Below are 56014 nucleotides of genomic sequence, written 5' to 3' on the forward strand. Positions count from 1 at the left end.
CGGCGACCGCTGCGCCGCCGGTGTCCCGCCGCGCCTGCTGTTGATCGATGATCTGGCCACTGACGAAACCGTGCTTGAACAGTTCCTGGGAACGCTTGAGCTCTTGTTGCGCGAGCAGTTGTTCGCTCTGGCGCAATTGCACGTTGGCCTGGGCGGCGGCGAGATTCTCCCGGGCGCGCAATACTTCGGCTTCGGCCTGATTGCGTTGGGCTTCAAGGGTGCGGGTGTCCATGCGGGCCAGCAGCTGGCCTTTGCTGACCTTGTCGCCTTCATCGACGAGTACTTCGGCCAGTCGCCCGGGTGTTTTACTGGCGATCTGTACTTCGGTGGCTTCGAGGCGGCCATTGCCGACGTACAAACCTTCGGGCAATCGGTCATGCGTCGACTTCCAGTAGCCAAAGCCCCCGGCACCCAGCAGCAGTATCACTAAAGCAGTGACAAACAATATTGAAGAGCGACTGTGCGTAGACATGCGGGCATCCTGCGGCTGTTGCGTCCTAGTCTGGTTGATCTAACGCCGGGGCGAGTTGATACCAGTCAACTGAGGGGCAGCCTAACTCTATTGAGCGCAGAAAAGAGGATGACCGGGTGGTTCTGCCTATTTAACGTAAATCGAGTACCGCTGCCCATTGCTCGTCCGTCACCGGCATCACCGACAATCTCGACCCCTTCTGCACCAGCGGCATCTCGGCCAGCGCGGTCTGTTGCTTCAGATAATCCAGCTTAAGCAACCTGGGAAACGTCTCGACATGCGCGACATCGATCGCGCTCCAGGCGTTTTTCTCAGGCGTGGCCTTCGGATCGTAATAATGACTCTCTGGCTCCAGCGCCGTCGGGTCCGGATACGCCGCTTCGACAATCTTTCCGATCCCGGCAATACCGGGCTCAGGGCAACTGGAGTGATAAAAGAAAAACTCGTCACCCACCGCCATGGCTCGCAGGAAATTGCGCGCCTGGTAGTTGCGAACACCGTCCCAGCGCGCGCTGCCAAGCTTCTCCAGATCTTTGATCGAGAGCTCGTCGGGCTCGGATTTCATCAGCCAATAGGCCATGGTTTTGCTCCTTGCGGGTTGAGTGGGCAAGTTGTCAGGCAATTTTATGACAAACCGACAGTCGGTTGACGCCAGCGTTTGCGTGTAGGGTCACGTTGTCGCAAAATGCCGGCCTTCTTAGCTTGACGCTGCTGCACGGCCTACAACGGAAACCGCTGCTGTCATCGTGTTGATGTGCCTTTGGGGGGCAATCGATGAAACGCAAACCGGATTTACTATGGATATTGGTTATTTTGTTCGGTCTCGGCGTCGTGACCACCGGCTATGCCCAAAGCCTGTGGAACAACAACCCCGATGCGCCGATTGAAATCGCTCAGCAACAACAGCCGTCGGCTTACAAGCGCTAGACCTGTCTTTCGACGCCGCACCTGTAGGAGCAAAGCTTGCTCGCGATGACGGCGTCACATTCAACATCGATGCGCCTGAAAACCCCCTGCCGCGAGCAAGCTTTTCCTTTGCAGGGCTAACCTGCGAAATACCACGCCTTGTCTGTCACCGTTCCTTGCAACGGCACATCCCAGCTCGCCTGAGCCAGCCGCTCGACCTTCTGACATTCATGGGCCAGTCCCAACAGCGTCGGCTTGCGCCAGTTTTTGCGTCGGGCCATGTACGCCAGGCTTCGATCGTAGAAGCCGCCACCCATCCCCAGTCGTCCACCGACATCGTCAAACCCCACCAAGGGCAACAGCACAAGGTCCAGCGTCCAGACTTTTCGTTGGCGGGCAACGTTGTGCCGGGGTTCAAGGATGTGGAAGCGGTTGGGTATGAGCTTTTCGCCCGGGCGGATCCGCTGGAACACCATTTTGGTTCGCGGCCAGGCACTGAGCACCGGCAGGTACGTCGCTTTGCCCCGACGTTGAGCGGCACGCAGCAGCAGGCGCGGGTCTATTTCACCGTCGGTGGGCAAATAAAGGGAGAGGTGTCTGGCGCGGCGAAACAGCGGGTGCTGGGCCAATTGCTTATACAGCCCGCGAGCGGCCTGGCGTTGCTGACTGGGTGTGAGTGCGCGGCGGGCCTTGCGCAGCATGCGTCGAAGTTGCGGGCGGGGAAGCAGCGCAGGTTCGGTCATGAATTCGGGCTCGGGAGGGCGGGTACTCAAATCGTACCCGTAAAAAAGCCGATGCCGGTATTTAAACCGGCATCGGACTGGAATCAGGCTCCCCGGATGAACCGCTGCTGACTTAGCCCTTGAACCCGAAAGTTCAAGGTGGAAGATGCAGTAGGCTTTAAGGCTTTCCGTCTAGCGGACATGCACACCAGCCCAACGTGCAACCTCCAGGGTAGTGCGAATCGGCTCAGGGACGTGGTCAACTGGCAAGCACCCCAGGGAGTGATGCGAGTATACCTCAAGCTGTTTCGCGTTTCAGCCCTTGGTGACGTCCGGATCGGTCGCGAGCACCAGATCGACACGATCCAGAAGGTCGCGAACCTGCTCTCGCGTCGAGCCGCTGGCCTGCACATCCGGGCGTTCTTCCTTGTGCAGAAGATCGTGGGTGATGTTCAGCGCAGCCATCACGGCGATGCGGTCGGCGCCGATGACTTTGCCGCTGCTGCGGATTTCGCGCATCTTGCCGTCCAGGTAACGGGCGGCGCTCACCAGATTGCTGCGCTCTTCCTGGGGGCAGATGATCGAATATTCTTTATCGAGGATCTGCACGGTAACGCTATTGCTTGAACTCATGAGTCTTGCTCCAGGGCCTTGAGGCGCGAAATCATCGATTCGACCTTACGCCGGGCGATTTCGTTTTTTTCAATGAGGTGCGCGCGTTCCTCGCGCCAGGTCTTTTCCTGAGCTAATAGGAGTCCGTTTTGGCTCTTTAGTTGCTCGACTCGGTCAATTAGCAACTCGAGTCTCGCCATCAGCGCTTGCAGGTCTGTGTCTTCCATTGTGTCCACTGAGATTGTGTCTAGTGTGTGGTAGCTGGCGGACAGCCTTTAATAGTCTTGGCGAGTCTGTCGATGTAGGATACAAGGCCTTCATTCTAGACATAGCGCCGTCTGGCGCCTAGCTGCCCATGCCCATTCAGAATTCCCCGTACCAAGCCTTCACCACCCTGCTGACTTCCAGCGGTCATAACGTCTCGCCTGCCGAACTGCATGGCCTGTTGCTCGGTCGCAGTTGCGCCGGTGCCGGCTTCGATGCCGAAGGCTGGCTGGTCGATGCCGCCGAGCTGCTCGAAAGCGAGCCGCAGGATAACGTCCGCAATGCCTTGATCGGCTTGCAGGAGATGGTCAAGGGCGAGCTTACCGGTGACGACGTGACCGTCGTACTGTTGCTGCCCACCGATGACGAGCCTCTGGCTGACCGTGCCGCTGCACTGGGCCAATGGTGCCAGGGCTTCCTCAGCGGTTTCGGCCTGAACTGCCGTGACAGCAGCATGCTGAGCCCTGAAGCCACGGAAGTGCTGCAGGATTTGGCGGCCATTTCCCAGGTGCAAGACGCCCTGGAAGAGTCCGACGACGGTGAAAGCGACTACATGGAAGTGATGGAGTACCTGCGCGTTGCACCGCTACTGCTGTTCAGCGAAACCAAAAAGCCGGATGCGCCTGCTGCTGCCAAGCCGTCACTGCATTAATCGACTGCCAGGGAACGCCATCTGCCCATGATTCATATCCCGAAATCGGAATACAGCCGTCGCCGCAAGGCCTTGATGGCGCAGATGGAACCCAACAGCATCGCCATTCTGCCCGCCGCCGCGGTTGCTATCCGCAATCGCGACGTCGAGCACGTCTACCGTCAGGACAGCGATTTTCAGTACCTGAGCGGTTTTCCCGAGCCCCAGGCTGTTCTCGTGTTGATGCCCGGACGCCTGCATGGCGAATACATCCTGTTCTGCCGTGAGCGCAATGCCGAACGCGAGTTGTGGGACGGTCTGCGTGCCGGTCAGGAAGGCGCCATTCGCGACTTCGGTGCTGACGATGCCTTTCCCATCACCGACATCGACGACATCCTGCCGGGCCTGATCGAAGGCCGCGACCGGGTCTATTCGGCCATGGGCAGTAACCCTGAGTTTGATCGGCACCTGATGGACTGGATCAACGTGATCCGCTCCAAAGCGCACCTTGGCGCCCAGCCGCCGAACGAATACGTTGCCCTGGATCATCTGCTGCACGACATGCGCCTGTATAAATCGGCGGCAGAAGTGAAGGTGATGCGCGAGGCCGCGCGGATTTCCGCCCAGGCGCACATCCGCGCGATGCAGGCCAGCCGGGCAGGGTTGTATGAGTTCAGTCTCGAAGCCGAGCTTGACTACGAGTTCCGCAAAGGCGGGGCCAAGATGCCGGCCTATGGTTCGATTGTCGCGGCGGGGCGCAATAGCTGCATCCTGCATTACCAGCAAAACGACGCGGTGCTCAAGGATGGTGACCTGGTGCTGATCGATGCAGGTTGTGAAATCGATTGCTACGCCAGCGATATCACCCGCACCTGGCCGGTCAACGGCAAGTATTCAGCGGAACAGAAGGCAATTTACGAGTTGGTGTTGGCCTCACAAGAAGCCGCATTTGCCGAAATTGCCCCGAACAAGCACTGGAACCAGGCCCATGAAGCAACGGTCCGGGTGATTACTTCGGGCCTGGTTGAACTGGGTCTGTTGCAGGGTGACGTAGACGAGCTGATCGCCAGCGAGGCGTACAAGGCGTTCTACATGCACCGCGCCGGTCACTGGCTGGGCATGGATGTGCATGACGTGGGCGAGTACCGGGTCGGCGGTGAATGGCGGGTGCTTGAGGTCGGCATGGCGTTGACGGTGGAGCCGGGTATCTACATCGCTCCGAACAACCAGAACGTAGCGAAAAAATGGCGTGGCATTGGCGTGCGCATCGAGGACGACGTAGTGGTGACCAAAACCGGTTGTGAAATCCTGACCCAAGGCGTACCGAAAACAGTCGCCGAGATCGAGGCCCTGATGGCCGCAGCAAGGACACAGGCGGCATGAGTCGGGTCAATCTGGCAATCATCGGGGGCGGTCTGGTCGGCGCCAGTCTGGCGTTGGCATTGCAGGCCGGGGCCAAGGCGCGAGGCTGGAAGATCGTGCTGATCGAGCCATTCGCTCCGGGTGATACCTACCAGCCGAGCTATGACGCCCGTTCTTCGGCGCTGTCCTTCGGCGCCCGACAAATTTATCAACGGCTGGGCGTGTGGCAGGAAATCTCCCGCCGCGCCGAGCCGATCAAGCAGATTCATGTTTCCGATCGCGGGCGTTTTTCCACCGCGCGGCTGTCGGCGATGGAAGAGGGCGTTCCGGCGCTCGGGTATGTGGTGGAAAACGCCTGGCTCGGTCAATGCCTCTGGCAAGGCCTGGACAAGGACGTGATCAGTTGGCGTTGCCCAGCGGAAGTCACCCGGATGGAACCGCTGACTGACGGCTACCGCCTGACCCTCAACGATGAAACCACCCTGGAATGTGACCTTGCGGTGCTGGCCGATGGCGGTCGTTCCGGGCTGCGCGAGCAACTGGGCATCGGCATCAAGAAGCGTCCGTACAACCAGAGTGCGCTGATCGCCAACATCACCCCGAGCGAATCCCACAACGGCGTGGCCTTCGAACGTTTTACCGACGATGGCCCGATGGCGTTGCTGCCGCTGCCGGACAATCGCTGCGCCCTGGTCTGGACCCGTCTGGGCATGGATGCGCAACGGCTGGCGGCGCTGGACGATCGTGACTTCCTCAGCGAGTTGCAGGGTGTGTTCGGTTATCGTCTCGGCACCCTGAAACAAGTCGGCGCGCGGCATTTGTACCCGCTGGCGTTGATCGAAGCCGAAGAACAGGTGCGCCCGCATCTGGCGATTCTCGGCAACGCCGCTCACAGCCTGCACCCGATTGCCGGACAAGGCTTCAACCTGTCGCTGCGTGATGCGCAGGCGCTGGCCGATGCGTTGCTGGCGAGCGAGACAGCGCCTGGCGACTTCGCCACGTTGCAGGCATACCGCGAGCGCCAGCGTCTGGATCAAAATCTGACCGTAGGCTTCTCCGATCAAGTGACCCGTCTTTTCGGCAGCACCCAGCCGCTGGTTTCCCTGGGCCGTAACCTCGGCCTGCTCGGTCTCGATCTGTTGCCGCCAGCCAAGCGCTGGTTTGCCCGGCAGGCCATGGGTTTGGGTACCCGTCCCGATGCTTAAGTGGCTCACCAGCAGGTTCGCAAAAGCGCGGTTGATGCGTTGGGCCATGACTTTCTACCCGCCGTATCTCGGCGCCGGTGTGCGGGTGCAGCACATCAGCGAAGATTTTCGCGATGTCCGGGTGTCCATGGGTCTGAGCTGGTACAACCGCAATTACGTTGGCACCCAGTTCGGCGGCAGCCTGTACTCGATGGTCGACCCGTTTTTCATGCTGATGCTGATGGAAAACCTGGGCCACCGTTACATCGTTTGGGACAAGGCCGCCGACATCGATTTCATTTCGCCGGGCAAAGGTCCGGTGTTCGCCCGCTTCACCATCGACGACACCTTGCTCGATGAGATCCGCCGGCAGACCGCCGATGGCGAAAAATACCTGCCGCAGTTGCAGGTCGATATTCACGACGGCGCGGGTCACTTGGTGGCGCGCGTCGGGAAAACCCTTTACGTGCGGCTCAAGCCGCAAGCGAGACAGGCTTAAAGCATGGACATGCGCGCAGATCTGCTGATTGTCGGGGCCGGAATGGTCGGCAGCGCCCTGGCGCTCGCGTTGCAGGACAGCGGGCTGCAAGTGCTGCTGCTGGACGGCAGCCCCATGAGCGTCAAACCGTTCGATAGCGAAGCACCGTTCGAGCCGCGAGTGAGTGCCTTGTCGACGGCCAGCCAGCGGATTCTGCAGCGTTTGGGTGTCTGGGAAGGCATCGAAAACCGACGCAGCAGTCCTTACTCCGACATGCATGTCTGGGACGGCAGCGGGACCGGGCAAATTCACTTCTCGGCCGCCAGTGTGCATGCCGAAGTACTCGGGCACATTGTCGAGAACCGCGTGGTTCAGGACGCTTTGCTTGACCGCTTGCATGACTGCGACTTGGGCATGCTGGCCCATGCTCGCCTGGAGCAGATGCGTCGCTCCGGGGATGACTGGTTGCTGACCCTTGCTGATGGCCGCACGTTGCGGGCTCCGCTGGTAATCGCTGCCGATGGTGCCAACTCGGCCGTGCGGCGCCTGACCGGCATGGCGACGCGGGAATGGGATTATATGCACCACGCCATCGTCACCAGCGTACGCAGTACCCAGCCTCATCAGATGACCGCCTGGCAGCGCTTCACCGATAACGGGCCGCTGGCGTTTCTGCCGCTGGAGCGCGATGGACAGCAGGACTGGTGCTCGATCGTCTGGTCGACCACCCCAAGTGAAGCCGAACGCTTGATGGCGCTGGATGAAGAAGTCTTTTGCCGGGAGCTCGAGCGGGCCTTTGAAGGCCGGCTTGGCAAGGTGATAAGCGCTGATCCGCGTCTGTGCGTTCCGCTGCGCCAGCGCCATGCCAAGCGTTATGTCCAGCAAGGCCTGGCGCTGATCGGCGATGCGGCCCACACCATTCACCCGCTGGCGGGGCAGGGCGTGAACCTTGGGTTCCTTGATGCCGCCGTGCTGGCCGAAGTACTGCTGCAAGCGGCCGCTCGCGGCGAACAACTGGCGGATGTCAAAGTGCTGAGCCGATACGAGCGTCGACGCATGCCTCATAACCTGGCGCTGATGGCGGCGATGGAAGGTTTCGAGCGATTGTTCCAGGCCGACCCGTTGCCGATGCGCTGGCTGCGCAACGCCGGTTTAAAGCTGGTTGATCAAATGCCCGAGGCCAAGGCGCTTTTTGTGCGTGAAGCGCTGGGCTTGACCGGGGACCTTCCGGCCTTAGCCAAACCCTAAGATCTACACAACCTTGGGGCGATTTCCGTCTGTGCAACATCTGGTAACGCCTCCGCGAACTGATCGATTGAGATGGTAAATGTGAGTCCTTATCATTTGCCCTCACTTTTCTATCGAGGGATCGCTCCCATGTTGGCACCGAAGCGTCTACTGACCGCAATCGCCCTGACCCTGATTGGCAGCACTGCCGCCCAGGCCGCCGACGAAGTGGTGGTTTACTCCTCCCGGATCGACGAGCTGATCAAGCCGGTCTTCGATGCCTACACCGCCAAAACCGGGGTGAAAATCAAATTCATCACCGACAAGGAAGCGCCGCTGATGCAGCGCATCAAGGCCGAAGGCGAGAACGCAACCGCCGACCTGCTGCTCACCGTCGATGCCGGGAACCTCTGGCAGGCCGAGCAGATGGGCATCCTCCAACCGTTCACCTCCAAGGTGATCGACGCCAATATTCCGCTGCAATACCGCTCTTCCGCCCATGCCTGGACCGGCCTGAGCCTGCGCGCCCGGACCATCGCCTATTCCACCGACCGCGTGAAACCGGGCGAGTTGACGACGTACGAGGGCCTGGCCGACAAAAACTGGGAAGGTCGCTTGTGCTTGCGTACGGCGAAGAAGGTCTACAACCAGTCCCTGACTGCCACCATGATCGAAGTCCACGGCGCCGACAAAACCGAGAAAATTCTCAAAGGCTGGGTGAATAACCTGTCCACCGACGTGTTCTCCGACGACATCGCGGTGCTGGAAGCGATCAACGCTGGCCAATGCGACGTCGGCATCGTCAACACTTACTACTACGGCCGCCTGCACAAGCAGAAGCCGGATCTGGCGGTGAAGCTGTTCTGGCCAAACCAGGGTGACCGTGGTGTGCACGTCAACTTGTCGGGCATCGGCCTGACCAAGCATGCGCCGCATCCAGAAGCAGCCAAGGCGTTGGTTGAGTGGATGACCACACCTGAAGCGCAGAAGATCTTTGCCGACGTAAACCAGGAATTCCCGGCCAACCCGGCTGTTCAGCCCTCCGCTGAAGTGGCGAGTTGGGGCAAGTTTGTCGCGGACACCTTGCCGGTGGAAATCGCGGGCAAGCGTCAGGCTGAAGCAATTCGCATGATGGATCGCGCTGGCTGGAACTGAGTCGCAACGTTCGAAGATCAAAAGATCGTCCGAACGCGGCCCGAGCCTTCGGCAGCTCCTACAGGGTGATCAATTTCAATGTAGGAGCTGCCGCAGGCTGCGATCTTTTTGGGTTTCACGTACATTTCGTTGATTTATCCCAGAGAGCTTTTCCTTGGCCCACCCCGCCCAACGCCGCTGGTATCCCCTGGTCTTCGCCATCGCTGCGCTGGTCCTGCTGCCACTAAGCGTCCTGTTTCTCTCCTGGCAAACCCTCGACACTCAAATCTGGTCCCACCTCTGGGAAACCCAGATGCCACGGCTGCTGGCCAACACATTAACCCTGGTGGTCGGTGTGGGTGTCGGCGTGACCTTGCTCGGTGTCAGCCTCGCCTGGCTCACCAGTCTTTGCGAATTCCCCGGTCGGCGCTGGCTGGATTGGGCATTGATGCTGCCGTTCGCGATTCCCGCGTATGTTCTGGCATTTGTCTTTGTTGGCTTGCTGGATTTCGCAGGCCCTGTGCAAACCTTGCTGCGCGAATGGTTCGGCACGGGGCTGCGGTTGCCTCGAGTTCGTTCGACCGGTGGCGTGATTCTGGTGCTGGTGCTGGTTTTCTATCCTTACGTTTACCTGTTGGCGCGCACGGCGTTCCTCGCCCAAGGTAAAGGCCTGATGGAAGCGGCCCGTGTCCTCGGACAATCGCCGTGGCAGGCGTTCTGGCGAGTCGCGTTGCCGATGGCGCGACCTGCCATCGGTGCAGGCGTGGCGTTGGCGTTGATGGAAACCCTGGCGGATTTTGGTGCGGTGTCGGTGTTTAACTTCGATACGTTTACCACCGCCATCTACAAAACCTGGTACGGGTTCTTCAGCCTTTCCACGGCGGCGCAACTCGCCAGTCTGTTGCTGCTGGTGGTGATGGTCGTGCTGTACGGCGAGCGTCGTGCACGCGGGGCCAACAGGGCGAGCAACGAACGACCACGCGTCAAAGCGCTGTACCACCTGCGCGGATTCAAAGCCGTGGCGGCCATGAGCTGGTGCGGTCTGGTGTTCGCGTGCGCCTTTGTCATTCCTATGCTGCAACTGGTCGTGTGGTTCTGGCAGCGCGGACGCTTTGACCTGGATGAGCGATATGCCGGGCTGATCCTTCATACCCTCTACCTGGGCGGCATCGCTGCATTGATCACCGTCAGCGTGGCCCTGGTGTTGGCATTTGCCCGTCGACTGGCACCCACGCAGGCGATCCGTTCCGGTGTCAGCCTGGCCAACCTCGGCTATGCGCTGCCAGGTTCGGTATTGGCCGTCTCGATCATGCTGGCATTCAGTTACCTGGATCGTGAACTGGTGATTCCGTTGTCAGGCTGGTTGGGAGGCGCTGGCAAGCCATTGCTGCTGGGCAGCCTGTCGGCACTGTTGCTGGCCTATCTGGTGCGGTTCATCGCGGTGGCCTACGGACCGCTTGAAAGCAGCCTGGCGCGAATACGGCCATCTTTGCCCGAAGCGGCACGTAGCCTGGGCGTCAGTGGACCTCGACTGTTTTTCAAAGTGTATCTGCCGTTGCTGCTGCCCGGAACGTTGAGTGCTGCGTTGCTGGTGTTCGTCGATGTGCTCAAGGAAATGCCCGCAACCCTGCTGATGCGCCCGTTTGGCTGGGATACGCTGGCGGTTCGCATCTTTGAAATGACCAGCGAGGGTGAGTGGGCGCGTGCGTCGTTGCCGGCACTGACCCTGGTTTTGGTCGGGTTGTTACCGGTCATCGGATTGATCCGACGTTCAGCGCATCGAAACGCCTAGGTGTCAGTCCTACACCTTGCAGCTACAATGCGCGGCATTCGGTGCGGCACGTCCTACAGACCAGGTCGCTGAAATCGGCTGAAAGCCCTCTATTTCAAGGCTTTCACTCCGTGCAGTACTTGCCCGCACCTTCGCCACGCCCGGAAGGAGAAACCCATGGGACAGCGTACGCCTCTGTATGACCTTCATCTCGCCCTCGGCGCGAAGATGGTCGATTTTGGCGGTTGGGATATGCCTCTGCATTACGGCTCGCAGGTCGAGGAACACCATCAGGTGCGCCGCGATTGCGGGGTTTTCGATGTATCCCACATGACCGTGATCGATATCGGCGGCCCCCAGGCCAAAGCCTGGCTCCAGCATTTGCTGAGCAATGACGTCGGACGACTGCACAGCCCGGGACGTGCGCTGTACAGCACTATGCTCAATGAGCATGGCGGTATCGTCGACGATATGATCGTCTACCGTCTTGAAGACGGTTATCGTCTGGTGGTCAATGCGTCCACTCGCGATCAGGACCTGGCCTGGATGCAGTCACATCTCGGCAGCTTCGATGTCACGCTCAATGAGCGCGCGGAGCTGGCGATGCTGGCCATTCAGGGACCCCAGGCCCGACACAAGATCTCCGAACTCGTCACCCAGTCTCGCGGCAACCTGATCCAGATGCTCAAGCCATTCGAAGGTTTGCCGGACGGTGACTGGTTCATCGCGCGCACCGGCTACACCGGCGAAGACGGTCTGGAAATCATCCTGCCAGCGCATCAGGCCCCCGGATTCTTCAACGATCTGGTTGGCGCGGGGATTTCGCCGATCGGCCTTGGCGCGCGGGATACCCTGCGGGTCGAAGCCGGGATGAACCTGTATGGCCAGGACATTCACCAGGACGTTTCGCCGCTGGCGTCCAATATGGCCTGGAGCATTGCCTGGGAGCCGGCCACGCGCCAGTTCATCGGCCGTACTGCTTTGGAAGCCGAGCGAGCGGGTGGTATTCAGCACAAATTGGTCGGTCTGGTGCTTGAAGAACGCGGGGTATTGCGCGCTCATCAGGTGGTTCGGATCGCAGATGTTGGCGAAGGAGAGATCACCAGTGGTAGTTTCTCTCCTACGCTAAGCAAGTCTATTGCACTGGCGCGCGTGCCGATGGCGACAGCCGACCGCGCAGAAGTGGAAATCCGTGGCAAGTGGTACCCGGTCCGAGTGGTCAAACCGACCTTCGTACGCCACGGCAAAACCTTGATTTAACCTTTTCCGGCGGGCATGACCGCTGACCATTTTTTGAGGACACAGAACATGAGCGATATTCCTGCCGACCTGCGTTTTGCCGAAAGTCACGAATGGGCCCGTCTTGAAGCCGATGGCACTGTCACCGTGGGCATCAGCGATCACGCGCAGGAAGCGCTGGGCGATGTGGTGTTTGTAGAGCTGACCGAAGTCGGAACCGTCTTCGCTGCGGGTGATCAATCCGGTGTCGTTGAGTCGGTAAAAGCCGCCTCCGACATTTACTCCCCGGTGGCCGGTGAAGTGGTCGCAGTCAACGAAGAGCTGAGCGCCAACCCGGAGCTGCTGAACTCCGACCCGTACGGCGCCTGGATCTTCAAGCTCAAGCCAAGCAACGCTGCCGACCTGGACAAGCTGCTCGACGCGGCTGGCTACAAGGCTGCCATCGGCGAGTAAGCGTTTAGCGTCACCCCCAAAGCCCCGACCTGTCGGGGCTTTTTTGTGGGCGCTGAATAAGCCCGCTCGCGCAGGGTTCGCTGTTGGCACTGACTGCTATGCTGGTTTGACCGTGTTGCATCGACGCAGAGCGCCAGTCAAGAGAGAGCCCGTCATGTCCCAGTTGCCGTCCTTGAGCCAGTTACGCGACCCCAACGCCTTTCTTCGCCGCCACCTCGGGCCCGATGCCGCCGAGCAGCAGGCGATGCTCGACAGTCTGGGCGTGGGCAGTCGGATTGAGCTCATCGAACAGACGGTGCCACCGGGAATTCGCCTGAACCGTGAGCTCGATCTGCCGCCTGCCCTCGACGAAGAGGCCGCCCTGGCCAAGCTTCGGGGTTACGCCGAACAGAACCAGATCTGGACCAGCCTGATCGGCATGGGCTACCACGGCACCCTCACGCCGGCCGTGATTTTGCGAAACGTGCTGGAAAATCCTGGCTGGTACACCGCCTACACGCCGTACCAGCCAGAGATTGCCCAAGGACGTCTGGAGGCGCTGCTGAATTTCCAGCAATTGATCATCGACCTCACGGGCCTGGAGCTGGCCAACGCTTCACTACTGGATGAAGCAACCGCCGCAGCAGAAGCCATGGCGCTGGCCAAACGGGTTGCCAAGTCCAAAAGCAATCTGTTCTTCGTCGACGAAAACTGCCATCCGCAGACCATTTCTGTGGTGCAGACCCGTGCAGAAGGCTTCGGTTTCGAGCTGATCATCGACGCGGTGGACAACTTGAAGCAGCACCAGGTGTTTGGCGCGCTGCTGCAGTATCCCGACACCCATGGCGAAATTCGCGATCTGCGGCCGGTGATCGACCAGTTGCATGCCCAGCAAGCGCTGGCTTGCGTCGCAACCGACCTGCTAAGCCTGCTGCTGCTGACGCCACCAGGGGAATTGGGTGCAGACGTGGTCTTCGGCTCCTCCCAGCGATTCGGCGTGCCCATGGGGTACGGCGGACCACACGCGGCGTTCTTCGCCAGTCGTGATGAATACAAGCGCGCAATTCCGGGGCGGATCATCGGTGTCTCCAAAGACGCTCGCGGCAACGTCGCGTTGCGCATGGCCCTGCAAACCCGCGAACAACATATCCGACGAGAAAAAGCCAACTCGAACATTTGCACAGCCCAAGTGTTACTCGCCAATATCGCCAGCTTTTACGCGGTCTACCACGGTCCGGAAGGCCTTAAACGAATTGCCCAGCGGGTTCATCGCCTGACCTGCCTCCTGGCGACGGGGCTTGAGAGACATGGCGTCACGAGAATCAATCAACACTTCTTCGACACCCTGACGCTGGAGGTCGGTGGCACTCAAACCGCGATCATTGAAAGTGCCAACGCCGCCCGGATCAATTTGCGCATTCTGGGGCGCGGGAAACTGGGCCTGAGCCTGGACGAAACTTGCGACGAATCCACCGTCGCCAAGTTGTTTGATGTGTTTCTAGGTGCCGATCATGGGCTCAGGGTCGACGAACTGGATGCTGAAACGCTCTCGGTCGGCATTCCGGACGCATTGCTGCGCACTTCGCCTTATCTGCGCCACCCGGTGTTCAGCGCCCACCACAGCGAAACCGAGATGCTGCGCTATCTCAAACAGCTGGAAAACAAGGACCTGGCGCTCAACCAGTCGATGATTCCGCTGGGTTCCTGCACCATGAAACTCAATGCCACCAGCGAGATGATCCCGATCACCTGGCCGCAGTTTGCCAACCTGCACCCCTTTGCGCCGAAAGAGCAGGCTGTCGGTTACTCGCTGATGATCGAGGAGCTGGAGCGCTGGCTCTGCGCAATTACCGGTTTCGATGCGATCTGCATGCAGCCCAACTCCGGCGCCCAAGGCGAGTACGCAGGCTTGCTGGCGATTCGCAAATACCACGAGAGCCGCCATGAGGGCGCGCGGGATATTTGCCTGATTCCGTCCTCGGCACACGGCACCAACCCCGCGTCGGCACAAATGGCCGGCATGCGCGTGGTGATCGTCGAGTGTGACCAGGCGGGCAACGTCGATCTGGATGACCTGAAGGACAAAGCAGCGACCGCCGGCGATAAACTCGCCTGCCTGATGGCGACTTATCCGTCGACCCACGGCGTGTATGAAGAGGGCATCAACGAGATCTGCGAGGTTGTCCACAGCCAGGGTGGCCAGGTGTACATGGATGGCGCCAACCTGAACGCTCAGGTCGGGCTGGCGCGGCCGGCGGACATTGGCGCTGATGTTTCTCACATGAATTTGCACAAAACCTTTTGCATCCCACACGGCGGTGGCGGCCCGGGCATGGGGCCGATTGGTGTGCGGGCGCATTTGGCGCCGTTCGTGGCCAACCATCCGGTGATACCAATTGACGGTCCTCTGCCGCAGAACGGCGCGGTAAGTGCCGCGCCGTGGGGCAGCGCAAGCATTCTGCCCATCAGCTGGATGTACATCGCCATGATGGGGCCGCAACTGGCGGATGCCAGCGAGGTAGCGATTCTCGCGGCCAATTACCTGGCTCGGCATCTGTCCGGTGCCTTTCCAGTGCTTTACACCGGACGCAATGAGCGTGTGGCTCACGAATGCATCCTCGATTTACGACCACTCAAGGCGCTGACCGGGATCACCGAAGAGGACGTCGCCAAGCGGCTGATGGACTATGGCTTCCATGCGCCGACCATGTCGTTTCCGGTCCCGGGGACCTTGATGGTCGAACCGACCGAAAGCGAGTCGAAAGCCGAGCTGGACCGGTTTATCGGCGCGATGTTGAGCATTCGCGCGGAAATCACCGAAGTGCAGAACGGCAACTGGCCGGCCGAAGACAACCCACTCAAAGGTGCGCCGCATACGCTGGCGGATGTCACAGGGGTGTGGGAACGGCCCTATACCATCGAACAGGCAGTAACGCCGGATGCACACACCAAGGCTCACAAGTACTGGCCGGCAGTGAACCGGGTGGACAACGTCTATGGCGATCGAAACCTGTTCTGCGCCTGCGTTCCGGTGGATGAATACCGCTAATTTTTCAGGCCGCAGGGTGTTTTGTATCAGGCAAAAAGCGCGACACTACACCCGTGGCGAGGGAGTTAACTCCCGCTGGGCTGCGCAGCAGCCCCCTGCTTATCAGGTAACAGAGTGGGGCCGCTGCGCGACCCAGCGGGAGTAAACTCCCTCGCCACAGGTTTCATTCAGCTAACGATTTTTGAGTAAAAAAATGCCGCTCATATGAGCGGCATTTTTTATTGGGACATTTACTTATTCTGAAGCTACGGCATTTTTTGCCAGGATCGCATTGGCCAGTTCCATGTCCGTGGCCTGGAGGCCAGGGTTGTCGGCCCGGACTTTTTGCATGGCGGCTTCCAGGTACGGGCCGCGGATGCCGCCGTCGCTGGCGACGAAGCTGCCAGCATCGTCCTGGGCTGCAATGATCAGCTTGTGATCCTTGAACGTCAGGTAGGTCGAGCCGGTGGTGGCACCGGACGAGAGAACGTTACGCCAAAAGCTGTCAGCCATCGCTGAACCGACTGGAAGGGACAACAACGCGATGGTAGCGACAGCAAGTTTGAGACGCATGATGGGTGACTCCACAGGATTAACTACGGCGTTGGATTGCCATTTAGGCAATCGAGTTCCATAGCGGCCTATTACTCCGGTTCGACCAGCAAAATGGCGCCTTGCTGGCCGATCACCCGAACACGGCTGCCGAGAGCGGCGTCTGCCCCGCTGGCCATCCACACGCCATCGGCGACCTTGATCTTGCCGCGTCCGTCGACAATCGCCTCATGCACCACAAAGGTTTTACCGATCAGTTCCTGACCCCGCAGATTCAGATTTGGCTGATCACTCTGGCGCACTGCGCTGCGCTGGCGGTGCCACCAATACAGTGCCGTGGCGATCGAGAGCAGCCCAAACAGCAAAAACTGCATTTCCCAGGTCATCCCCGGCAATAGAAAGGTCAGTACACCGACTGCGGCTGCGGCCATGCCGATCCACAGCAGGTAGCCACCCGCGCCGAACACTTCAAGAATCAGCAGCAACGTGCCTAATGCCAGCCAGTCCCAGAACGATAGATGTTGCAGGAATGCCCACATAGCGCGCCTCAGGCTTTCTTGTTGTCGAACGTGGCCTTGACGATTTCGCCGATGCCGCCGACTGCGCCGATCATCGAGCTGGCCTCGAGTGGCATCAGGATCACTTTGCTGTTGTTGGCCGAGGCCAGTTTACCCAGCGCATCGATGTACTTCTGAGCGACGAAATAGTTGACCGCTTGCACGTTCCCACCGGCGATGGCTTCCGAAACGACTTTAGTGGCCTGGGCTTCGGCTTCGGCTTGACGTTCGCGGGCTTCGGCTTCGAGGAATGCGGCCTGACGACCCCCTTCGGCTTCCAGGATCTGCGCCTGCTTCTTGCCTTCTGCAGTCAGGATCGCCGCGGCGCGCAGGCCTTCGGCTTCAAGAATCTGCGCACGCTTGATTCGTTCAGCTTTCATCTGCCCCGACATTGCCGCCATCAGGTCCGCAGGTGGACTGATGTCCTTGATCTCGATCCGGGTGATCTTGATGCCCCACGGCGCAGTGGCTTCATCGACGGTGCGCAGCAGCTTTTCATTAATGCCATCACGTTGGCTGAGCATCGCGTCCAGTTCCATGGAACCCAGCACGGTACGGATGTTGGTTTGCAGCAGGTTGCGAATCGCGTGTTCGAGGTTGTTCACCTCGTAGGCGGCTTGGGCGGTGTTGACCACCTGAAAGAAGCACACCGCATCGATTTGCACCGTGGCATTGTCGGCGGTGATGACTTCCTGGGGCGGGATATCCAGCACGCTTTCCATCACGTTGATCTTGCGACCGATGCGGTCCATGACCGGGATGATGATGTTCAGGCCGGGTTTGAGGGTGTTGGTGTAACGGCCGAAACGCTCGACCGTCCATTGATAACCCTGGGGCACGACCTTGAAACCCATGAACAGAATGGCGACCACCAGGCCGACAAAAAGTAAAAGCACGCTACCGATCTGCATAACGATTCCCTGTTGAGTGAAGCAACGAAATTACGATCGCAGAAGTGTAGCGGTGCCGGGTCGGGATAAGTACCGTAAGTCGGCCGTTGCATCATCAAGCGACAAAGGATTTATTTTTGCTCGCTCTGCGGGGTGACTCGAAGCACTTCCTCGATGGTCGTCAAGCCTGCTGCCACCTTCTGCGCGCCCGACAGTCGCAAGCTGCGCATCCCTTCCTTGAAGGCCTGGCGCCGAATGGCCAGCAAATCTGTGTCGGGGTTGATGAGGGCTTTGACGCCGTCGGTCAATTGCATGATTTCATACACCCCGGCACGCCCGCGGTAACCGGTGTCGCGACATTCGAGGCAGCCGATGGCGCGCTGCGCATTCCCCGGTAACGGCGCCTGCCAGGGTTTGGTCAAGGTCTGCCAGTCTTCTTCACTGAGGGTCAGCGGTGCCTTGCAGTGCGAGCACAGGGTTCGTACCAGGCGCTGGGCCATGACGCCAAGCACCGTGGCTTTGATCAGGTAGTGCGGCACACCGAGTTCAAGCAGGCGGCTGATGGCGCTGGGTGCATCGTTGGTGTGCAGCGTCGACAGCACCAGGTGGCCGGTGAGGGCGGCCTGGATCGCCATTTCTGCGGTTTCGAGGTCGCGGATCTCGCCGATCATGATGATGTCCGGGTCTTGCCGCATCAGCGCACGAACACCGGCGGCGAAGGTCAGGTCGATATTGTGTTGGACCTGCATCTGGTTGAACGCCGGCTCGACCATTTCAATCGGGTCCTCGATGGTGCAGAGGTTGACCTCGGGCGTCGCCAGTTTCTTGAGGGTGGTGTAGAGCGTCGTGGTCTTGCCGGAACCGGTCGGACCGGTCACGAGGATGATGCCGTTGGGCTGGCGGGTCATGTCCTGCCAGCGGCGCAAGTCCTCGGCGGAAAACCCCAGCTGGTCGAAATCCTTGAGCAGCACTTCGGGGTCGAAGATCCGCATGACCATCTTTTCGCCGAACGCCGTCGGCAACGTCGACAAGCGCAGTTCGACTTCGCCGCCGTCCGGCGTCTTCGTCTTCACTCGCCCGTCCTGGGGTTTGCGTTTTTCCGCAACGTTCATCCGCCCGAGGCTTTTCAGCCGGCTGACGATCGCCATGGTCACCTGCGGCGGGAATTGATAGACGTTGTGCAGTACGCCGTCGATGCGGAAACGTACCGTGCCTTGCTCGCGCCGGGGTTCGATGTGGATATCGCTGGCGCGCTGCTGGAAAGCGTACTGGAACAGCCAGTCGACGATGTTGACGATGTGCGCGTCATTGGCATCCGGTTCTTGATCGCTGGCACCGAGATTGAGCAACTGTTCGAAGTTGCCCAGGGTGTTTGACTGTGCATCGCCTGTGCTCGCGCCGCTGACTGATTTGGCCAGGCGGAAAAACTCCACGCTGAAGCGCTGGATGTCGACCGGGTTGGCGACAACACGCTTGATCGGCAGCTTCAGCACGTGAGTCAGATCGGCTTCCCAACCATTGACGTACGGCTGGGCGCTGGCCACGGTCACGGCGTCGCGGTCGATGGAAACCGCAAGGATCTTGTGGCGTTGGGCGAAGGCATAGGACATCAGCGGTGTAATGGCCGCGACATTGATTTTCAGCGGGTCGATGCGCAGGTAAGGCTGGCCGGCCTGCTGCGACAACCAAAGTGTCAGGCCTTCCAGATCGAGGTGCTTGCCGGGACGGCTGAGATCGTCGAGGTGTTGGCTGGCGATGAATTCCAATGGATGCAGTTGACCATTGGCAGCATGGCGACGTCGGGCATTGAGCGCGTGCTCGGCCGAGTCCTGGCTGATAAAGCCTTGGGCGACCAGTTCGCGCAGCAAATCATTGAGATCCAGCCAGCGGTCCTGAATGGCGAGTTGAACGGACATGCGGGCTCCTCATGAACAACAGTGCGCAAAGGATAGTCGCGCTGCCGCCGACCGTTGGGCCACTACCCGACGAAGCCGTATCGAGTTCTTTCAACCTGTCGCTTGAGCCGGCGCTTCCCAGACTGAATCAGCCCTTTGCAGATCGACCGAACACACACTGATCAGGTTGCGTAATTTTTCCGCAATTACCTGGGCGCGATGCCAGCTGAGACCTTCCATGACGATGTCGATGGACAGCAGATCGTCGGTCCGCTGCACATTGACCTGTTCAGGCGTCAGAAACTGCAAGGCGAACAGATTCAGCGCGCGACACAGCAAATCCGGTTCGGCCTCGGCCAGCATTTGGTAGTGGACGCGGCAATGAGCGTTGCCGACGTTCCAGACATCGGCTCGAGCGCAAGGGGTGTTGACGGCTTCCAGATGCGGCATGTTATTTCTCCAAAATCACTGGGGAAATTTTTACATTCGAAGCGGGGCATTTCTTATCTATGATGGGGCTTATTTGAGAATGATTGAATCGAACAATTCAAGAACATAGTGAGATCAGGTTTTTTTATGCACAGCGATCTGGATGGGTACGACCGCAAGATTCTCGCGTTGCTGCAAGAAGACGCCTCCCTGTCGAGTGCGCAGATCGCCGAGCAGGTGGGGCTGTCGCAATCGCCGTGCTGGCGGCGGATACAGCGGATGAAGGAGGAGGGGATCATTCGGGGGCAGGTGACGCTGCTTGATCGAAAGAAGATCGGGCTGAACACGCAGATTTTTGCCGAGATCAAACTCAACGCCCATGGGCGTTCGAACTTCACTGAGTTCACTGAAGCGATTCGGGGCTTTCCCGAGGTGCTGGAATGTTATGTGCTAATGGGGTCGGTGGATTTTTTGCTGAGGATCGTCACGGCGGACATTGAAGCGTACGAGCGTTTCTTCTTCGAAAAACTATCGATGGTGCCGGGGATACAGGAGGTGAACTCGATTGTGGCGTTGTCGGAGATCAAGTCGACTACCAGCCTTCCAGTTTAAGACTGGCAGAGCACTTGTGTGGCGAGGGAGCTTGCTCCCGCTGGGCTGCGCAGCAGCCCCAAAATGATGGGAGCGCTGCGCACTCCAGCGGGAGCAAGCTCCCTCGCCACAAAGTATTACACCCGCAACAGCATTTTCCAGGCACGGTTCTGATACACCGCAATCGCCTGCTGCTTGCGCGCATCCAGCGATTCATCGGTAATCGGCTCGTTAGCCAGTTGCGCGAGTTTGTTCAGTTCACCGTACAGACGATCCATTTCCGGGATCTCCAGCACACCGCGGGCATGGTGCATCCAGGCCTGGATACGCTCGATGCGCGGGAGCTGTTCGGCCAGGTCTTCCGGTTGTTGCTGGTAGCGCTGCAACTGGAGGGAGGTTGCCTCTTCACCTAACAAGCGCGGCAGCCAGCTACCCAGTTGCGCAGCGCCCTGGCGATTGCCGCGAACATTGCGATCAGTCGTCCAGGTACGCGCAAGCAACCATCGCGACGTGTTCAGCGAGAACAAGCCCCAACGCGGATCTTCCAGTTCTTCGAGGAACTGCTCCGGAGCCGCTTTGCGCACGTCTTCGTCATCCTGACCGGCTTGTACCAGCGGACGCCAGTCTTCCAGCAAGGCATCCAGGGCCACGCGCAGATCGTGAGTCGACTGACGCGGAGCGGCTTGGCCCAGGCTGCTGAGCAACGCGCGCATTTCAGCGAGGTTCTCGACCCAGTCCTGCAGCAGTCGCCAATGACCATTGAAGCGATACTGCTCAGCCAGGCGCTGGCTGCTGCTCAGCAAATGCCAGCTCAGGGCGGCAAACGCGTCATCCAGCGGAGTTTCGGCAGTGATCTGCGGTGCTGGCAGGCTCAGCGAATAGCTGTTGGCATCGTACAAACGATAACCACGCTCGGCCTTGCTGATGTCACACGGCATCAGTGCCAGGGTGGCGGCCAGCTCGGCGGCCAGTTCCAGCAGGGCAGCCGGTTCGCCTTCGCGCAATTCAAGTTCCAGCTCGCAGATTTCTTCTTTCTGCTTGCCGACAACCACATGGCCCAGGTCCAGTGCGGCTTCGATGACCACTTTGGTCTTGCCACGGCCCCACGCAATCTCGGCGCGCTCGCGGACGAAATCGGTGGTGAAAATCGGCTTCAGGGTTTTCTTGTCCAGCTCGGCCAGTTCCTCGGGCCAGCATTCGCCGTCGAGTTTCTTCACGTCGAGCTTGGCTTTGGGCAGGTTCCAGTCGTACTCGTTGCGCTCGGACAGGCCGGCAACGCTTTGGCCGCGGGTCTTGAGCGTCTGAATCACTTCTTCGCCATCGCGGCGCAGGCGCAGGGCAACCTTGGCACGGGCCAGGTCGCGCTCAGGCGTGTCGAAGTACTGGTTCATCAGTTCACGGCGTTCCCAGCCACTTTTGTTGCGTTTTTTCAGTAGCGGGTGCTCGCGCAGAGCAGCGAGGGTTTCGCGGCTGACGCGGAGTTTGATTTCGGTTTCTTTCTGCATGGCCGGAAAATCCAGGATCGGGAGCGCAGCCGGGGGAATGTGTGGCTGCCAAGGCCGTGCAGTGTACAGGAGTGAGAGTTGGTACGTGCCGCGACGGTTTATTCCTGTCGCCGGATGGTTCTATGATGGATATCAATTCGGGAGTTGGAGTCAGCGATGCCTTTGCCGTCCATGAAAGATCAATTCGCCGCGTTGATCGCTGCACCGTCTGTCAGCTGCACCCAGCCCAGGCTCGATCAAACCAACCGCCCGGTGATCGATTTGCTCGCGACATGGCTGGGCGACCTGGGTTTCGCCTGCGACATTCAACAGGTCAGCCCCGGTAAATTCAATTTGCTCGCCAGTTTTGGCTCCGGCCCCGGTGGGTTGGTATTGGCCGGGCACAGTGACACCGTGCCGTACGACGAGGCGCTGTGGCAGACCGATCCGTTGAAGCTGACCGAAGTCGATGGCCGCTGGGTCGGACTTGGCAGTTGCGACATGAAAGGGTTTTTCGCTTTGGCCATCGAGGCGGTCCTGCCGTTGCTCGACCAGCCATTCAAGCAACCGCTGCTGATTCTTGCCACGTGTGATGAAGAAAGCTCGATGTCTGGCGCTCGCGCCCTGGCAGCAGCCGGACGCCCATTGGGTCGTGCCGCGGTTATTGGCGAGCCGACCGGGCTGAAGCCGATCCGGATGCACAAAGGCATCATGATGGAGCGCATCGATATCCTCGGCCAGAGCGGCCACTCCTCGGACCCGCGTCTGGGTCACAGTGCCCTTGAAGCCATGCACGATGCGATTGGCGAACTGCGTGGCCTGCGCCTGCTGTGGCAGCGTGAGTTCCGTAATCCGCAGTTTGGCGTGCCGACCCCGACGATGAATTTCGGCTGCATTCATGGCGGCGACAACCCGAACCGTATTTGCGGCCAATGTTCGCTGGAATTTGATCTGCGACCGCTGCCGGGCATGGACCCCAAAGCCCTGCGTGCTGAAATCCTGGCGAGGCTCAAACCGGTCGCCGAACGCCATCAGGTGAAGATCGACTACGCCCCGCTGTTCCCTGAAGTGCCGCCTTTTGAGCAGGACGAGGACGCCGAGTTGGTCCGGATTGCACAAAAGCTCACCGGTCATCAGGCCGAAGCAGTAGCGTTCGGCACCGAAGCGCCTTATCTTCAGCGCCTTGGCTGCGAAACATTGGTGCTGGGCCCAGGTGATATCGCCTGCGCACACCAGCCGGGGGAATACCTCGAAATGTCACGTTTGCAGCCTACGGTGCATCTATTACGTCAACTGATTGAACATTACTGCCTGACACCGGCCAAAACCACGGTGCCTGTGGCTTGAAATGCGAATCCATGTAGGAGCTGCCGCAGGCTGCGATCTTTTGATCTTGTTTTTAAGATCAGGATCAAAAGATCGCAGCCTGCGGCAGCTCCTACAGGGTTCGCCTTATAAATTGCCGGTCATCAAACCCGTATTCATGAGGAGAGCACGCGTGTCGCCAAGCCTGTTCCGACGATAACCACCAGCCCGCTGTGCGTTTTCAGTTTCGCCCATTTTTTGGCTGCTATTTATTACAGGCCCAGGTTCATGCCCGAATACGTTAATTGGCTCCGTCACGCTTCGCCTTACATCAATGCCCACCGCGATTGCACCTTTGTCGTCATGCTGCCCGGCGATGGCGTTGAACACCCCAACTTCGGCAACATCGTCCACGACCTGGTGCTGTTACACAGCCTGGGCGTGCGATTGGTGCTGGTCCACGGTTCCCGCCCACAGATCGAAACCCGCCTTGCCGCGCGTGGCCTGACGCCGCACTACCACCATGGGATGCGCATCACCGATGCCGCGACCCTTGAGTGTGTGATCGATGCCGTTGGTCAATTGCGCATCGCCATCGAGGCGCGGTTGTCCATGGACATGGCCTCATCGCCGATGCAGGGTTCACGTCTGCGGGTCGCCAGCGGGAATCTCGTCACGGCACGGCCGATCGGTGTACTGGAAGGCGTGGACTACCACCACACCGGCGAAGTGCGCCGGGTCGACCGCAAAGGCATCAATCGTCTGCTGGACGAGCGCTCCATCGTGCTGCTGTCGCCGCTGGGCTACTCGCCGACTGGCGAGATTTTCAACCTCGCTTGCGAAGACGTCGCGACGCGCGCGGCTATTGAGCTGGCCGCAGACAAGCTGCTGCTGTTCGGCGCCGATCTGGGCTTGATCGATGAAAACGGTCGTCTGGTGCGTGAATTGCGTCCACAACAAGTGCCGGCGCATCTGCAGCGTCTGGGCAGCAACTATCAGGCTGAGTTGCTCGATGCCGCCGCCGAGGCTTGCCGTGGCGGCGTGGCGCGCAGTCATATCGTCAGCTACGCCGAAGACGGTGCGCTGCTGACCGAACTGTTTACCCGGGACGGCGGCGGTACGCTGGTGGCCCAGGAGCAATTCGAGATCGTGCGCGAAGCGGCGATTGAAGACGTTGGCGGTTTGCTGGACCTGATCAGTCCGCTGGAAGAGCAGGGGATTCTGGTGCGTCGTTCCCGCGAGGTGCTGGAGCGCGAGATCGAGCAATTCAGCGTGGTCGAGCGCGAAGGCATGATCATCGCGTGCGCGGCGCTGTATCAGATTGCCGATTCGGATGCGGGAGAGTTGGCGTGTCTGGCGGTGAACCCGGAGTACCGTCATGGCGGTCGCGGTGATGAACTGCTGGAGCGCATCGAAACCCGTGCCCGGGACCAGGGACTGAAAACCTTGTTCGTTCTCACGACCCGGACCGCTCACTGGTTCCGTGAACGGGGCTTTGTGCCGAGCAGCGTAGAGCGCCTGCCATCGGCGCGGGCGTCGCTGTACAACTATCAGCGTAATTCGAAGATCTTCGAAAAAACCCTCTGACGATGACGCCCCCGTTGGAGCTGCCGCAGGCTGCGATCTCTTGATTTGTCTTTAAAGATCAAAAGATCGCAGCCTGCGGCAGCTCCTACAGGGGATTGCGTTTACTCCTGGACGTATTTCGAGCTGACATACGCTGAATAGTCCGGCAGTACCGTTTCAACCTTTCCTTGTTCCTTCAAAAACTTCGCCGTCTCGCCAATTGCCTTGGCTGTGCCGCCATCCAGCAGCGCAGTGGTTTGTTGAGCCTTGGCGTCCGGGAACGCCGAGCCGGCCAGCAACTCCGGAACGTCGGCGGCATTGGCACCGGTCAGTTTGGCGATTTTTTGTACAGGCACCGAGTCAGCCGTCCAGCTGTCTTTGTGCGCGGCATAATCAGCGAATGAGTCCAGGGTGACCTTGGCGAATTTCGCGATGACGTCAGGATGCTTCTCCGCGTAGTCCTTGCGTGCAACCCACACTTCGAAGGTCGGCGCGCCCCATTGGCCGACCTGTGCCGCATCCGTCAACGTCTTGCCGGTCTTGCGGATTTCACCCAAGGCCGGCGACCAGACGAACGCGCCGTCGATGTCACCCCGTTTCCAGGCGGCGGCGATTTCCGCGGGTTGCAGGTTCACCACTTTGACCTGCGATGTGTTCAGCCCCCAGTGTTTCAACGCGCCGAGCAAGCTGTAGTGGGATGTGGAAACGAATGGCGTGGCGATGGTCTTGCCGATCAAATCTTCTGGTTTGTTGATGCCGCTGCCGTTGCGTACGACCAACGCCTCAGCCGCATTGATCTGGGCAGAAACAATGAACGCCACAATCGGCAGGTTGCGCGAAGCAGCGGCCGCCAGCGGACTGGAGCCGAGGTTGCCGATCTGCACGTCACCGGACGCAATGGCGGTGACGACTTCAGGGCCGCTGTTGAAACGACGCCAGTCGATTTTCTGGCCGATGGTCTTCTCATAAACGCCATCCGCCTGAGGCACTTTGCTTGGGTCGATACCGGTCTGGTAGCCGACCGTGAGGTCCGCAGCCAAGGCGCTGAAAGAAAACAGCGTCGATACACAAACTGTAACAATTCGATTGGATAGTGCGCGCTTGATGGTCATGGCCGGTCTTCGATGAGAGGAAATACGGATTTCCGTTAAATCTAATCGATCTAAAAAAAAGCCAATAAATATCATTTAGGAATTAGCTTATAGGCTTGCTTTCACTGAGCCGCGCGCACTGCGCTCAATTCCTAAAAGATATAAAAAACCATCAGATGCTTCCTGTTGGATTTATGCACGACGCATCAATTAGCAGACACCGGATTTACGGGGATTAGACCATGGTCGTAGTCACATACGGTTACGATTGACTTGCAGGTCACGGTCTGGCGCTAATCGCAAATCCTAGGATCTCGGGCAATTGACCCAGGGCCAGGAATACAACAATTAGAAACGAGAGGAGCTTAAAAAATGAACAAGTCCACCTTGGCCCTGGCCGTGGCCGTAGGGGTAATGGCGCAGCAGGCAGGCGCCGCCGGTTTCATTGAGGACAGCAAGGCTTCCGTCAGTTCTCGCACCATGTATTACAACGCTGACACCCGCGAAGGCACTGCCAACGACCAGCGTGAAACTGCTCAGGGCTTCAAATTCGATTACCAGTCGGGTTTCACTCAAGGCTCGGTCGGCTTCGGCTTTGACGCTCAGGCATTGGTGGGCATCCATCTGGACGGTGGTCGCGGCCATCACCCGGATAACAACTCATTCTTCCCCAGTGACACTGACGGTTCGGCATCCGATCCGTGGAGTCGCGTAGCCGGTAACGTCAAGGCACGCATCTCGAAAACCGAGGCCCACCTCGGTGGCGCCCTGCAACCGAACATGCCGGTACTGATCGCGAACGACAGTCGTCTGCTGCCACAGACCTTCGAAGGCGGCACCATCACCTCGAAGGAAATCGACAACGTCACGTTCAACGTCGGCCAGCTTGAGCATGCGGCGGGTCGCGCGTCGTCGAATACCACTGGCCTGGCGGTGGCTGGTGGTACAGAAGAAAGCAACAAATTCCAGTACGGCGGTGCGGACTGGAAGGTCACCAAAGACCTGATGCTGCAGTACTACTATGCGAATCTGGAAGACTACTACAAGCAGCACTTCCTGGGTCTGGTACACGTCTACCCAATCAGCGCCAACCAGTCGTTCAAGACTGACCTGCGTTATTTCGACAGCAGCTCCGACGGCAAGAACGGTGATGCGGGTTACCGCTTCAACAATAACGGCGGTTACGCGAAGAACCCGGGCGAGGTGGATAACCAGACCTGGAGTGCCATGTTCACCTATACCCTGGGTCCGAACGCTTTCTTGCTGGGTCATCAGCGTGTCAGCGATGACGGTGGTTTCGTCTACCTGAACCAGGGCAACGTAGTCGACGGCAACGGTCGCAACGAAGGCGCCGGCGGTGCCAGCTTCTACTCGTTCACCGACGCTATGATCAACGGCTTCGTGCGTGCAGGCGAGAACACGACATTCGGCCAGTACACCTTTGACTTCGCTTCCCTGGGTGTTCCAGGCCTGAAGGCTTCGGCGGCTTATCTGCGTGGTGAGGACATCAAGGCCACCAACGGCGTTGGCAAAGACCAGACCGAGTGGGAACGTGACCTGCGGGTGGATTATGTGATCCAGACTGGCGCACTCAAAGGATTTGGTACTACCGTGCGTCACGGGACCTACCGCGGCGATACCAATATTTCCGCACAAGACCAGACTCGTCTGATCTTCAACTACACGTATAGCTTCCTGTAATCGAATACGGAAAAGCCCTGCCTCGCGGCGGGGTTTTTTTCGGCTTTTTTTTATTATTCCATTTTGATCTTGTTATGTAATTTATTATTCTTTTTAGCTTTTAGTGTAAACCCCTAAAGTGCATCCCTCCGGGGCCGATAGAGGGTGTCCTGACGCTATTAAATGCCATTCTTTAATTCCGAAATGGCATGAAAAAGAATGAAATAAATTATTATCCGTTTACCATGCGGGCCCATTTCCCTTGGGCGAACGCCCGAGCTAGACGCATCAGAGCGTTGACCTGTGTTTTTGCGGTTTGCGGTCACCGTGCACTTCAGGATTCAGAGCATTCGATTCTGGACCGAAAAAATTAGAACGAGAGGAGCGAAACAATGAACAAGTCGACCTTGGCCCTGGCCGTGGCCGTAGGGGTTGTGGCGCAGCACGCAGGCGCCGCTGGTTTCATCGAAGACAGCAAGGCCACCTTGGGGCTGCGTAACTTCTACATCAACACGGATAACCGTGACGGTACCGGCCCAAACAAAAACGAAGAGTGGGGCCAAGGCTTCGATCTGCGTTTCATCTCCGGTTACACCCAAGGTACTGTTGGCTTCGGTATTGATGCCATTGGCCTGCTGGGCGTCAAGCTGGATTCGGGTGGCGGCACTAACGGCGCGACAGCTACCTCTTACGGCGGCACTGTATTCCCAAGCAAGTCCAACGGCGAAGCGGTGGATAACTTCTCCAGCCTTGGCCTGACGGCCAAAGCCAAGATTTCTCAGACCGAACTGAAGCTGGGTACCTTGCAGCCGAAGAATCCGGTGATCGTGACCAACGACGGTCGTCTGTTGCCACAAACCTGGCAGGGCGGTCAGATTACGTCCGGCGAGATTAAGGACCTGACTCTGGTCGGTGGTCAGATCGAAGCGGTGAAAGGTCGTAACTCCAGCAACAATGAACAGCTAAGCATTGGCGGTGCCAACACTCGTGGCACGGCTTTCCGCGACAGCAACAAGTTCATCTACGCAGGTGGTGACTACAAAATCACGAAAGACCTGACCGCCCAGTATTACTACGGCAACCTGGAAGACTTCTATAAACAGCACTTCCTGGGTCTGGTTCACAACTGGGCAATCGGCCCGGGCGTACTGAAGTCTGATCTGCGCTACTTCAACAGCTCTGATGACGGTAAAAACGGTACCGATTCGGCTTACTACAGCACCGGCAACTACACCGGCTTCCGTAATGGCCGCGGTGAAGTCTCCAACAACCTGTACAGCGGCCTGTTCCTGTACACCGTTGCTGGCCACACCTTCGGTGGTGGTTATCAGGTCAGCAATGGCAGCAGCGACTTCCCTTGGCTGAACCAGGGCGACGGTTCGTCGAACTACACCATCACTGACATGCAGATCCAGAAGTTCGGCCGCGCCGGCGAGAAAACCTGGCAGGCACGCTACTCGTATGACTTCGCCAAAGTGGGCGTACCCGGTCTGACTGCTGGCGCCGTGTACCTCAAAGGTGACGATATCGACACAGTGGGTACCAATGGCCGCGAAAACGCCTCGGGTGCATCCGAGTGGGAACGCGACTTTACCCTGGCGTACGTAGTGCCTGAAGGCCCGCTGAAAAACGTTGGCTTCATGTGGAAAAACGCTACCTGGCGCACCGACCTGCCGAACACCCGTTCGCAGGATGAAAACCGTCTGATCCTCAGCTACTCGATCCCGCTGCTGTAACAGCGCTCGCGTAACTGACAAAAAAAGCCCCGCCCGGCATGACGCCGGGCGGGGCTTTTTGCGTTTTTCAAACGGGAATTAATATGCTTTTAAGATCTAAACAAATCGATATTTATTCTTTTTAATAGATAAAAAACGCAGGCACAGTTGGGCTCATCAAGCACTCACCAGGAGCAGCACCATGAGCCTCAGACTTGGCGACATCGCCCCCGATTTCGAACAGGATTCCAGCGCCGGCACCATTCGCTTCCACGAATGGCTGGGTGATAGTTGGGGCGTGCTGTTCTCCCATCCGGCGGACTTCACCCCGGTGTGCACGACCGAGCTGGGCTTCACCGCCAAGTTGAAAGACGAATTCGCCCAGCGCGGCGTCAAGGCCATCGCGCTGTCAGTGGACCCTGTGGACTCGCACCACAAATGGATCGAGGACATCAACGAGACCCAAAATACCCTCGTGAACTTCCCGATTCTTGCCGACGCGGACCGCAAGGTGTCGGACCTTTACGACCTGATCCATCCGAATGCCAACGACACACTGACCGTGCGCTCGCTGTTCGTGATCGACCCGAACAAAAAAGTGCGACTGACCATCACCTACCCGGCGAGCACCGGTCGCAACTTCCATGAAATCCTGAGGGTCATCGACTCGCTGCAACTCACCGATAACTACAAAGTCGCGACCCCGGCCAACTGGCAGGACGGTGATGAAGTGGTGATCGTGCCGTCGCTCAAGGACGAAGATGAGATCAGGAAACGCTTTCCCAAGGGCTATCGCGCGGTGAAGCCGTACCTGCGACTGACGCCGCAACCGAACAGGTAAATATCTGCAGCGCTGCTGATATCGGCATCGCGGGCAAGCCCGCTCCCACAGTGGATTGGGGTGAATCACAGATATTTGGCAATCCACACACCTCTGTGGGAGCGGGCTTGCCCGCGAAGGCGATCTACCAGACGCCACAGCACCAGGATTGAACAGCATCCATCAAGCAGGGGATTTCGGGCCGTTTCGACGGCCTTTTTTTTCGTCTGGCTTTCGTGTTTTTGTATATCTCTTAATAGCATAACCAAATGAATAAATATGATTTATAGATATAACAATCGCCTGTTAAGGTCACCCCATCAAAGCGAGATCGCACACTGTGAATCGCCAATAACGCTCAAGGAATCATCCGAATGCTGGTCGTCTCACTCGGTGGCAGTCCGAGCCAACGCTCCCGTTCCGGGGTGCTGCTGGACCGCTCTCAACGTTGGTTGCAGGAGCAGGGTGTGGAAGTGGTGAGTTACCAGGTACGGGACTTCCCGGCCGAAGACTTGCTGCACGCACGCTTCGACAGCCCGAAGGTGATCGACCTGCTGCAACAGATTGAAAACGCCGACGGCCTGTTGATCGCCACACCGGTCTACAAGGCATCGTTTTCCGGTGCGTTGAAGACCGTATTGGATCTGCTGCCCGAACGCGCCCTGGCCCATAAAGTGGTGTTGCCGATGGCCACGGGCGGCAGCATCGCTCACATGCTGGCGGTGGACTACGCGCTTAAACCGGTGCTCTCGGCATTGAAAGCCCAGGAAATGCTTCACGGAATTTTCGCCGAAGACAGCCAGATCGCTTACGGCGAAGGCAGCGCACAGGCGCAGCTGGCACCGGAACTGGAACAGCGCCTGAATGAATCGCTGGAACTGTTTTTCAGCGCCATGGCGCGACGCCCGAAGCCCATCGATCCGAACTTGTTGAATGAACGTTTGTTGAGTGCTCGCTGGAGCATTTAAAACTTTTTTTTTAGTTTGAAAAGTCGCCGAGCGACGATCAGGCAAGGCAAAAGTTAGCGAGGACGCGGAGTTGACGTTAGTCAATGAGCATTCCGAGCTGACTTTTAACGCAGCATGATCGAGCGCAGGCACTTTTCAGACAAAAAACTCACCTTACTCAGCCGCTAACGGTTAAGCAGGTGCAGCCAAAACCCAACTGCAAAAAGGAGAGCGCTATGCGCACTGTCATTTTGCGTCGTGGTCTGGTCGCTCTGTTTGCTGCGGCTGTTACCTTCGGCGCCATTACTCAAGCTCAGGCCGAGACGCTTCGCATCGGTTATCAGAAGTACGGCACCCTGGTGCTGCTCAAAGCCAAAGGCACGCTTGAAAAACGCCTCGCGGCCCAAGGTGTGGACGTGCAATGGACTGAATTTCCCGGCGGCCCGCAGCTGCTTGAAGGGCTGAACGTCGGCTCCATCGACTTCGGCGTGACGGGCGAAACCCCGCCGGTTTTCGCCCAGGCTGCCGGTGCTGATCTGCTCTACGTCGCCTATGAACCACCAGCGCCGCACAGTGAAGCGATCCTGGTGCCGAAAGATTCGCCGATCAAATCGGTGCAGGACCTCAAGGGTAAGAAAGTCGTCCTGAACAAAGGCTCCAACGTCCACTTCCTGCTGGTTCGTGCACTCGAAGACGCCGGCCTCAAATACACCGACATCCAGACCGTATTCCTGCCGCCTGCCGACGCCCGCGCTGCGTTCGAGCGTGGCAGTGTCGATGCCTGGGTGATCTGGGACCCGTACCAGGCCGCTGCTGAACAGCAACTGCAAGCGCGCACCCTGCGTGATGGTCAAGGCATCGTCGACAACCATCAGTTCTACCTCGCGACCAAGCCTTATGCCCAGAAAAATCCTGAGGTGATCAAGACCCTCGTGGAAGAAGTGCGCGCCGTCGGCGAGTGGTCCAAAGCCAATCCTGAAGACGTGACCAAACAGGTTTCGCCACTGCTCGGCTTGCCGGCAGACATCACCCTGACCTCGGTGAAACGCCAGGGCTACGGCGCCTTGTTCCTGACCCCGGAAGTGGTCGCGGCTCAACAAAAGATCGCTGACACGTTCTTCCAGCTCAAGCTGATTCCCAAGCCGCTGAGCATCAAGGATGTGATCTGGACACCACCGGCCGCTGTGGCCAAAGCGCAGTAATTCGATTCCCCAAGGAGACCACTCCATGAGCCTCAATATCTTCTGGTTCCTGCCTACTCACGGCGACGGCCATTACCTTGGCACCGCCGAAGGCGCTCGCGCCGTCGACCACGGTTATCTGCAACAAGTCGCGCAAGCGGCGGACCGGCTGGGCTTCGGCGGGGTGCTGATTCCTACCGGTCGCTCCTGCGAAGATTCGTGGCTGGTGGCCGCGTCGCTGATTCCGGTGACCCAGCGTCTGAAATTCCTCGTCGCCCTGCGCCCCGGGATCATTTCCCCGACGGTTGCGGCGCGTCAGGCTGCCACGCTGGATCGCCTGTCCGGAGGTCGTGCGCTGTTCAACCTGGTGACTGGCGGCGATCCGGAAGAATTGGCCGGCGATGGTCTGTTCCTCAGCCATGAAGAGCGTTATCAGGCTTCGGTGGAATTCACCCGTATCTGGCGTCGAGTGCTGGAAGGCGAAACCGTCGATTACGACGGTCAGCACATCAGCGTGAAAGGCGCCAAATTGCTCTATCCGCCGATCCAGCAACCGCGTCCACCGCTGTACTTCGGTGGCTCGTCGGAAGCGGCACAAGACCTCGCCGCAGAACAGGTCGAAATGGTGCTGACCTGGGGCGAGCCACCGGCCGCCGTTGCCGAGAAGATCGAACAGGTTCGCGCCAAAGCCGCCAAGCTCGGTCGGACCGTGCGCTTCGGTATTCGTCTGCATGTGATTGTTCGTGAAACCAATGCCCAAGCCTGGCAAGCGGCTGACCGCCTGATCTCACACCTGGATGACGAAACCATCGCCCGCGCTCAGGCTTCGCTCTCGCGTTTTGATTCGGTCGGCCAGCAGCGCATGGCCGCCCTGCACGGCGGCAGTCGCGACAACCTGGAAGTCAGCCCCAACCTCTGGGCCGGTGTTGGCCTGGTGCGTGGCGGGGCCGGCACGGCGCTGGTCGGTGATGGTCCGACCGTGGCCGCTCGCGTGAAGGAATACGCGGACCTGGGCATCGATACGTTCATCTTTTCCGGTTATCCACACCTGGAAGAATCCTACCGGGTCGCGGAATTGTTATTCCCGCATCTGGACATCGAGCGTCCGCAGGCGCCTCAGGGTGCCAACTACGTCAGCCCGTTTGGCGAGATGGTGGCCAACGATATCCTCCCTAAAGCCGCGACCCAGAGCTGAGGCGCGCCATGAAGAAAATTATCCACAACCTTGCGCCCTGGGCGTTGCCGGTGTTGCTGCTGGCGGTATGGCAGTTGTCGGTGTCGGCGGGCTGGTTATCGACGCGGATTCTGCCGGCGCCCATTGCCGTCATCGAAGCCGGCGTGAGCCTGGTTCGCAGTGGCGAAATCTGGACGCATCTGGCGATCAGCGGCTGGCGTGCGGCGCTGGGCTTCACCATTGGCGGCAGCATCGGCCTGGTGTTGGGTTTCATCACCGGCCTGTCGAAATGGGGTGAGCGCCTGCTCGACAGTTCGGTGCAGATGATCCGCAACGTGCCACACCTGGCGCTGATTCCGCTGGTGATCCTGTGGTTCGGCATTGACGAGTCGGCGAAGATTTTCCTGGTGGCATTGGGCACGTTGTTCCCGATCTACCTCAACACCTATCACGGTATCCGCAATGTCGACCCGGCGCTGGTGGAGATGGCGCGCAGTTATGGCTTGTCGGGTTTCAGTCTGTTCCGCCAGGTGATCCTGCCGGGCGCATTGCCTTCGATTCTGGTCGGCGTGCGCTTCGCCCTGGGCTTCATGTGGTTGACGTTGATCGTGGCAGAAACCATTTCCGCCAGCTCCGGTATTGGCTACCTGGCCATGAATGCCCGGGAATTCTTGCAGACTGACGTGGTGGTGCTGGCGATTCTGTTGTACGCGGTGCTTGGCAAGCTCGCTGACCTCTCGGCCCGTGGACTTGAGCGTGTCTGGCTACGCTGGCACCCGGCCTATCAGGTCCATAAAGGAGGCGCCGCATGACTGCTCAACAACCTCCACGCCTGCTGCGCGGTATTCCGCTGGCGGTGCGCAAGCTGCAGAAAACCTTCGGTTCGCGGCAAGTATTGCGCGAGATCGACCTGCACATACCGGCAGGTCAGTTTGTGGCCGTGGTCGGTCGCAGCGGCTGCGGTAAAAGCACCTTGCTGCGACTGCTCGCCGGTCTCGACAAGCCTACCGGTGGTGAGCTGCTGGCAGGCTCCGCACCGCTGAGCGATGCACGGGAAGACACCCGATTGATGTTCCAGGAAGCGCGTCTGCTGCCATGGAGAAAGGTGATCGATAACGTCGGCCTCGGGCTGACGGGCAACTGGCGGCCGCAGGCACTGGAAGCCCTGGAGTCGGTGGGCCTGGCGGACCGCGCCAATGAGTGGCCGGCGGCCCTGTCCGGTGGACAGAAGCAACGTGTGGCGCTGGCCCGTGCGCTGATCCATCAACCGCGTTTGCTGTTGCTGGACGAACCCCTGGGCGCACTGGATGCGCTGACGCGAATTGAAATGCAGCAACTGATCGAGCGGCTCTGGCAGAAGCATGGATTCACTGTGCTGCTCGTCACCCATGACGTCAGTGAAGCGGTGGCGATTGCCGATCGAGTGATCCTGATCGAAGACGGTGAAGTCGGCCTCGACCTGCATGTGGAACTGCCGCGACCTCGCGTCCGCGGTTCCCATCGGCTGGCGGCGCTGGAAACCGAAGTCCTCAATCGTGTGCTCGCACTGCCCGGCGAACCGCCGGAACCGGAACCCGTTTCACCATTGCCCACGCAACTGCGCTGGGCGCAATAACTCACATTTCACCTCAACTGACAGGAATCAACATCATGACTATTAAAGCCATCAACGTTCGTAACCAGTTCAAAGGCTCGATCAAGGAAATCGTGCTGGGTGACGTGCTGTCGGAAATCGACGTGCAGACAGCGTCGGGCATTGTCACGTCGGTGATCACCACGCGCTCCGTGAAAGAGCTGGAGCTGGTGGTCGGCAGCGAAGTGATCGCGTTCGTTAAATCCACCGAGGTGTCGATCGCCAAGTTGTAAGGGTGTCGGCAGTCAGTGAGATCGGCAGCGCGGCCATCGCGAGCAGGCTCACTCCTACAGGGGATTTTGTCGAACACAAATGTTGTGTTCGCCTGAGATCAAATGTAGGAGTGAGCCTGCTCGCGATGGGGTCAGTGGGGCGGATGAATTTCAGGCAAGTACAGCGCGCTTGTGCAGATACGGCGGCAAATACAGCCCCAGATACGCATCGAACACCCGCATCCCTTCCTCTGCCATGCGCGGGGTGATCTGCCCATGCTGCTGCACCGAGCGGGCATACACCCGATCCCCCAGCTCCATCGCCAGTGCAAACACATCGACATCGGTCGGCAACTTCGGCAGCTCGAAGTGATGGTCGAACAGCTTGTGCATCAGGTCGCCGAGTTCGATGTCGTGCTGACGGTCAGCCTGGGTGACTTCGGTCAAGCCGTGTTGCGCGAGGATCAACTGGCGCGCGGCGGCGTCTTCGTCGTAGATCGCGAGCATGCGTTGTTCCACCAGCCGTGACAGGTCCCGCCAGCCGTTGAGGGCCTGGTGGTCGATGGGCTCCTGCAGGCAGGCTCGGAAGGCGGCGTGAACGTCCGCGGTCAACGCTTCGAGCAGGGCCGGGACGCTGGCGAAGAAGTGATACACGGAAGAGGGCGGTATTTCTGCGCGATCGGCAACGCTGTAAATCGACAAGCTGGCCACGCCCTCGGCGGCCAGCAGCGTACGTGCGGCGTCGAGGATCGAATCGATCCGCGCCTGGCTGCGTGCGCGGGGTTTGCGGATGGTGGCGGGGCGCGTCATTGAAGTCCTCCTGCGGGGCAGCGGGCATTGTACGCAGAGCGGGCAGATGTTCCATATCCCCTCGCCACAGGGCCATAAAAAAACGCCGCTGGCTGTGAGGCCGGCGGCGTTCTTGTTTGCTGCAACCACTTAAACGGTATGCAGGTACCAGTTGTATTCAAGGTCGGAGATAGAGTGTTCGAACTCCTCCAGCTCACTTTCCTTACAGGCCACGAAGATATCGATGTATTTCGGATCGATGTACTTGGCCATGACTTCGCTGTCGTCCAGCTCGCGCAGTGCATCACGCAGGTTGTTCGGCAGGCTTTGCTCGTTCTGCTCGTAGGAGTTGCCTTCTACGGGCGCGCCCGGCTCGATCTTGTTGGTCAGGCCGTGATGCACGCCTGCCAGAACCGAAGCCATCAACAGATACGGATTGGCATCGGCGCCCGCAACGCGGTGTTCGATACGTACGGCATCGGACGAGCCGGTCGGTACGCGAATCGCTACGGTACGGTTGTCCAGGCCCCAGCACGGCGAGTTCGGCACGTAGAACTGTGCGCCGAAACGACGGTAGGAGTTGACGTTCGGGCAGAGGAAAGCCATCTGCGCCGGTAGGGTCTCGAGCACACCGCCGATCGCGTGACGCAGTGCGGCGTTCTGCTCGGGATCCTCGCTGGCAAAAATATTCTTGCCATCTTTATCAAGAATCGAGATGTGGACGTGCAGACCATTGCCCGCCTGGCCTGGATAAGGCTTGGCCATGAAGGTGGTATCCATCTCATGGTCGTAGGCGATGTTCTTGATCAGGCGCTTGAGCAATACAGCGTAATCGCACGCTTTGATCGGGTCAGCCACGTGGTGCAGGTTCACTTCGAACTGCGCCGGAGCACTTTCCTTGACGATGGCGTCGGCAGGGATGCCTTGCTCTTTCGCACCTTCCAGAATGTCCTGGAGGCAGTCGACGTATTCGTCGAGGTCGTCGATCAGGTAGACCTGTGTCGAGTGCGGACGTTTGCCGGAGATCGGCGAACGAGGAGGCTGTGGGCGACCGTTAACGTTTTCCTGGTCGATCAGGTAGAACTCAAGCTCGAATGCGGCACAGATCGTCAGACCCATCTCGTCAAACTTGGTAACAACCTGGCGCAGGACTTCACGGGGATCCGCGAAGAAAGGTTCACCTTCGAGTTCGTGCATGGTCATTAACAGTTGCGCGGTAGGGCGCTTCTGCCAAGGCTCGTTGCACAGGGTGTCAGGGATTGGATAGCAGATTCGGTCAGCATCGCCGATGTCCAGACCCAGACCGGTGCTTTCCACCGTCGAGCCATTGATATCCAGAGCAAATAGAGAGGCCGGCAGGTTGATGCCTTTCTCGTAAACCTTGTGGAGACTGGTGCGTTCAATGCGCTTGCCGCGCACCACACCATTCATATCTGCAATCAGAAGGTCAACGTACAGAACCTCAGGATGTTCCTTAAGGAACGCGTTCGCTTCGTTAAGCTGAACGGCACGCGGGGGTACCGACATGATGCAACACCTTTGTTGTTAAAAATATCAATCATTGATCTCTTCGGGTTTCAGTCAACCCGAACGGCATGCCGAAGTCAAGCGAGGCCTTTTTTGCCCTAAAAAAGCGCTCGAAAGGCATTTTTGAGGCACTTTGGGGCGTTTTTTGGCCTTTGGACGTCTTGGCGTCCGCAGGCTGGAGCGGGCCGTGTTGTATTTTTTACGGGGGTGTTGTGTAAAAAAATGAACAAGGCTAAGCTCGAATCAAACCCATAACAGCAATAATACCGGGGTGCTTCATGTCTCGCCTGCCGTTAATCGGCGTCACCGACTGCTCTGCGCATATCGGTCTGCATGCTTATCACATCAGTGGCGATATTAACGTCCGCGCCGTAGCCTCAGCGGCTTCGGGTCTGCCGATGATTCTTGCGTCCATGACGAACCGGCTGTTCCCGTCCGATATTCTGGACAGCTTTGATGGCACCCCCATTACGGTTACTTCATTCAATATAGATCCGATTCACAATAGCGGCCCGGCTTTCATGCAGGGCACCGCTGGCGATTCTGCACGCCTGGTATTTGCCGCGCGATACGGAAAAGCACGATAGCCTGTCGCAGACACACATTTCAACGCGACGCCGATGCGTCAAACATCGCCTGACTTACAAGAGTCAGGAAACTCAAAGCCTAGAGGCATTTATGAGTAACAACCTCGACCAGCTCACCGATTGGTTGAAAGACCACAAGATCACAGAAGTCGAATGCATGATCGCCGACTTGACCGGGATCACCCGGGGCAAGATTTCGCCGACCAACAAGTTCATTGCTGAAAAAGGCATGCGACTGCCCGAGAGCGTTCTATTGCAGACCGTGACCGGTGACTATGTCGAAGACGACATCTATTACGAACTGCTCGACCCGGCGGACATCGACATGATCTGCCGCCCCGATCAGAACGCGGTGTTCCTGGTGCCTTGGGCCGTCGAGCCGACCGCCCAGGTGATCCACGACACCTATGACAAGCAAGGCAATCCGATCGAGCTGTCGCCGCGCAACGTGCTCAAGAAGGTCCTCAAACTCTATTCCGACAGAGGCTGGCAGCCGATTGTGGCGCCGGAGATGGAGTTCTACCTGACCAAGCGCAGTGACGACCCGGACTACCCGTTGCAACCGCCTATCGGGCGTTCAGGTCGCCCGGAAATCGGCCGTCAGTCGTTCTCTATTGAAGCCGCCAACGAATTCGATCCGCTGTTCGAAGATGTTTACGACTGGTGCGAACTGCAGGAGCTGGACCTCGACACGCTGATCCACGAGGACGGCACGGCGCAGATGGAAATCAACTTCCGTCACGGTGATGCCCTGTCTCTGGCTGACCAGATTCTGGTGTTCAAACGCACCATGCGCGAAGCCGCGCTCAAGCATGACGTGGCCGCGACTTTCATGGCCAAGCCCATGACCGGCGAGCCAGGCAGTGCGATGCACTTGCACCAGAGCATCATCGACATCGAAACCGGCAAGAACGTCTTCTCCAACGAAGACGGGACCATGAGCCAGTTGTTCCTGCACCACATCGGTGGCTTGCAGAAGCTGATTCCCGAGTTGTTGCCGCTGTTCGCGCCGAACGTCAACTCGTTCCGCCGCTTCCTGCCGGACACTTCGGCACCGGTGAACGTGGAGTGGGGCGAAGAGAACCGTACCGTGGGCCTGCGGGTTCCGGATGCCGGTCCGCAGAACCGTCGGGTGGAGAATCGCCTGCCGGGCGCTGACGCCAACCCGTACCTGGCGATCGCCGCGAGCCTGCTCTGCGGTTATATCGGCATGGTCGAGGGGCTGAACCCGAGTGCGCCGGTGGTAGGACGTGGCTATGAACGCCGCAACCTGCGCCTGCCACTGACCATCGAAGACGCGCTGGAGCGTATGGAAAACAGCGCGACTGTCGAGAAATACCTGGGCAAAAAATTCATCACTGGCTACGTCGCGGTCAAGCGGGCCGAGCATGAAAACTTCAAGCGCGTGATCAGTTCGTGGGAGCGGGAATTCCTGCTCTTCGCCGTCTGATGCGCTGCGGCGCGACAGGAAATAGTCGCGCCTTCACTGCAAACTTAGGAGAATTCGCATGACCAATAACAATCCGCAAACCCGTGAGTGGCAAGCACTGAGCAACGACCACCACCTGGCCCCATTCAGTGACTTCAAGCAACTGAAAGAGAAAGGCCCGCGCATCATCACCAGCGCGAAGGGCGTTTACCTCTGGGACAGTGAAGGCAACAAGATCCTCGACGGCATGGCCGGCCTGTGGTGTGTCGCCATCGGCTACGGTCGCGATGAACTGGCCGATGCCGCCAGCAAGCAAATGCGCGAACTGCCTTACTACAACCTGTTTTTCCAGACCGCTCACCCGCCTGTGCTGGAGCTGGCCAAGGCCATCGCCGACATCGCGCCTGAAGGCATGAATCACGTGTTCTTCACCGGTTCCGGTTCCGAAGGTAACGACACCATGCTGCGTATGGTTCGTCACTATTGGGCAATCAAGGGGCAGCCGCAAAAGAAAGTCATCATCAGCCGCAAGAACGGTTATCACGGTTCCACCGTGGCCGGCGCGAGCCTGGGTGGCATGACCTACATGCACGAACAAGGCGACTTGCCGATCCCGGGCATTGTCCACATCGCCCAGCCTTACTGGTTTGCTGAAGGCGGGGACATGACGCCGGAAGAGTTTGGTGTATGGGCCGCCAATCAGCTGGAAGAAAAGATTCTGGAAATCGGCGTTGATAACGTCGGTGCCTTTATTGCCGAGCCGATCCAGGGTGCCGGTGGCGTGATCATTCCGCCAGACACCTACTGGCCGCGCATCAAGGAAATCCTCGCCAAGTACGACATCCTGTTCGTGGCGGACGAAGTGATCTGTGGTTTCGGCCGCACCGGTGAGTGGTTCGGTTCCGATTTCTACGACCTCAAGCCGGACATGATGACCATCGCCAAAGGCCTGACGTCGGGCTACATCCCGATGGGTGGCCTGATCGTGCGTGACGAAGTGGTCGCGGTGCTCAACGAGGGTGGCGATTTCAACCACGGTTTCACCTATTCCGGTCACCCGGTGGCCGCTGCGGTGGCGCTGGAAAACATCCGCATCATGCGCGACGAAAAAATTATCGACCGCGTTCACGAAGAAACGGCACCTTACTTGCAGAGTCGCTTAAGGGAACTGAGCGATCACCCATTGGTGGGTGAAGTGCGCGGTGTAGGGCTGTTGGGGGCAATCGAACTGGTTCAGGACAAGGCCACTCGCAAGCGTTACGAAGGCCGTGGCGTCGGTATGATTTGCCGGACATTCTGTTTCGAAAATGGCCTGATCATGCGCGCCGTGGGCGACACCATGATCATTGCTCCGCCGCTGGTTATTACCAAGGCGGAAATCGATGAGCTGGTGACCAAGGCTCGCAAGTGTCTGGACCTGACCCTGAGTGCGTTGCAAGCCTAAGTGCTAGGCTCTGAGCGGGGTGCGAAATTCGCATTTCGCTCAGAGCAAACAAAGGATGGGTCTTTCCTTGAAAGCCTGCCTTGTATCTTGCCAGACTACCCGTTGTTTTAGTTGCCCAGGAAAGGCCGCTGGCTCTTGGTTAACAAGAACGTGGTTAAAAAGAATAATTGGAGCATTACCCATGAAGGCATTAGGTATGAAGATAGCTGGCAAGACCCTCCTCGCCATGTCCCTGATGGGCGTGATGGCAGGCGCAGTTCAGGCGGACGACAAGGTTCTGCACGTGTACAACTGGTCCGATTACATCGCACCGGATACCGTCAAGAAGTTCGAAGCCGAGTCGGGGATCAAGGTGGTCTACGACGTATTCGACAGTAACGAAACCCTTGAAGCCAAGTTGCTGGCAGGCAAGTCCGGCTACGACATCGTCGTACCGTCGAACAACTTCCTGGCCAAGCAAATCAAGGCCGGCGTCTATCAGACACTCGACAAATCCAAACTGCCTCTGTGGAAAAACCTGAACCCGGATCTGCTCAAAGCGGTATCGGTCAGTGACCCGGGCAACGAACACGCGTTCCCGTACATGTGGGGTTCGATCGGTATCGGTTTCAACGCCGAGAAGGTCAAGGCTGCACTGGGGGCTGATGCACCTACAAATTCCTGGGACCTGATTTTCAAACCTGAAAACGCCGCCAAGTTGAAAGCGTGCGGGATCAGCGTCCTCGATTCGCCAACCGAGATGATTCCGGTGGCGCTGCACTACCTGGGCTATCCGACCGACAGCCAGGACAAGAAGCAATTGGCTGAAGCCGAAGCACTGTTCCTTAAAGTCCGTCCTTCGATTGGCTACTTCCACTCGTCCAAGTACATCTCTGACCTGGCCAACGGCAACATCTGCGTAGCCATCGGTTACTCGGGTGACATCTACCAGGCCAAGTCCCGCGCGGCTGAAGCCGGCGACAAGGTGAAAGTCAGCTACAACATTCCGAAAGAAGGTGCCGGCAGCTTCTATGACATGGTCGCCATCCCTAAAGATGCCGAGAACGTCGAAGGTGCCTACAAGTTCATGACCTTCCTGATGAAGCCGGAAATCATGGCTGAAATCACTAACGCCGTACGCTTCCCGAACGGTAACTCCGCGGCAACACCGTTGGTTGATAAAGACATCACCAGCGACCCGGGCGTTTATCCGCCAGCGGATGTTCTGGCCAAGTTGTACGCGATTGCCGACTTGCCGGCCGCCACGCAGCGGATCCTGACCCGCAGCTGGACCAAGATCAAATCGGGTAAATAAGTAATAACCCTGTAGGAGCGAGCTTGCTCGCGAAAAAATTCGTAACGCCGCGGGGTGTCAGGCACCACGCGTTATCGTTGACGACTATCGCGAGCAATCGAGCGTCGACCGGCTGCTCCTACAAGGGTCTGCATAAAAGTTTTGCTGGAACGGTTTTTCGAGGGTAAGTTGCGCGCCGGTTTTGTTGCAGGGCTGCTAATGCTGTCATGTAACACGGGGCAACTTGGGCCCAACTAATTTTAGAGGACCTCCACTTGCCTATTTTTTCTTTGTTGCGCAATGCCCTGCTGGTTGGTGCCGGACTGACACTCGCTGTCAGTGTCCAGGCTGCCGGTACGGTGCATATTTATAACTGGTCGGACTATATCGGTCAGACCACCCTGGCGGACTTCCAGAAAGAAACCGGCATCAAACCGGTGTATGACGTCTTCGATTCCAACGAAACCCTGGAAGGCAAATTGCTGGCCGGGCGTACCGGTTACGACGTCGTTGTGCCGTCCAACCACTTCCTCGGCAAGCAGATCAAGGCCGGCGCTTTCCAGAAGCTCGACAAGTCCCAACTGCCCAATTATTCGAACCTCGACCCGGTGCTGCTCAAGCGCCTGGAACAGAACGATCCGGGCAACCTGTATGCCGTGCCGTACCTGTGGGGCACTAACGGCATCGGTTACAACGTCGACAAGATCAAGGCAGTGCTGGGCGTCGACAAGATCGATTCGTGGGGCGTGTTGTTCGAACCGGAGAACATCAAGAAGCTGCAAAGCTGCGGTGTAGCCTTCCTGGATTCCGCCGATGAAATGATGCCGACGGTCCTCAACTACATGGGTCTGAACGCCAACAGCACTAATCCCGAAGATTACAAAAAGGCTGAAGCCAAGTTGCTGGCTGTGCGGCCGTACGTCACGTACTTCCACTCTTCCAAATACATTGGGGACCTCGCCAACGGCGACATCTGCATCGCGATCGGTTTCTCCGGCGACATGTTCCAGGCCAAGAACCGCGCCGACGAAGCGAAGAAAGGCGTGAACATCGCCTACTCGATTCCGAAGGAAGGTGGCGCGCTGTGGTTCGACATGCTGGCGATTCCAAAGGACTCGTCCAACGTCAAGGAAGCTCACGCATTCATCAACTATCTGCTGAAACCTGAGGTGATCGCCCAGGTCAGTGATTACGTCGGCTACGCCAACCCTAACCCGGGGTCGGACAAGCTGATGGAGCAATCCATTCGCACCGACGAAGCGGTTTATCCACCGCAAGCCGTCCTCGACAAGACCTATGTGTCCATCGAGTTACCACCAAACATTCAACGTTTGATGACCCGCAGCTGGACCAAGGTCAAGTCGGGTAAATAGCTTCAAGGCTCAAACTATCCAAGGTTGGCTCACCTTGAGCGAACTGCACTCTTTTTTTCTGGGAGTTTCGTAAATGGCAGTTGCCTCCGGCGCCTATAAGAAAGCCCTCGAGGGCGACCAGACACCTAAACAGGTGTTGGTCAAAATCGACCGGGTCACGAAGAAGTTCGACGAGACGATTGCCGTGGACGATGTGTCCCTGGAGATCAAGAAAGGCGAGATTTTCGCCTTGCTCGGCGGTTCGGGATCGGGCAAATCCACGTTACTGCGCATGCTCGCAGGTTTCGAGCGGCCTACGGAGGGGCGCATTTTCCTCGATGGCGTAGACATCACCGACATGCCGCCTTACGAGCGGCCGATCAACATGATGTTCCAGTCCTACGCCTTGTTCCCGCACATGACCGTGGCGCAGAACATCGCCTTCGGCCTCAAGCAGGACAAGATTCCCGCCGCTGAAGTCGATGCTCGCGTGGCTGAAATGCTCAAGCTGGTACAGATGAGCCAGTACGCCAAGCGCAAGCCGCACCAATTGTCCGGCGGTCAGCGTCAGCGTGTGGCACTCGCCCGTTCCCTGGCCAAGCGCCCGAAACTGTTGCTGCTCGACGAACCGATGGGTGCGCTGGACAAGAAGCTGCGTTCGCAAATGCAGCTGGAGCTGGTCGAGATCATCGAGCGCGTCGGCGTAACCTGCGTCATGGTGACCCACGACCAGGAAGAGGCCATGACCATGGCCGAGCGTATCGCGATCATGCACTTGGGCTGGATCGCCCAGATCGGCAGCCCGATCGACATCTATGAAACCCCGACCAGCCGCCTGGTCTGCGAATTCATCGGCAACGTCAACATCTTCGAAGGCGAAGTAATCGACGACGCGGAAGGTCACGCGATCATTACCTGCAAGGACCTGGACCGGAAAATCTACGTCGGCCACGGCATCAGCACCTCGGTGCAGGACAAGTCGGTCACCTACGCAATCCGTCCGGAAAAACTGCTGGTTACTGCAGACATGCCGACCTGCGAATACAACTGGTCCAGCGGCAAGGTCCACGACATCGCCTACCTCGGCGGTCACTCGGTGTTCTACGTTGAATTGCCAAGCGGCAAGCTGGTGCAGTCCTTCGTGGCGAATGCTGAACGCCGTGGCCAGCGTCCGACCTGGGGTGATCAGGTCTACGTGTACTGGGAAGACGACAGCGGCGTGGTGCTTCGCTCATGAACATGCGCAAATTCAAACGCCGCCTCAATCGAATAATTCCCGGTGGCCGCCAGTTGGTCATCGGGGTTCCGTTCATTTGGCTGTTCCTGTTCTTCATGCTGCCGTTCTTCATCGTTCTGAAGATCAGCTTCGCCGAAGCCGACGTGGCCATCCCGCCGTACACCGAGATCTACAACTTCGTTGACCAGAAGCTGCAGGTGCTGCTCAACCTGGGCAACTACGCGATGCTCGGCGACGACGAGTTGTACATCGCCGCGTACCTGGGCTCGTTGAAGATGGCGCTGATCAGCACCGTCCTCTGCCTGCTGATCGGTTATCCAATGGCCTATGCCATCGCCAGTGCCCGCAAAGAAATGCAAACGGTGCTGGTGCTGCTGATCATGATGCCGACCTGGACCGCGATCCTGATTCGCGTGTATGCGTGGATGGGCATCCTCAGCAACAACGGTCTGCTCAACGGTTTCCTGATGACCATGGGCTGGATCAATGAACCGCTGCAGATCCTCAATACCAACCTCGCGGTGTATATCGGCGTGGTGTATTCCTATCTGCCGTTCATGATCCTGCCGCTCTACGCCAACCTGGTGAAGCACGACAACAGCCTGCTGGAAGCCGCGTCCGACCTCGGTTCGAGCACCTTCAACAGCTTCTGGAAAATCACCATTCCCCTGTCCAAGAACGGCATTGTCGCTGGCTGCATGCTGGTGTTCATTCCCGTCGTGGGCGAGTTCGTGATCCCGGAACTGCTGGGCGGTCCGGAAACCCTGATGATCGGTAAAGTGCTCTGGCAAGAGTTCTTCAATAACCGTGACTGGCCGGTGGCGTCTGCCCTGGCGGTGGTGATGCTGGCGATCCTGATTGTGCCGATCATTCTGTTCAACCGTAGCCAGGCCAAAGAAATGGAGGGCAAAGAATGAAGCGCTTCCGTTTCTCAAGCTTCATGTTGGTAGTGGGTCTGCTGTTCATCTACGCGCCGATGCTGATCCTGGTGATCTACTCGTTCAACGCTTCCAAACTGGTGACGGTGTGGGGCGGCTGGTCGATCAAGTGGTACGTCGGCCTGATGGATAACACCCAACTGATGGGCTCGGTGCTGCGCTCGCTGGAAATCGCCTGCTACACGGCGATTGCGGCAGTCGCGCTGGGTACACTGGCAGCTTTCGTGCTGACCCGTATCACCCACTTCAAGGGTCGCACGCTGTTCGGTGGCCTGGTCACCGCGCCGCTGGTAATGCCTGAGGTGATCACCGGTCTGTCGCTGTTGCTGCTGTTCGTGGCGATGGCGCAGATGATCGGCTGGCCGCAGGAGCGCGGCATCGTCACCATCTGGATTGCCCACACGACGTTCTGTGCGGCGTACGTGGCGGTCGTGGTGTCGGCGCGCTTGCGTGAGCTGGACCTGTCCATCGAAGAGGCAGCCATGGACCTGGGGGCGCGGCCATGGAAGGTGTTCTTCCTGATCACCATCCCTATGATCGCGCCTTCGCTGGCGGCGGGCGGCATGATGTCCTTCGCGTTGTCGCTGGATGACCTGGTGTTGGCGAGCTTCGTGTCCGGCCCGGGCTCGACGACCTTGCCGATGGAAGTGTTCTCGGCGGTGCGTCTGGGCGTGAAGCCTGAGATCAACGCCGTGGCCAGCCTGATTCTGCTGGCGGTGTCGCTGGTGACGTTCCTGGTCTGGTTCTTCAGCCGCCGTGCCGAAGAGTCGCGCAAGAAGGCGATTCAGCAAGCGATCGAAGAAAGTGCTGCGGATTCGTGGAAGCAACCGGACGTGCGTCGCGCGCAGGCACCGGAAGCGGTTTGAGTCTGACGTCGGGTTGACCACGATCTTGTGGTTAACCCTAAAACCATGTGGGAGCGGGCTTGCCCGCTCCCACAGGTTTTTCAACAGTCAGGAAACCCAAGGCGACTTGCGAATAATCTCGACAAAGTTCATCGGCTTGAAGCCCGGCTCACTGTCCACCAGCACGTCCGCGTTCACGGTGCCGAACGTCGTGTCCGGTTTGTGTTTGAAGCCGTTGGCGAAGGCGCACAGGATGCACTCCTTGAACCCGTCACCCCGTGGATGCGCATGCACCACTGCCTCTCGCTGCCCGTTGGAAAACGCCGCGTAGTCGATACCCAGCACATCCATCTCGACCCCGGCAGTGACCAGCGCCACGTTGGGCCGCAAGTGTTGCGGCACGCCCGGTGTGGTGTGCAGGGCAATCGACAGCCACACTTGTTCGATATCGTCATCCGAAAGACCGTAAGGTTTCAGGAATGCCTTGGCGGCGTTGGCGCTGTCGACTTCAAAGCGTTCATCGTCAGTGCGATGACCTTCCACCAATCCCAGATCATGGAACATCGCGCCGACGTAAAGCAGCTCGGGATTGTATTCAAGCTGCTTGCGTTCACCGCTCAGGGCGCCAAATAAAAACACCCGGCGGGAGTGGTGGTACAGCAAGTCGGATTCGACGTCGCGGATGTACTCGGTAGTGGCCCTGGCGAATGCGCTGTCGGGGATTTTGATACCGGCGATGATGCTGCTCATGGGTGCTTTCCTCGTGGGGAACGCCGTGGCGGCGCTGATGGAACAAGTCTGTTCCCGCCCCCCTGAGCGGACAATCGATGCATGGCTGCGATCCTTGCCAATGAGCATGCATATCGCGCCAACCTCGCTTGTCAGGCGTGGATTGGCTACGGTGAGTCGCAGTCAGAGCGCTTTTTGTGGCGAGGGAGCTTGCTCCCGCTTGGCTGCGAAGCAGCCACAAAAGAAATGCAATGGAATTCTGCCAGGCATACCGCATCCTACGGTTTTGCGACTGCTACGCAGTCGAGCGGGAGCAAGCTCCCTCGCCACAGGTATACGTGTTCTTCAGAGGCATTTTGAGACATGAGTAAAACCGTTGCCATCGTGGTATTCGCCGGTGTTCAGTCGCTGGACGTTACCGGCCCCATGGATGTGTTTTCCGAGGCCAATCGTTTCCTGCCTCCTCAGGATCACTATCGGCTGGATGTCATCGGCGTCGAGCGCGGGGTTATGCCTTGTTCCAACGGCTTGTCGCTCAATGCCCATCGCCATTTCAGCGAGGCGCTGGAAGCTTACGACCTGTTGCTGGTGGCCGGTGGGCCGCAGTTGCCCTTCATGAATTTCAGCCCGACTTTCGATGCCTGGCTGCGTGACGCCTGCGCGCGGGCGAAACGCTTTGGTTCGATCTGCAACGGCGCCTTCATGCTCGCCCGGGCAGGGTTGCTGGAGAGGCGGACCGTGACGACGCATTGGGGCGATGCGGCGGCATTGGCTGCGTTGTATCCGTCGACACAGGTGGACGCCGATCGTCTTTACGTGCAGGACGCCGAGCTCTTTACGTCGGCAGGGGTCACGGCAGGGATCGATTTGTCGCTGTATCTGCTGGCCCAGGATCACGGCCCGGAAGTCGCGTTGAGCGTGGCGAAGCGACTGGTGGTGTTCACGCAGCGCTCGGGCGGGCAATCGCAATTCAGCCCGTTCCTGACCCCGCACGCTGAACCGACGTCGGCGGTGGCATTGGTTCAGCTTTACGTTCTGGCAAATCTCAATGGCGATCTGACCCTAGCCGACCTGGCCAATGCCGCCAACATGAGCGCCCGCAACTTTTCCCGGGTGTTTGCCAAGGAAGCAAAAATCACCCCGGCGGAGTTTGTCGAGCGGGCGAGGGTGGATGCAGCACGGGTGATGCTCGAAAGCACCGCTTCGCCACTCAAGACAGTGGCGTATCAGTGCGGTTTCCGCGATGCACAACACATGCGCAGTGTGTTCAATCGTCGGCTTGGGGTAACGCCGCAGCAGTTCAGGTTGAATTTTGCGGCGATGGTTTGATCCGGAATGTGTGTTGTTCATATGGGCCCCATCGCTAGCAGGCTGGCCCCCACATTTGGTTCGGTGCGCGCAGTTCCATTGTGGGAGCTAGCCTGCTAGCGATGGGGCCAGTCCAGTCCGAAGGTTTTACTGGGCACCCCGCGCCGGCAACAGCTTCAGCGTACTGCGCGTATTCGCCGTCACTTCCTCATCACTGAGATGGGCCTGGAAGTAGAGCCCTTCGATGTACGCTTCAGCCTGATCCTCATAATGACCATCGAACGGCACGCCGCTCTGGCCGACCGGGTTGATGGTCAGGCTGTGGGCCGGGTCGGCGAAGTCGATCAGCCGGCGGGTCGAGGGACCATAAGTGACCGGCCAGGGCGCCGGCCCAATCTTGGCCGAAAGATTGTTCGGCACTTCATGGCTGCCCGGTGCTGCGAACGGGCCGACATTGAAGATCCGGTCCAGGGGTTTCTGCTGCCCCAGGGGATGCCCGTGAGTCAGCGTGTGCGCCTTGCCCCACTGCCATTGCGTGACATCCGTGCCGAGGGTCGTGTTGAGGTGTGCAAGGCTCGCCTGCCACGCCGTCTTGACCGTGTCGGCGCGGGTTTCCTTGCCGAGGGTGGTGCGGTTGTCCCACCACGGCGAGTCGGCAGTCGCGGCCAGGCGCGGCAGTGCGGCATCGATCACCCGAGTCGAGAGCAGAGTTTCGAAGAAAGCGTCTCCCAGCTCGTCGTGCATCGCCGCGTCAGCGAGGTTGAACAGGAACTGGTTGAACAGCGTGGCACTGGTGGAATCGAGCGGGTAATCGCCTTTCCACTGCGCCAGTTGCTCCACCAACTTGAGTTCGGCGGGACTACTCACGACTTCACGCAACACCGGCAGCAACGGCGCCAACAGTCGCGGACCGTAGCCGGTGGTGGTGCCCAGCTGCAGCTTCTGGCTGGTGTCCAGATCCCACTTGATGGCTTTGTCGCTGAGCTGGCGATTGAGCTGCTGCCCACGGTCGGGCAGGTTGTAGTAGCCGGGAATCTCCATGCCGGTCGGTGATACGGGCTGGAAGTTGGCGGAGACGATGTAGCCGCGCGCCGGGTTTTCTTCCTGCGGGTTGGCGCTGAACGGGTAAAAACCATCCTTGTCCGACTCGGCGGTGCTGCCGTCGAGAATGAAATTGCCGTTCACACCGGCAGGTCGCTTGGGCAGTTGCGCCGCTGCCCACCAACCGATGTCGCCCTTGGCATTGGCCCACACAACGTTCAGGCCGGGTGCCTGGATCTTGGCAGCGGCACTGCGTGCCTTGGCCAGGGTGTCGGCGCGGTTGAGCTGGTAGAAGCCTTCGAGGATCGGGTTCTGGCTTTCCAGGAATCCCCACCACATGGCAATCGGGGTTTTGCCGACGCTGGCGCCCAGGGCATCGTTGACGATCGGACCGTGGGGCGACTGGCGCAGCACCAGGGTAACCGGCGCCTGACCCTTTACGGCGATCTGTTGTTCGCTGGTTACCATGTCGACCCATTTGCCGCGATACCAGACCTGATTGGGGTTGTCCGGATTGACCTTCTCGGCGATCAGGTCCATGTCATCGTTCTGGAACATGGTGATGCTCCAGCCGAAATCGCGGTTCATCCCCAGCGAAGCAAATGGCATCAAGGCCTGATAGTGACCGTAGAGGTCGAAACCGGGCGCCGAGAGTTGCGCCTCGTACCACACCGACGGCGCGGAGAAGCGGATGTGCGGATCACCTGCCAGTAACGGTTTGCCGCTTTTGGTGCGGTTGCCGGCGACGACCCAGGCGTTACTGCCCTCGAACTGAGGCAAACCGTTATCGGCCAGTGCTTGTTCGCTCAAGCGGGCGAGAGTGTTGAGGTCTTTCCAGTCCGCGCTGCCAAGGGCCGGCGCCGCGCCACCGTGACTGTTAGCCAGCACGCCTTTGGGCTGCCAGTCGAGGTCGAATACGTTCAGGTAATTGGGCCCGAGTTGATCGCGCACATAGGTCAGCAAGGGTTCGGTGCGAAACGCGACGGCAAAGCTGTACGCCATGTAGCCGGCGATGCTGATGGTGTCCTGGGCTGTGAACGGACGCTTTTGAATGCCCAGCACGTCGAACTCTGCAGGTTTCGCATGGGTGTCCTGATACTGGTTGATTCCGTCCAGATAGGCCTGCATGGCAATGAACGCCGGTGACTGTTTATCCAGGTTGGCGAGGTAGGTTTCGGCGCGTTCGCGAATACGCAGGCTGCGCATCAGCTTGTCGGTATCGAGCAGTTTCGGGCCGAGCACCTCAGCCAGTTCGCCACGGGCGAGTCGGCGCAGGATTTCCATCTGGAACAGACGGTCCTGTGCATGCACATAGCCGAGCGCGCGGTAGAGGTCTTTTTCATTTTCAGCGCGGATGTGCGGGATGCCGCGCTCGTCGTAACGCACGGTGACTGAACCCTGCAGGTGTTGCAGTTCAACCATGCCCTGGCGTGTCGGCTGCTTGCTGTAGACGTACCAGCCAGCGCCCGCGGCAAGCACGACTATGAGCAGGACGAGGGCAGTCAGGAGACGTTTCATGGTGGTTCCTTGTTCTTGTTATTAGTGGCAGCTATTCCCTGGCGTCACTGTTTAACACGGCTTACTGAATAGGCCCATCGCCCGTAGGAGGGATTCGTGTTGCCTGGTTTGTCCCTACTTCGGTGTATCGACCGGCCATGGGCAGTAACACCCCACCGCCAGTGTGTGCGTGGCACTCACCGGGCGGCCTTCGTTCAATGCCTGGAGAATCGGTTCGATGAAGCTGTTACTTGAATTGCACGTCAGGCCTTCGCTGTAGGGGCCGAAATACGCCAGCTTGCCGGTGCGATCCCAGATCGCCACGGCCGGGCTGGCGGGGATCTGTTCGGAGCCGGGCAGCACGGTGATGGTCTTGAGGCTGCTCAATGTGCTCGGTAACTGGCCGTGACTGCCGGGCTTTTGCACCGAGTAAAATTCGACACCTTGCGGCACATAGCGAGCCACCAGTTCGGTGAGGTGCTGTTGATTGCCGACGTTGCAGGGGCAGGCCGGGTCCCAGAAGTGCACCAGGCGAATGGCGCCGGGACCGGCGAGGTCGTCAGGCAGGCGCAGCGGGTCGCCGGAGAACACGGCGGTGTGCTCGCTGAACGCACGCAGGTAGCGCCCCTGAAACCAGTCGTAGGCAGCCCACAACACGGCGGCACACACGAGGGCGAGCAAGCTGGCGAACAGTGTGGTGCGGTAGACCGGGCGCATGGGTATCATCCTTAGAGGTCGGCTAGCTTGCCATGCTTGCCGCGACAGATGAATATCGCAGCCCCATAAAGTCCGTTTCACCTGCTGGAATTACTCATGTCTGCCACTTTCGCCCCCGATCATTTGCGCGACAGCCTGCGGCCATTGGCCGAGGGTCAGCCGTTGTCGGTGGAAGCGCTGGCCTATCAGCGTTTTTATGGCCTCGATTTCCCGGGGCGGGAACTGCGCAGTGGCTTGGGCCGTTTTGCGGTCGATGGGTATCAGGTGGTCAGCCAGTTCTGGTGGCCAGCACGGGCGAAGGCGACGCTGTTTCTGTTTCACGGTTTCTACGATCACACTGGGCTGTATCGGCATGTGATCGAGTGGGCGCTGGATCAGGGCTTCGCGGTGATTGCCTGCGATTTGCCGGGGCATGGCCTGTCCAGTGGCGAGCGGGCGAGCATCATGGATTTTTCGGAGTACCAGGACACGCTGCAAGGGCTTTTCGCGGAGGCGCTGTCCCTTGATATGCCGCAGCCGTGGCACCTGTGCGGGCAAAGCACGGGAGGAGCGATCGTGATCGATCATGTGCTCAATCAGGGTGCTGACAGCCCGGCGCAGGGCCAGGTAATCCTGCTGTCGCCGCTGGTTCGGCCGCGCGCCTGGGGCTGGTCGCAATTGAGTTACTACCTGCTCAGACCCTTCGTTAAAGCCATCGCCCGGCGCTTCAGCGAAAACTCCAACGACCCGGATTTCTTACCCTTCCTGCAAGCCGATCCGCTGCAACCGCTACGTCTGCCGACCGCTTGGGTGGGTGCGTTGGCGCGCTGGATCAAGCGTATCGAGGCGGCACCCAGCAGCCTGCGTCGGCCACTGATTGTGCAGGGGCAGGCGGACATGACGGTGGATTGGGAACACAACCTTGGGGTACTGAAGGCCAAGTTCGATCGGCCGCAGGTGTTGATGTTGCCGCAGGCGCGGCATCACCTGGCGAATGAGACGCTGGCATTGAGAGCAGAGTATTTCGGGTTTTTGACGAAGCGGATCAAGGGCAGGAATCTATAGTGGATTTGATGGCCCCATCGCGGGCAAGCCCGCTCCCACAGCATTTGCGCAATTTTCAAAATTGACGCATGACCTGTGGGAGCGGGCTTGCCCGCGATGGGGCCCTAATAGGCACTCGAAGATTATTGACCTGGATGCTAAGGATTCTGCCCCACCGCCAACCCCGCCCGAATCGCCGCCAGCGCCGCCTGATAGTAAGCCTTGCCTTCAGCAGACTCGGCAAAGGTGGCGAACTCTTCCAGTTCGTTATCCGACAGGTCGCGATAAACGTAGAGCAGCGTGTTGTTCAGGTCGCTGCCAATTTGTTCCATCAAGCGCTGGCGCTGACCATTCAACATGCCTTGAGCCTGACCGCCACCGAGCAAACCCGGAATCATCGAACTCAGACTGTCGGCCGCGACACCGGCAATTGCCAGGCTGACCTCGGCGCCGGCTTCGCGGGCGGGCAGTGCCTGAGCCAGGTGGCCGATGATGAGCAAGCGGCTGTCGCTGGCCTCGATTTTCGGTAAACCCTTGGCGTTTTTTGCCAGTTGATCACGACGGGTCGCGAGTAACTCGGCGGCGACGATTTTCTTGCCCAGCGGCGACTGGAAAAAGGTTAGCGCGGGCTTGGGATCGGCCAGCACCTTGCGCAGTTGTGCCTCTGCGCGCTGATCGACAGCCTGGGGGGCGAAACGCTGATTGCTGTTGTTGACCAATGCCTGAAACACCGCCGGTGGCAGGCTGTTCTGGTAACGCTGCTGGGCGGCCGAGAGGGCGTCGTTAAAGTGCGCGCGTTGTTCCGGCCAGCCGGCGACCTTGTACAGCTGATCGTGGCCGTCTGCCCAGGCGGGCATTACGCAGAACATCAACAGTGAGAAAAGCAAACGGCGCATAGGGACTCCTGTCAGCAGGCGACTATTCTCCGTGTGGTATCCGGACTTGTCGAGAATTCGTATCAAGCCGCTGCGCGGCTCTGTCGGATTTGCAGGCACAGGAATACTATGCGCGCCATGCAAATACCCTCTGATCATCCGCTGCTGTTACGTATCGTCGACGACCTGGCTACACAGGGTTGGTCACAGCAGAATATTTTCCTGCCTCTGGGTCTGACCCGGGAACTGGCGGCTGAGTGCCATAAACGTGCGGCCGAAGGTGAATTGGCCCCGGCAGCCGTGGGTCGCGGACCGACATCGGAGATTCGCGAGGGCATCAGGGGTGACCGTATCCAGTGGATCGAGCCCGGTCAGGCATTGGCGTGCGACAGCTATTTGCAGTTGATGGACAGCCTGCGCGAAGCGTTGAATCGGGGCCTGTACCTGGGGCTGGAAGACTTCGAAAGCCATTTCGCGCTGTACCCGCCCGGTGCTTTCTACCTCCGGCACGTGGATCGCTTTCGCGACGATGATCGCCGCATGGTCTCGGCGGTGGTCTACTTGAATGACGCCTGGCTGCCAGAGCACGGCGGTCAGTTGCGCATGTACCTGAATGGAGGCACCGAACACGATGTGGTGCCGGTCGGCGGATGCCTGGTGGTGTTCCTGTCGGGTGAAGTCCCTCACGAAGTGATGCCCGCCACCCGAAATCGCCTGTCTTTGACGGGCTGGTTCCGACGTCGCGGCAACGAGCCTTTCTAATCATGCAAAAGATACTGGTAAGCCGTTGCCTGCTGGGTCACCGGGTTCGTTATGACGGCGGCGCCAGCGGGCCTTTCGATCAGCTTCAACAATGGATCGACGAAGGTCGGGTCGTACCCTTGTGTCCGGAAGTCGCCGGAGGATTGCCGACCCCGAGGGCGGCGGCGGAAATCCCGGGCGGACAGGGCGCTCAAGTGCTCGATGGACAAGTGTCGGTCATCACCACCGAGGGCGAGGACGTCGGCGCGCAGTTTTTGTCCGGGGCCTATCAGGCGCTGGAGCTGGTGCAAAAGCACGGTATCCGTATTGCCGTGCTAAAAGCGAACAGCCCGTCCTGTGGGAATTTGCTGACTTATGACGGGACGTTCAGTGGGGTGAAGGTCAGTGGCGAAGGGGTGACGGCCGCGTTGCTGAAGCGCCATGGCGTTCAGGTCTTCAGCGAGCTGGAATTGCCACATGCGGCGCAAGCTCTGGCCGCGCAGGACCAGTAATCACAACATACCCTGTGGGAGCGGGCTTGCCCGCGATGAGGCCATGTCAGTCAACAAAGATGTTGGATGACAGACCGCTATCGCGAGCAGGCTCACTCCTACAGTGGTGCGCATCAGTCTGAAATTATGGCTTCGGCGCGACGCTCGTGTCCGACTCCAACCACTTCTGTGACAACGCCTCCAGTCGTCCATCGGCCTTGATCCGCGCCAGTGCATTCTCCAGGCTGGCATGAAACGCCGGATTTCCCTTCTGAAACGGAATCGCCAGGCTCACCGGCGCAGCTGCTTTGGGCTTCTCCTGCGCCAGTGTCTGCACCAGCAGCATCGAGCGCGGCTCTTCTTCTTTCTGCGCGATCAAATCCGCTTTGGCGTAACTGTAAGGTTCGCTGAAGTCGAAACGATCCTTGAGTTCCGGGGTCACTGCTATGTGATTGATGGCGACGTCGTACTTGCCGCTCTCGACGCCGGGCAACAGATCGTTGGAGTCGACGACGACGAAATCGGCACGCACGTCCAGCTCATTCGCCAGCAGCTGACCCAATTCGACTTCAAAGCCTGTTAGTTTGCCGTCATCCTTGAAATTGAAGGGCGGTGTATTAGCCTCAAGGGCAATGCGCAATTCGCCGCGGTCGTTCACGTCGTCAATCAGTTCGGCATGAGCCAGCGGGCTCAGAAGAGGTAACAGGCAGATCAGGCCAGGCAACAAGCGCATGGTCACTCCTTGAATTCATTATCGCGAGTCTTTGGTTTGGCTCGCTTTGCTATGGTTGTCGAGTGCCTTCGACAACAAATGGTCATGAAGTTGTCATGACTGCACGGATTTTACGAAAAAACTGGAGAAGAGAATGAAAACCTTTATGTCACGAGCAGCATTCGCCGGCCTGTTGTTGAGTGCTTCGATGATGGCAATGGCTGCGACTCCGGCCCCCAAGGGTGCAGAAGTGTTTATCGTATCTCCCGAAGACG

The 56014-nt window shown here is 58.9% G+C and carries 54 protein-coding genes, 1 other RNA gene and 2 pseudogenes (1 of these 57 cut by a window edge); 36 read left to right on the forward strand and 21 right to left on the reverse strand.

Annotation, left to right across the window (positions count from 1 at the left end):
* A partial coding sequence (locus GBC55_RS15910; protein ID WP_247266930.1) for a biotin/lipoyl-binding protein occupies positions 1 to 472 on the reverse strand: 472 nt, incomplete at its 3' end.
* A 130-nt stretch (positions 473 to 602) separates the two neighbouring features.
* A complete protein-coding gene (locus GBC55_RS15915; protein ID WP_162438432.1) occupies positions 603 to 1052 on the reverse strand; it encodes an EVE domain-containing protein in 450 nt (149 codons plus the stop codon).
* A gap of 194 nt (positions 1053 to 1246) precedes the next feature.
* On the opposite strand from GBC55_RS15915, the gene GBC55_RS15920 reads away from it, so the two are divergent.
* Complete coding sequence (locus GBC55_RS15920) at positions 1247 to 1399, forward strand: hypothetical protein (protein ID WP_178114307.1); 153 nt, start codon at positions 1247 to 1249, stop codon at positions 1397 to 1399.
* Positions 1400 to 1515: 116 nt separating this feature from the next.
* Here GBC55_RS15920 and GBC55_RS15925 read toward each other — a convergent pair whose 3' ends face one another.
* The 4 genes from GBC55_RS15925 to GBC55_RS15940 all read right to left on the reverse strand — a co-directional run bounded on the left by GBC55_RS15925 (position 1516) and on the right by GBC55_RS15940 (position 2939).
* Positions 1516 to 2121 carry a 5-formyltetrahydrofolate cyclo-ligase gene (locus tag GBC55_RS15925; RefSeq protein WP_162438431.1) on the reverse strand — a complete coding sequence of 202 codons (606 nt, stop codon included), beginning with the start codon at positions 2119 to 2121 and terminating at the stop codon, positions 1516 to 1518.
* 85 nt (positions 2122 to 2206) lie between these two features.
* Positions 2207 to 2385: non-coding RNA, 6S RNA (gene ssrS / locus GBC55_RS15930), on the reverse strand.
* 30 nt (positions 2386 to 2415) lie between these two features.
* A complete protein-coding gene (locus tag GBC55_RS15935; RefSeq protein ID WP_007942435.1) occupies positions 2416 to 2733 on the reverse strand; it encodes a cell division protein ZapA in 318 nt (105 codons plus the stop codon).
* Positions 2730 to 2939 (reverse strand): TIGR02449 family protein, encoded by a 210-nt coding sequence (locus GBC55_RS15940; RefSeq protein ID WP_003177365.1) that lies wholly within the window; start codon positions 2937 to 2939, stop codon positions 2730 to 2732. The genes GBC55_RS15935 and GBC55_RS15940 overlap by 4 nt, the downstream gene beginning before the upstream one ends.
* A gap of 128 nt (positions 2940 to 3067) precedes the next feature.
* On the opposite strand from GBC55_RS15940, the gene GBC55_RS15945 reads away from it, so the two are divergent.
* The 10 genes from GBC55_RS15945 to gcvP all read left to right on the forward strand — a co-directional run bounded on the left by GBC55_RS15945 (position 3068) and on the right by gcvP (position 15483).
* The gene (locus GBC55_RS15945) at positions 3068 to 3628 is read left to right on the forward strand and encodes a YecA family protein (RefSeq protein ID WP_162438430.1); all 561 of its coding nucleotides are present in this window, start codon (positions 3068 to 3070) and stop codon (positions 3626 to 3628) included.
* A gap of 27 nt (positions 3629 to 3655) precedes the next feature.
* A complete protein-coding gene (gene pepP, locus GBC55_RS15950; RefSeq protein WP_162438429.1) occupies positions 3656 to 4990 on the forward strand; it encodes a Xaa-Pro aminopeptidase in 1335 nt (444 codons plus the stop codon).
* Positions 4987 to 6174 (forward strand): 2-octaprenyl-6-methoxyphenyl hydroxylase, encoded by a 1188-nt coding sequence (gene ubiH / locus GBC55_RS15955; protein WP_162438428.1) that lies wholly within the window; start codon positions 4987 to 4989, stop codon positions 6172 to 6174. Before pepP ends, ubiH begins: the two co-directional genes overlap by 4 nt.
* Positions 6167 to 6652: a DUF4442 domain-containing protein gene (locus GBC55_RS15960; protein ID WP_162438427.1), complete on the forward strand. Its 486-nt coding sequence runs from the start codon at positions 6167 to 6169 to the stop codon at positions 6650 to 6652. Before ubiH ends, GBC55_RS15960 begins: the two co-directional genes overlap by 8 nt.
* A gap of 9 nt (positions 6653 to 6661) precedes the next feature.
* Complete coding sequence (locus GBC55_RS15965; protein ID WP_178114309.1) at positions 6662 to 7879, forward strand: 2-octaprenyl-3-methyl-6-methoxy-1,4-benzoquinol hydroxylase; 1218 nt, start codon at positions 6662 to 6664, stop codon at positions 7877 to 7879.
* 129 nt (positions 7880 to 8008) lie between these two features.
* Positions 8009 to 9013: an extracellular solute-binding protein gene (locus GBC55_RS15970; RefSeq protein ID WP_162438425.1), complete on the forward strand. Its 1005-nt coding sequence runs from the start codon at positions 8009 to 8011 to the stop codon at positions 9011 to 9013.
* Positions 9014 to 9167: 154 nt separating this feature from the next.
* Positions 9168 to 10784, forward strand: a complete 1617-nt coding sequence (locus tag GBC55_RS15975; RefSeq protein WP_162438424.1) for an iron ABC transporter permease — start codon at positions 9168 to 9170, stop codon at positions 10782 to 10784.
* Between the two features lie 156 nt (positions 10785 to 10940).
* Positions 10941 to 12023 carry a glycine cleavage system aminomethyltransferase GcvT gene (gcvT, locus tag GBC55_RS15980; RefSeq protein ID WP_162438423.1) on the forward strand — a complete coding sequence of 361 codons (1083 nt, stop codon included), beginning with the start codon at positions 10941 to 10943 and terminating at the stop codon, positions 12021 to 12023.
* A gap of 48 nt (positions 12024 to 12071) precedes the next feature.
* On the forward strand, positions 12072 to 12455 hold the full coding sequence (gene gcvH, locus GBC55_RS15985; RefSeq protein ID WP_162438422.1) for a glycine cleavage system protein GcvH: 384 nt from the start codon (positions 12072 to 12074) through the stop codon (positions 12453 to 12455).
* A gap of 154 nt (positions 12456 to 12609) precedes the next feature.
* A complete protein-coding gene (gene gcvP / locus GBC55_RS15990; protein ID WP_162438421.1) occupies positions 12610 to 15483 on the forward strand; it encodes an aminomethyl-transferring glycine dehydrogenase in 2874 nt (957 codons plus the stop codon).
* Between the two features lie 234 nt (positions 15484 to 15717).
* Here the strand turns inward: gcvP and GBC55_RS15995 are convergent, their stop codons facing one another.
* The 5 genes from GBC55_RS15995 to GBC55_RS16015 form a co-directional block, all read right to left on the reverse strand.
* Positions 15718 to 16035: a DUF2388 domain-containing protein gene (locus tag GBC55_RS15995; protein ID WP_150712997.1), complete on the reverse strand. Its 318-nt coding sequence runs from the start codon at positions 16033 to 16035 to the stop codon at positions 15718 to 15720.
* A gap of 71 nt (positions 16036 to 16106) precedes the next feature.
* Positions 16107 to 16553, reverse strand: coding sequence for an NfeD family protein (locus tag GBC55_RS16000; protein WP_162438420.1), 447 nt, complete (start codon positions 16551 to 16553; stop codon positions 16107 to 16109).
* 8 nt (positions 16554 to 16561) lie between these two features.
* Complete coding sequence (locus tag GBC55_RS16005; RefSeq protein ID WP_008150402.1) at positions 16562 to 17482, reverse strand: SPFH domain-containing protein; 921 nt, start codon at positions 17480 to 17482, stop codon at positions 16562 to 16564.
* 110 nt (positions 17483 to 17592) lie between these two features.
* On the reverse strand, positions 17593 to 19377 hold the full coding sequence (locus GBC55_RS16010) for a GspE/PulE family protein (protein WP_162438419.1): 1785 nt from the start codon (positions 19375 to 19377) through the stop codon (positions 17593 to 17595).
* 90 nt (positions 19378 to 19467) lie between these two features.
* On the reverse strand, positions 19468 to 19806 hold the full coding sequence (locus tag GBC55_RS16015; RefSeq protein WP_162438418.1) for a hypothetical protein: 339 nt from the start codon (positions 19804 to 19806) through the stop codon (positions 19468 to 19470).
* Positions 19807 to 19932: 126 nt separating this feature from the next.
* On the opposite strand from GBC55_RS16015, the gene GBC55_RS16020 reads away from it, so the two are divergent.
* Complete coding sequence (locus GBC55_RS16020; protein WP_162438417.1) at positions 19933 to 20397, forward strand: Lrp/AsnC family transcriptional regulator; 465 nt, start codon at positions 19933 to 19935, stop codon at positions 20395 to 20397.
* Between the two features lie 116 nt (positions 20398 to 20513).
* Here GBC55_RS16020 and GBC55_RS16025 read toward each other — a convergent pair whose 3' ends face one another.
* A complete protein-coding gene (locus GBC55_RS16025) occupies positions 20514 to 21881 on the reverse strand; it encodes a CYTH domain-containing protein (RefSeq protein ID WP_162438416.1) in 1368 nt (455 codons plus the stop codon).
* A 156-nt stretch (positions 21882 to 22037) separates the two neighbouring features.
* Between GBC55_RS16025 and argE the strand changes: the two genes are divergently transcribed.
* Positions 22038 to 23207, forward strand: coding sequence for an acetylornithine deacetylase (gene argE, locus GBC55_RS16030; protein ID WP_162438415.1), 1170 nt, complete (start codon positions 22038 to 22040; stop codon positions 23205 to 23207).
* Between the two features lie 246 nt (positions 23208 to 23453).
* The gene (gene argA / locus GBC55_RS16035; RefSeq protein WP_162438414.1) at positions 23454 to 24752 is read left to right on the forward strand and encodes an amino-acid N-acetyltransferase; all 1299 of its coding nucleotides are present in this window, start codon (positions 23454 to 23456) and stop codon (positions 24750 to 24752) included.
* A 101-nt stretch (positions 24753 to 24853) separates the two neighbouring features.
* On the opposite strand, the gene tauA is transcribed toward argA, so the two are convergent.
* Positions 24854 to 25843 (reverse strand): taurine ABC transporter substrate-binding protein, encoded by a 990-nt coding sequence (gene tauA, locus GBC55_RS16040; RefSeq protein WP_162438413.1) that lies wholly within the window; start codon positions 25841 to 25843, stop codon positions 24854 to 24856.
* Between the two features lie 351 nt (positions 25844 to 26194).
* Between tauA and GBC55_RS16045 the strand changes: the two genes are divergently transcribed.
* From GBC55_RS16045 to GBC55_RS16085, 9 genes are all read left to right on the forward strand, one after another.
* Complete coding sequence (locus tag GBC55_RS16045) at positions 26195 to 27523, forward strand: OprD family porin (RefSeq protein ID WP_162438412.1); 1329 nt, start codon at positions 26195 to 26197, stop codon at positions 27521 to 27523.
* A 371-nt stretch (positions 27524 to 27894) separates the two neighbouring features.
* The gene (locus GBC55_RS16050; RefSeq protein WP_162438411.1) at positions 27895 to 29238 is read left to right on the forward strand and encodes an OprD family porin; all 1344 of its coding nucleotides are present in this window, start codon (positions 27895 to 27897) and stop codon (positions 29236 to 29238) included.
* 181 nt (positions 29239 to 29419) lie between these two features.
* Positions 29420 to 30058 (forward strand): peroxiredoxin, encoded by a 639-nt coding sequence (locus tag GBC55_RS16055; protein ID WP_162438410.1) that lies wholly within the window; start codon positions 29420 to 29422, stop codon positions 30056 to 30058.
* 353 nt (positions 30059 to 30411) lie between these two features.
* The gene (ssuE, locus tag GBC55_RS16060) at positions 30412 to 31005 is read left to right on the forward strand and encodes an NADPH-dependent FMN reductase (RefSeq protein ID WP_162438409.1); all 594 of its coding nucleotides are present in this window, start codon (positions 30412 to 30414) and stop codon (positions 31003 to 31005) included.
* Between the two features lie 215 nt (positions 31006 to 31220).
* Positions 31221 to 32186 (forward strand): sulfonate ABC transporter substrate-binding protein, encoded by a 966-nt coding sequence (locus GBC55_RS16065; protein WP_162438408.1) that lies wholly within the window; start codon positions 31221 to 31223, stop codon positions 32184 to 32186.
* Between the two features lie 25 nt (positions 32187 to 32211).
* On the forward strand, positions 32212 to 33360 hold the full coding sequence (gene ssuD / locus GBC55_RS16070; protein WP_162438407.1) for an FMNH2-dependent alkanesulfonate monooxygenase: 1149 nt from the start codon (positions 32212 to 32214) through the stop codon (positions 33358 to 33360).
* Positions 33361 to 33368: 8 nt separating this feature from the next.
* Positions 33369 to 34151: an aliphatic sulfonate ABC transporter permease SsuC gene (gene ssuC / locus GBC55_RS16075; protein ID WP_162438406.1), complete on the forward strand. Its 783-nt coding sequence runs from the start codon at positions 33369 to 33371 to the stop codon at positions 34149 to 34151.
* A complete protein-coding gene (gene ssuB / locus GBC55_RS16080; protein ID WP_162438405.1) occupies positions 34148 to 34954 on the forward strand; it encodes an aliphatic sulfonates ABC transporter ATP-binding protein in 807 nt (268 codons plus the stop codon). Before ssuC ends, ssuB begins: the two co-directional genes overlap by 4 nt.
* 35 nt (positions 34955 to 34989) lie before the next feature.
* Positions 34990 to 35205, forward strand: a complete 216-nt coding sequence (locus GBC55_RS16085; RefSeq protein WP_003229256.1) for a TOBE domain-containing protein — start codon at positions 34990 to 34992, stop codon at positions 35203 to 35205.
* A 150-nt stretch (positions 35206 to 35355) separates the two neighbouring features.
* On the opposite strand, the gene GBC55_RS16090 is transcribed toward GBC55_RS16085, so the two are convergent.
* Both GBC55_RS16090 and GBC55_RS16095 read right to left on the reverse strand, forming a co-directional pair.
* Positions 35356 to 35994: a TetR/AcrR family transcriptional regulator gene (locus GBC55_RS16090; RefSeq protein ID WP_162438404.1), complete on the reverse strand. Its 639-nt coding sequence runs from the start codon at positions 35992 to 35994 to the stop codon at positions 35356 to 35358.
* 129 nt (positions 35995 to 36123) lie between these two features.
* Entirely contained in the window at positions 36124 to 37500 is a 1377-nt protein-coding gene (locus GBC55_RS16095) for a glutamine synthetase family protein (protein ID WP_010466681.1), read from the reverse strand.
* Positions 37501 to 37778: 278 nt separating this feature from the next.
* On the opposite strand from GBC55_RS16095, the pseudogene GBC55_RS16100 reads away from it, so the two are divergent.
* From GBC55_RS16100 to GBC55_RS16115, 4 genes and pseudogenes are all read left to right on the forward strand, one after another.
* Positions 37779 to 38051 (forward strand): annotated as a pseudogene (locus GBC55_RS16100) (gamma-glutamyl-gamma-aminobutyrate hydrolase family protein); the annotation flags it as partial.
* Between the two features lie 127 nt (positions 38052 to 38178).
* Positions 38179 to 39537, forward strand: coding sequence for a glutamine synthetase family protein (locus tag GBC55_RS16105; protein ID WP_162438403.1), 1359 nt, complete (start codon positions 38179 to 38181; stop codon positions 39535 to 39537).
* Positions 39538 to 39595: 58 nt separating this feature from the next.
* Complete coding sequence (locus GBC55_RS16110) at positions 39596 to 40960, forward strand: aspartate aminotransferase family protein (RefSeq protein ID WP_162438402.1); 1365 nt, start codon at positions 39596 to 39598, stop codon at positions 40958 to 40960.
* Positions 40961 to 41156: 196 nt separating this feature from the next.
* The gene (locus GBC55_RS16115) at positions 41157 to 42254 is read left to right on the forward strand and encodes a polyamine ABC transporter substrate-binding protein (protein ID WP_162438434.1); all 1098 of its coding nucleotides are present in this window, start codon (positions 41157 to 41159) and stop codon (positions 42252 to 42254) included.
* A 10-nt stretch (positions 42255 to 42264) separates the two neighbouring features.
* On the opposite strand, the pseudogene GBC55_RS16120 reads toward GBC55_RS16115, so the two are convergent.
* Positions 42265 to 42351 (reverse strand): annotated as a pseudogene (locus GBC55_RS16120) (outer membrane lipoprotein carrier protein LolA); the annotation flags it as partial.
* A gap of 157 nt (positions 42352 to 42508) precedes the next feature.
* Between GBC55_RS16120 and GBC55_RS16125 the strand changes: the two are divergent.
* From GBC55_RS16125 to GBC55_RS16140, 4 genes are all read left to right on the forward strand, one after another.
* Complete coding sequence (locus GBC55_RS16125) at positions 42509 to 43606, forward strand: polyamine ABC transporter substrate-binding protein (RefSeq protein WP_162438401.1); 1098 nt, start codon at positions 42509 to 42511, stop codon at positions 43604 to 43606.
* Between the two features lie 73 nt (positions 43607 to 43679).
* Positions 43680 to 44822, forward strand: coding sequence for a polyamine ABC transporter ATP-binding protein (potA, locus tag GBC55_RS16130; protein ID WP_162438400.1), 1143 nt, complete (start codon positions 43680 to 43682; stop codon positions 44820 to 44822).
* A gap of 35 nt (positions 44823 to 44857) precedes the next feature.
* Positions 44858 to 45739 (forward strand): ABC transporter permease subunit, encoded by an 882-nt coding sequence (locus GBC55_RS16135; protein WP_178114308.1) that lies wholly within the window; start codon positions 44858 to 44860, stop codon positions 45737 to 45739.
* Positions 45736 to 46626 carry an ABC transporter permease subunit gene (locus tag GBC55_RS16140; RefSeq protein WP_162438398.1) on the forward strand — a complete coding sequence of 297 codons (891 nt, stop codon included), beginning with the start codon at positions 45736 to 45738 and terminating at the stop codon, positions 46624 to 46626. The genes GBC55_RS16135 and GBC55_RS16140 overlap by 4 nt, the downstream gene beginning before the upstream one ends.
* Positions 46627 to 46713: 87 nt before the next feature.
* Here the strand turns inward: GBC55_RS16140 and GBC55_RS16145 are convergent, their stop codons facing one another.
* Positions 46714 to 47355 (reverse strand): HD domain-containing protein, encoded by a 642-nt coding sequence (locus tag GBC55_RS16145; protein WP_162438397.1) that lies wholly within the window; start codon positions 47353 to 47355, stop codon positions 46714 to 46716.
* A gap of 342 nt (positions 47356 to 47697) precedes the next feature.
* Between GBC55_RS16145 and GBC55_RS16150 the strand changes: the two genes are divergently transcribed.
* Complete coding sequence (locus GBC55_RS16150; protein ID WP_162438396.1) at positions 47698 to 48663, forward strand: DJ-1/PfpI family protein; 966 nt, start codon at positions 47698 to 47700, stop codon at positions 48661 to 48663.
* A gap of 126 nt (positions 48664 to 48789) precedes the next feature.
* Here GBC55_RS16150 and GBC55_RS16155 read toward each other — a convergent pair whose 3' ends face one another.
* The gene (locus GBC55_RS16155; RefSeq protein ID WP_162438395.1) at positions 48790 to 51201 is read right to left on the reverse strand and encodes a penicillin acylase family protein; all 2412 of its coding nucleotides are present in this window, start codon (positions 51199 to 51201) and stop codon (positions 48790 to 48792) included.
* Positions 51202 to 51315: 114 nt separating this feature from the next.
* The gene (locus tag GBC55_RS16160; protein WP_162438394.1) at positions 51316 to 51897 is read right to left on the reverse strand and encodes a DUF6436 domain-containing protein; all 582 of its coding nucleotides are present in this window, start codon (positions 51895 to 51897) and stop codon (positions 51316 to 51318) included.
* 96 nt (positions 51898 to 51993) lie between these two features.
* On the opposite strand from GBC55_RS16160, the gene GBC55_RS16165 reads away from it, so the two are divergent.
* Entirely contained in the window at positions 51994 to 52941 is a 948-nt protein-coding gene (locus tag GBC55_RS16165) for an alpha/beta hydrolase (RefSeq protein WP_162438393.1), read from the forward strand.
* Between the two features lie 137 nt (positions 52942 to 53078).
* Here the strand turns inward: GBC55_RS16165 and GBC55_RS16170 are convergent, their stop codons facing one another.
* A complete protein-coding gene (locus GBC55_RS16170; RefSeq protein WP_162438392.1) occupies positions 53079 to 53816 on the reverse strand; it encodes a DUF2059 domain-containing protein in 738 nt (245 codons plus the stop codon).
* A 108-nt stretch (positions 53817 to 53924) separates the two neighbouring features.
* Between GBC55_RS16170 and GBC55_RS16175 the strand changes: the two genes are divergently transcribed.
* The gene (locus GBC55_RS16175) at positions 53925 to 54557 is read left to right on the forward strand and encodes a 2OG-Fe(II) oxygenase (RefSeq protein WP_162438391.1); all 633 of its coding nucleotides are present in this window, start codon (positions 53925 to 53927) and stop codon (positions 54555 to 54557) included.
* A 2-nt stretch (positions 54558 to 54559) separates the two neighbouring features.
* Positions 54560 to 55048: a DUF523 domain-containing protein gene (locus GBC55_RS16180; RefSeq protein ID WP_162438390.1), complete on the forward strand. Its 489-nt coding sequence runs from the start codon at positions 54560 to 54562 to the stop codon at positions 55046 to 55048.
* Positions 55049 to 55172: 124 nt separating this feature from the next.
* Here the strand turns inward: GBC55_RS16180 and GBC55_RS16185 are convergent, their stop codons facing one another.
* The gene (locus GBC55_RS16185; protein ID WP_162438389.1) at positions 55173 to 55760 is read right to left on the reverse strand and encodes a transporter substrate-binding domain-containing protein; all 588 of its coding nucleotides are present in this window, start codon (positions 55758 to 55760) and stop codon (positions 55173 to 55175) included.
* A gap of 133 nt (positions 55761 to 55893) precedes the next feature.
* Here GBC55_RS16185 and GBC55_RS16190 point away from each other — a divergent pair, with 133 nt between their 5' ends.
* On the forward strand, positions 55894 to 56014 hold the 5' portion of the coding sequence (locus GBC55_RS16190; protein ID WP_162438388.1) for a DUF4399 domain-containing protein. The gene runs 305 nt beyond the window's last position; only the first 121 of its 426 coding nucleotides appear in the window; it begins with the start codon at positions 55894 to 55896; the stop codon falls past the right edge of the window.

Origin of the sequence: Pseudomonas sp. TNT3, assembly GCF_010095445.2 — a bacterium.
In the GTDB taxonomy this organism is placed as follows: Bacteria; Pseudomonadota; Gammaproteobacteria; order Pseudomonadales; family Pseudomonadaceae; genus Aquipseudomonas.

What these genes read in the sequence shown, in the direction of transcription:
- argE (WP_162438415.1), top strand. Translation starts at nt 22,038, where the DNA reads ATGCCTTTGCCGTCCATGAAAGATCAATTCGCCGCGTTGATCGCTGCA.
- GBC55_RS16090 (WP_162438404.1), bottom strand. Translation starts at nt 35,994, where the DNA reads ATGACGCGCCCCGCCACCATCCGCAAACCCCGCGCACGCAGCCAGGCG.
- GBC55_RS15945 (WP_162438430.1), top strand. Translation starts at nt 3,068, where the DNA reads ATGCCCATTCAGAATTCCCCGTACCAAGCCTTCACCACCCTGCTGACT.
- GBC55_RS16055 (WP_162438410.1), top strand. Translation starts at nt 29,420, where the DNA reads ATGAGCCTCAGACTTGGCGACATCGCCCCCGATTTCGAACAGGATTCC.
- GBC55_RS16160 (WP_162438394.1), bottom strand. Translation starts at nt 51,897, where the DNA reads ATGCGCCCGGTCTACCGCACCACACTGTTCGCCAGCTTGCTCGCCCTC.
- GBC55_RS16000 (WP_162438420.1), bottom strand. Translation starts at nt 16,553, where the DNA reads ATGTGGGCATTCCTGCAACATCTATCGTTCTGGGACTGGCTGGCATTA.
- GBC55_RS15935 (WP_007942435.1), bottom strand. Translation starts at nt 2,733, where the DNA reads ATGAGTTCAAGCAATAGCGTTACCGTGCAGATCCTCGATAAAGAATAT.
- gcvP (WP_162438421.1), top strand. Translation starts at nt 12,610, where the DNA reads ATGTCCCAGTTGCCGTCCTTGAGCCAGTTACGCGACCCCAACGCCTTT.
- GBC55_RS16065 (WP_162438408.1), top strand. Translation starts at nt 31,221, where the DNA reads ATGCGCACTGTCATTTTGCGTCGTGGTCTGGTCGCTCTGTTTGCTGCG.
- GBC55_RS15940 (WP_003177365.1), bottom strand. Translation starts at nt 2,939, where the DNA reads ATGGAAGACACAGACCTGCAAGCGCTGATGGCGAGACTCGAGTTGCTA.
- GBC55_RS15915 (WP_162438432.1), bottom strand. Translation starts at nt 1,052, where the DNA reads ATGGCCTATTGGCTGATGAAATCCGAGCCCGACGAGCTCTCGATCAAA.
- GBC55_RS16180 (WP_162438390.1), top strand. Translation starts at nt 54,560, where the DNA reads ATGCAAAAGATACTGGTAAGCCGTTGCCTGCTGGGTCACCGGGTTCGT.
- GBC55_RS16015 (WP_162438418.1), bottom strand. Translation starts at nt 19,806, where the DNA reads ATGCCGCATCTGGAAGCCGTCAACACCCCTTGCGCTCGAGCCGATGTC.
- GBC55_RS16005 (WP_008150402.1), bottom strand. Translation starts at nt 17,482, where the DNA reads ATGCAGATCGGTAGCGTGCTTTTACTTTTTGTCGGCCTGGTGGTCGCC.
- GBC55_RS16150 (WP_162438396.1), top strand. Translation starts at nt 47,698, where the DNA reads ATGAGTAAAACCGTTGCCATCGTGGTATTCGCCGGTGTTCAGTCGCTG.
- gcvH (WP_162438422.1), top strand. Translation starts at nt 12,072, where the DNA reads ATGAGCGATATTCCTGCCGACCTGCGTTTTGCCGAAAGTCACGAATGG.
- ssuE (WP_162438409.1), top strand. Translation starts at nt 30,412, where the DNA reads ATGCTGGTCGTCTCACTCGGTGGCAGTCCGAGCCAACGCTCCCGTTCC.
- GBC55_RS15970 (WP_162438425.1), top strand. Translation starts at nt 8,009, where the DNA reads ATGTTGGCACCGAAGCGTCTACTGACCGCAATCGCCCTGACCCTGATT.
- ssuD (WP_162438407.1), top strand. Translation starts at nt 32,212, where the DNA reads ATGAGCCTCAATATCTTCTGGTTCCTGCCTACTCACGGCGACGGCCAT.
- GBC55_RS16085 (WP_003229256.1), top strand. Translation starts at nt 34,990, where the DNA reads ATGACTATTAAAGCCATCAACGTTCGTAACCAGTTCAAAGGCTCGATC.
- GBC55_RS16105 (WP_162438403.1), top strand. Translation starts at nt 38,179, where the DNA reads ATGAGTAACAACCTCGACCAGCTCACCGATTGGTTGAAAGACCACAAG.
- potA (WP_162438400.1), top strand. Translation starts at nt 43,680, where the DNA reads ATGGCAGTTGCCTCCGGCGCCTATAAGAAAGCCCTCGAGGGCGACCAG.
- ubiH (WP_162438428.1), top strand. Translation starts at nt 4,987, where the DNA reads ATGAGTCGGGTCAATCTGGCAATCATCGGGGGCGGTCTGGTCGGCGCC.
- argA (WP_162438414.1), top strand. Translation starts at nt 23,454, where the DNA reads ATGCCCGAATACGTTAATTGGCTCCGTCACGCTTCGCCTTACATCAAT.
- GBC55_RS16155 (WP_162438395.1), bottom strand. Translation starts at nt 51,201, where the DNA reads ATGAAACGTCTCCTGACTGCCCTCGTCCTGCTCATAGTCGTGCTTGCC.
- GBC55_RS15920 (WP_178114307.1), top strand. Translation starts at nt 1,247, where the DNA reads ATGAAACGCAAACCGGATTTACTATGGATATTGGTTATTTTGTTCGGT.
- GBC55_RS16170 (WP_162438392.1), bottom strand. Translation starts at nt 53,816, where the DNA reads ATGCGCCGTTTGCTTTTCTCACTGTTGATGTTCTGCGTAATGCCCGCC.
- GBC55_RS16095 (WP_010466681.1), bottom strand. Translation starts at nt 37,500, where the DNA reads ATGTCGGTACCCCCGCGTGCCGTTCAGCTTAACGAAGCGAACGCGTTC.
- GBC55_RS16140 (WP_162438398.1), top strand. Translation starts at nt 45,736, where the DNA reads ATGAAGCGCTTCCGTTTCTCAAGCTTCATGTTGGTAGTGGGTCTGCTG.
- pepP (WP_162438429.1), top strand. Translation starts at nt 3,656, where the DNA reads ATGATTCATATCCCGAAATCGGAATACAGCCGTCGCCGCAAGGCCTTG.
- GBC55_RS16025 (WP_162438416.1), bottom strand. Translation starts at nt 21,881, where the DNA reads ATGCAGAAAGAAACCGAAATCAAACTCCGCGTCAGCCGCGAAACCCTC.
- GBC55_RS16020 (WP_162438417.1), top strand. Translation starts at nt 19,933, where the DNA reads ATGCACAGCGATCTGGATGGGTACGACCGCAAGATTCTCGCGTTGCTG.
- GBC55_RS16110 (WP_162438402.1), top strand. Translation starts at nt 39,596, where the DNA reads ATGACCAATAACAATCCGCAAACCCGTGAGTGGCAAGCACTGAGCAAC.
- GBC55_RS16165 (WP_162438393.1), top strand. Translation starts at nt 51,994, where the DNA reads ATGTCTGCCACTTTCGCCCCCGATCATTTGCGCGACAGCCTGCGGCCA.
- ssuC (WP_162438406.1), top strand. Translation starts at nt 33,369, where the DNA reads ATGAAGAAAATTATCCACAACCTTGCGCCCTGGGCGTTGCCGGTGTTG.
- gcvT (WP_162438423.1), top strand. Translation starts at nt 10,941, where the DNA reads ATGGGACAGCGTACGCCTCTGTATGACCTTCATCTCGCCCTCGGCGCG.
- GBC55_RS16010 (WP_162438419.1), bottom strand. Translation starts at nt 19,377, where the DNA reads ATGTCCGTTCAACTCGCCATTCAGGACCGCTGGCTGGATCTCAATGAT.
- GBC55_RS15925 (WP_162438431.1), bottom strand. Translation starts at nt 2,121, where the DNA reads ATGACCGAACCTGCGCTGCTTCCCCGCCCGCAACTTCGACGCATGCTG.
- GBC55_RS16115 (WP_162438434.1), top strand. Translation starts at nt 41,157, where the DNA reads ATGAAGATAGCTGGCAAGACCCTCCTCGCCATGTCCCTGATGGGCGTG.
- GBC55_RS15960 (WP_162438427.1), top strand. Translation starts at nt 6,167, where the DNA reads ATGCTTAAGTGGCTCACCAGCAGGTTCGCAAAAGCGCGGTTGATGCGT.
- GBC55_RS16050 (WP_162438411.1), top strand. Translation starts at nt 27,895, where the DNA reads ATGAACAAGTCGACCTTGGCCCTGGCCGTGGCCGTAGGGGTTGTGGCG.
- GBC55_RS16175 (WP_162438391.1), top strand. Translation starts at nt 53,925, where the DNA reads ATGCGCGCCATGCAAATACCCTCTGATCATCCGCTGCTGTTACGTATC.
- ssuB (WP_162438405.1), top strand. Translation starts at nt 34,148, where the DNA reads ATGACTGCTCAACAACCTCCACGCCTGCTGCGCGGTATTCCGCTGGCG.
- GBC55_RS16185 (WP_162438389.1), bottom strand. Translation starts at nt 55,760, where the DNA reads ATGCGCTTGTTGCCTGGCCTGATCTGCCTGTTACCTCTTCTGAGCCCG.
- tauA (WP_162438413.1), bottom strand. Translation starts at nt 25,843, where the DNA reads ATGACCATCAAGCGCGCACTATCCAATCGAATTGTTACAGTTTGTGTA.
- GBC55_RS15995 (WP_150712997.1), bottom strand. Translation starts at nt 16,035, where the DNA reads ATGCGTCTCAAACTTGCTGTCGCTACCATCGCGTTGTTGTCCCTTCCA.
- GBC55_RS15965 (WP_178114309.1), top strand. Translation starts at nt 6,662, where the DNA reads ATGCGCGCAGATCTGCTGATTGTCGGGGCCGGAATGGTCGGCAGCGCC.
- GBC55_RS16045 (WP_162438412.1), top strand. Translation starts at nt 26,195, where the DNA reads ATGAACAAGTCCACCTTGGCCCTGGCCGTGGCCGTAGGGGTAATGGCG.
- GBC55_RS16145 (WP_162438397.1), bottom strand. Translation starts at nt 47,355, where the DNA reads ATGAGCAGCATCATCGCCGGTATCAAAATCCCCGACAGCGCATTCGCC.